The organism is Allobosea sp. 05T422_2 (genome assembly GCF_056396265.1).
The window spans coordinates 1-45641 of sequence record NZ_JBFTLD010000022.1 but is presented as its reverse complement, the minus strand read 5'-3'; the positions used below and the strand labels follow the sequence as shown (position 1 = coordinate 45641).

Here is a 45641-nt window from a genome sequence, read left to right as displayed (position 1 = left end):
GCCATGGAGGCCGCGAAATCCTACGCCAAGGAGCGGCAGCAATTCGGCCAGGCGCTCAGCGACTTCCAGGGCCTGCAATGGATGATCGCCGACCGCGAGCTCGACCTGCATGCTTCGCGGCTGCTGATCCTCGACGCCGCCGCCCGGAAGGATCGCGGCGAGCCTTTCGCCCGGGAAGCCTCGATGGCCAAGCTCTTCGCCTCGGAAGCGGCGCATCGCTGCACCGACACGGCAATCCAGATTCATGGCGGCGCCGGCTATTGCCGCGACTTCCCCGTCGAACGCTATGCCCGCGATGCCCGCATCACCCGCATCTATGAGGGCACCTCCGAGATCCAGCGCCTGATCATCGCCCGCGAGACCTTGCGCCAGACCGTCTGACCACCCCCAACCTGAAAGCCTGCCTCATGACCCTGACGATCTACGGGTGCTATCGTTCGCGCGCGACGCGCAATATCTGGCTCGCCAACGAGCTTGGCCTCTCCTTCAGGCACGTGCCTGTGATCCAGGCCGGCCGGGTGCCTGATCCCAAAGCGGCTGACGCACCGGTTCATACCCGCAGCGCCGAATTCCTGAAGGTGAACCCCAACGGGCATATTCCGTCGATCGACGATGACGGCTTCGTCCTGCACGAATCGCTCGCGATCAACCTCTATCTCGCCCGCAAGCATGGCGGGCCGCTGGCGCCGAAAGACGTCCAGGAAGAGGGACTTGCTGCGATGTGGACGCTCTGGGCCGCGACCGAATGCGAGATCAACGCGCTCAACACGCTCTATCACCGCATTGCCAAGCCGCCGGCGGAGCGCGACGCCAAACTGGCCGACGCCGCGGCAGAGGCCCTGCGCGCGCCTCTGGCGGTGCTCAACGATGCCCTCGCCAGGGACGGCTATCTCGTCGGCGGTCGCTTCACCGTCGTCGACATCAATGTCTCCGAAGTCATTCGCTATGCCCAGACCGGCGCGCCCGAGCTGTTTGCCGCCGTCCCGCATGTGAAGGCCTGGCTCGAAGTCTGCCAGGGCCGCCCTGCCTTCAAGGCGATGTGGGAGGCACGGGACGCCGAAGCCGCCTGATCAGAAAGCGGGTGGCGGCCCGCCTGACTTCACCCTAGCGATCCTGCAACTGCGTTTCAGGATCGCGTCAAGGACCGACCCCATGGGCTCCTCTCCCGCCTMCCCGCCTCCCGCGATGGGCACGCGCGAGTGGCTCCTGCTGCTCGTGCTTTCGCTGCTCTGGGGCGGCTCTTTCTTCTTCGCCAAGATCGCGGTGACGGAGTGGCCGCCGCTCGCCGTGGTGCTGGCGCGGGTCGCGCTTGCGGCAGCCGTGCTCCATGTCGCCGTGCGCGCGCTTGGCCTGACGATGGCAGTGGGCGGCCGGATGTGGCTCGCCTTCTTCGGCATGGGCCTGCTGAACAACCTCATCCCCTTCGGCCTGATCTTCTGGGGGCAGACGCAGATCGGCGCTGGCCTCGCCGCGATCCTGAATGCGACGACCCCGGTCTTCGGCGTGGTCGTCGCTCATCTTTTCGGAAGCAACGAGAAGGCCACACCACTGAAGATCACCGGCGTGCTGGCCGGTGTCGTCGGCGTCGCCATCCTGATGGGCCCGGATGTGATCAGTGGGCTCGGCAATGCACTGCTTCCGCAGCTCGCCTGCCTGGCGGCGGCTCTCTCTTATGGCTTTGCCGGTCTCTATGGCCGCCGGTTCCGCGAGCTCCCGCCATTGGTGACGGCAACGGGCCAGCTCAGCGCCACGACGGTCATGACCCTGCCACTGGTCCTGCTCCTCGCCCCGCCATGGCTCCTCCCGTTCCCATCCAAGGCCGCGATCGGTGCGTTGGTCGGACTCGCCCTGCTCTCGACCGCGCTCGCCTATGTCATCTTCTTCCAGATCATGCGGCGCGCCGGCGGCAGCAACGCCATGCTGGTGACCTTCCTCGTGCCGGTCAGCGCCATCCTGCTTGGCGTCGGGCTGCTCGGGGAAGCGCTGCTGCCACGGCATTTCCTCGGCATGGCAGCGATCTTCCTCGGCCTCGCCCTGATCGACGGACGGCTCTTCCGGCGCCGCAAGGGCCCTCATCCCAAGGAAAGCCTCGGCTAGGTCCACGGCTTTGTTGCCAAAAAATTATGAATTGCTCTACGGTCGCTTTCACGGCACCAGCCGCTAAAGGCCATAACCGCGAAGGCTGGAAGATATCGCAAAAAGCGATACGCCAGAGGGGAGCAGACGATCGTCATGGATGTTCGGCAACTGCGATGCTTCATCGCGGTGGCGGAGGAGTTGCATTTCGGCCGCGCGGCTGAAAGGCTTGGCCTCGCACCACCCGCACTTTCGCGCCAGATCAGCACGTTGGAAGACGAGCTGGGCGTCAGTCTGCTTACGCGCACGACACGTCAGGTCGCGCTGACCCGCGCCGGCCTGCTGATGCTCGAGGAAGCCAAGGGCATCCTCGTCAAGATGGAACATGCCTCGCGCGCCGTGCGCGAAGCCTCGCTCGCCTCGAGCAAGGTCTTGCGGGTCGGCGCAATCGACGCCGCCTCCTCCAGCTTCGTCCCGCAAGCTCTCGTCGCCTTCMGCGAACGCCATCCCGGTATCGAGATCAAATTTGTCGAAGCCATGACCGCGGCACTGATCCAGATGCTGGAAGCCGGCAAGCTCGACATCGCGCTCGTACGTCCGCCACGCAAGCCGACAGACTGCGCCTTCGAGATATTGCGTGTCGAACGGCCGATCGTGGTGCTCAACGAGAGCCACCCTCTCGCCGCCCGTGAGAGCCTGACGATGAACGACCTGATCGGCGAGCCGTTCGTCGTTCCGTCCAAGCGGATCCGGCCCTTCGCCTATGATCTCGTGATGGCCTATTTCGAAAGCGTCGGCTCGGTGCCGAACGTGACGATCGAGGCTACCGAAAAGCCTGCCATGATGTCTGCGGTCGCCGCGGGGCTCGGCATGGCGCTCGCCCCCGACTGGGTCTCGCGACTGACCTTTCCGGGCGTGACCATGCGCCGCCTGCGTGGCGCATTGCTCGATCCGCCGCCGCCCGGCGCCCTTGTCGGCGTCGCCTGGCGTCCGCACCAGAAGCTCGCGGCGCGCGACGACTTTCTGAACATCCTTCGCGAAAGCGTGACGTTGATCGACGAGAAAAACGTCCTGCCATTCACAATGCCTGTCAAAAAACTGAAGCGTGCGGCCCAGACCGCCAGACCGCAGACTGGAGGAGCCTGATGAGCTTGAACACTATTGAACGCGCGCAGGGGCTGCGTGTCCGTTCGCAACAGGATCTGGCCGCCGGGCTGTTCATGATCCTTCTCGCTGCCGTGGCGCTGTTCCTCGCCAGCGATCTGCCGATGGGGTCGCTGCGGCAGATCGGGCCGGGCATGCTGCCGAAGGCGTTTGCCGTGATATGCGCCGGGCTCGGAGTGCTGCTGGCCCTGAGTTCGCTGCGCTTTAACGGCGAGAAGCTCTCGGGCTGGTCCTGGCGCGGCGTCATCTTCGTGCTCGGCGGCGCGGTCGTCTTCGGCCTCACCATTCGTGGCTTCGATCTGGGGCCGATCAAGGTCCCGCAGCTCGGTCTCGTCGTTTCAGGCCCCCTCGTCGTGCTGATCTCCGGCCTGGCCGCGGATGATCGCAAGATCAAGGAGCTGGTGATCTTCGCGCTCGTCATGACGACCTTCTGCGCACTGCTGTTCAAATATGCATTGGGTCTGCCGATCCCCCTGGCACCCTGGCTGTTGGGGATCTGATTCAATGAGTGAAATGATTGCCCATCTGCAGCTCGGCTTCGGCGTCGCGCTCTCGCTGCAGAATATCGCACTCGCCTTCGCCGGCTGCCTCGTCGGCACGCTGATCGKTGTGCTGCCCGGCGTCGGGCCGATCGCCACCATCGCCATGCTGCTGCCGATCACCTTCGGCCTCGATCCTGTCGGCGCTCTGATCATGCTGGCCGGCATTTATTACGGCGCCCAGTATGGCGGCTCGACCACGGCGATCCTGGTCAATATCCCCGGCGAGGCGACCGCGGTMGTCACCACCCTCGACGGCCACCAGATGGCCAAGCAGGGCCGCGCCGGCGTTGCGCTCGGAACCGCAGCGCTCGGCTCCTTCTTCGCCGGCTGCGTCGCCACCCTGATCATCGCCGCGCTCGGCGCGCCCCTGACCAAGCTCGCACTGCTGTTTGGCCCGGCCGAGTATTTCTCGCTGATGGTCATGGGGCTTTGCTTCGCGGTCGTGCTTGCGCGCGGCTCGATCCTCAAGGCCTTCTGCATGATCATGCTCGGCCTTCTGCTCTCGACGATCGGCACCGATCTCGAGACCGGCCAGGAGCGCATGACCTTCGGCTTCCCACCTTTGTCCGATGGCATCGACTTCGCCGTGCTTGCAATGGGCGTGTTCGGTTTTGCCGAGGTGCTGAGGAACCTCGAGAATCCCGAGACGCGCGACGTCGTGCGCGCCAAGATCGGCCGCCTGCTGCCGGACTGGAACGACATCAAGCAGTCGTTCTTGCCCGTCGTACGCGGCACCGCCATCGGCGGCATTCTCGGCATCCTGCCGGGCAACGGCGCGGTACTGGGCCCGTTCGCCAGCTACACGATCGAGAAGAAGATCGCCAAGGACCCCTCGCGCTTCGGCCGCGGTGCCATCGAAGGCGTGGCAGGTCCGGAATCGGCCAATAATGCCGGCGCACAGACGGCCTTCATCCCGCTGCTCACGCTCGGCATCCCGCCGAATGCGGTGATGGCGCTGATGGTCGGCGCGATGACCATCCACGGCATCATCCCCGGCCCGCAGGTCATGACCAAGAACCCAGAACTGTTCTGGGGCATGATCGCGTCGATGTGGATCGGCAACCTGATGCTGCTGATCATCAACCTGCCGCTGGTCGGCGTCTGGGTGAAGCTGCTTCAGGTGCCCTACCGCCTGATGTTCCCGGCGATCCTGATCTTCTGCTGCATCGGCATCTACTCGGTGAACAACCAGCCGGTCGACGTCGCCTTCACCGCGCTGTTCGGCCTGTTCGGCTACATCCTGATCAAGCTCGGCTTCGAGCCAGCCCCGATGCTGCTCGGCTTCGTGCTCGGCAAGCTGATGGAAGAGAAGCTGCGGCAGGCGCTGATCATCTCGCGCGGCTCGTTCATGACCTTCATCGAACGGCCGATCTCCGGCGGCCTGCTGGCCGTCGCCGTGATCATTCTGGTCGTCGCTCTGCTGCCATCGATCTCCCAGAAGCGCGACGAGGTGTTCACCGAATGACGGGGTTGCCTCGCCATCCATTTCACCATCACGCTACGTCACCGATCTCTGGGAGGATCCACATGAAGAAACTCGTACTTGGTTTGGCTACGACAGTTGCGCTCGCCCTCACCGGCAGCGCGCAKGCACAGTCGAAATATCCGGAGAAGCCGATCACCATGATCGTGCCCTTCGCTGCCGGCGGCCCGACCGACATCATCGCCCGCATCGTCGGCGAGAACATGTCGAAGACACTCGGCCAGCAGGTCGTGATCGAGAACGTGGCGGGCGCCGGCGGCACGACCGGTATCACCCGCGCCCTGACCGCAACGCCCGACGGCTACACCATTGCGATGGGCCATCTCGGCACCTTCTCGGCTGCGCCTGCGACCTATCCCGGCCTGAAATACGACCCGATCAACGGCATGCAGCCGATCGGCCTCGCCGGCGGCACGCCGATCCTGATCGTCGCCCGCAAGAATTTCGAGCCGAAGGACCTGAAAGAGTTCGTCGCCTATGTGAAGACGAACACCGACAAGGTGAACGAGGCCCATGCCGGCGTCGGATCGGTCTCATGGACGACCTGCACGTTGCTGAAGGGTCAGCTTGGCGTGCCGAAGCTGAACGCCGTCGCCTATCGCGGCACGGGCCCAGCTCTCAACGATCTCGTCTCCGGCCAGATCGATTTCATGTGCGACCAGATCGTCAGCGTCGCCGAGCAGGTCAAGGCCGATACGATCAAGGCTTATGCGATTGCCTCGACCGAGCGCTCGCCCGCCCTGCCGAACGTGCCGACCACCAAGGAAGCCGGGCTGCCCGAGTATCAGATCGAGGCCTGGAACGGCATCGCCGCGCCGAAGGGCACGCCGAAGGAGGTCGTCGACCGGCTCGTCGATGCGCTCGACAAGGCCCTGAAGGACGAAGGCGTCAAGAAGCGCCTGCTCGATCTCGGCACCGTGATGCCGAGCGCCGAGGAGCGCACGCCCGCCGGCTTCGGCGCRTTGATCAAGCGTGACGCCGACAAGCTCAGCCCGACCCTGGCGGCGGCGCCGAAGTAAGCGCCCTCCCTATCGGCTTCCATGGCGGCGGGCCCAGCGGCCCGCCGTTTTCTTTTGGCCCCGAACCGATAGCATCGCGCCATGACCGAGACGATCAGCCTCACCATCGAGCCTCTCACCGCCGAGACCTTCGCGCCCTATGGCCGGCTGCTTGCGCCGGAAGGGCCCCGCGATGCCGGGCGCGAGGGCTATGACATCTGGATCAAGCCGTTCAGCGCCGAGAGCCAGGCCAGGCTCCAGATCGTGCGCTATCACGCCCGCCCCTTCGTCGTGCGGGTCATGGAACGGCATCTTCATGTCACAGAAACCCGGATGCCGCTGGGAGGACCATCCTCCGTCCTCGTGGTCGCACCGCGCGAGGCAGATTTCCCGACGGGTGCCAACCTGCGTGCCTTCCGCCTCGAGCGAACCGGCATCCTGCTGCATCGCAGCACCTGGCATTCGATCGACGCCTATCCCGAGTCAGGCACGCATGCCGATTTTCTCTTCCTCTCGGAAGAGGCGACCGTAAGCGAGCTCTTCGACACCCCGAACAGCCCCCCGCGAAGGACCGAAGTCGTCGACCTTCGCAAGCGAGAAATCCACGTCGTGATCGACGTTAGTCGTTGATATCGCGAACTGATCGCGAGTTCTTTCGCGGTCAGTCACATCTCGTTACCTCGAAATTCCGGAACCTAATCTGCAGTACATCGTTCTCCTCCCAGTTTCCCGAATTCGAAGGAGAATGAAAATGATCAAGAAGCTCCTTATTGCTGCTGCTATCGCTGCAACTCCTGCGATGGCCTTTGCCCAGACGGATACAGCGCCGAAGGGCGGCGCGGTCGGCGGTGCAACCAGCGGGGCCGTGAGCGGCGCCGTCGGTGGCGCGGTTGTCGGCGGTCCGGTCGGTGCCGTTGTCGGCGGCGTCGGCGGCGCGGTGGTCGGTGCGATCATCGGCGACGCGACGACACCGCGCTTCCGCCAGTATGTCGTCGAGCAGCAGGTCCCGTCCTACACCTATGCCGAACCCGTTGCCGTCGGYACGGTCCTGCCGGAGCGGGGCGTGGTCTACCGCCAGGTGCCGACGGAATACGGCGCTCAGAACTATCGCTATACGGTCATCAACAACCGTGCCGTCCTGGTCGAGCCGCAGACTCGCCGCATCGTCCAGGTGATCGAATAACCGGTGATCGAAACGATCCGAAGGGCGACCTTATATCGAGACCCGGCCGCTCTTCAGATCGGGCCCGCTCCAGCAATGGGGCGGGCCTCAATCCATGCGTCAGCGCGTGCCGAACATGCGGTCGCCGGCATCGCCGAGGCCCGGCACGATATAGCCGTGCTCGTTTAGGCGCTCGTCGATCGCAGCCGTCCAGATGCGCACATCCGGGTGAGCACCGCGCAGGCGTGCGACCCCTTCCGGCGATGCCAGCAGGCAAACGAAGCGAAGGTCCTTGGCACCGCGCTCCTTCAGCCGATCCATCGCCGCCACGGCCGAGTTTGCCGTGGCCAGCATCGGGTCCATGACCACGATCATGCGGTCGGCAATGTCGGACGGGGCCTTGAAATAATACTCGACCGCCTGGAGYGTATCAGGATCGCGATAGAGCCCGATATGAGCGACGCGGGCAGCCGGGACGAGTTCCAGCATGCCATCGAGGAAGCCGACGCCGGCGCGCAGGATCGGCGCGAAGACCAGCTTCTTGCCGGCGATGATCGGCTGCATGCTCTTGGTCAGCGGCGTCTCTATCTCGATCAACTCGGTCGGCAGGTCGCGCGTGACCTCGTAGCAGAGCAGCATGCCGATCTCGTTCAGGAGCTGCCGGAAGCTCTTGGTCGAGCGATCCTTCTCCCGCATCAGCGTCAGCTTGTGCTGGACCAGCGGATGGTCGACCACGGTGACGCCGTCGGAATGCCTGGTCATACGCTCTACCCCTCATCGTTCTCATGAGCCCTCGCCCCAGGCGAAGGCTGCTGCTCACGGCAGCACGGTCTCAGAATACCGTGCCATCGCTGACGATGGTCAAGGGCGGCCCGCCATCCCCGCGTTTTTCTCGTGCGATGCGCCGTCCGGCAGCCCAGGTCCCACCCTCGAGGATCTTGGCGAGCGGGAGTTCGTCCCGCGAGCGATCAAGCCGCTCCCGAATGAGCACACCCAACTCATCGAGAAGGGCCACCGTGAGCGCCCGCCATTCGACCACGAGCGGCGACGCGACGTCGTGACTGCGCGCCGCATCATCCGCATGCTTGAGCGTGATCACGCCCACGTCGAGGAACAGCCCGCCATTGCGATACTCGGGCAGGCCGGTGAGATCATCGATATCGACGACGGTGATGCCGGCCCATTGCAGCGGTTCGATCAGCGAATAGGAGAGCCATTGCGAGAGCTTGTGGAACGGCACGAGTCCGGCCGTGGAGAGATCCGGAGCGATCAGCGGATGACGCCAGGTATCGCCCAGGGCAATTCCTGCGATCGTCAGTCGTGACGGCCAGATGCCGCCGAAGGTGCCAAGAACCTCGGCCAGGATGTGGGCGGCGCGGATCGAGCCGCCCGACGCCGTCTCGATGAAGCGATCGAAGAGGTCGCCCGGCCGTGTCAGGCCCTGGCGTTCGAGTTCCTCGCCGAGTCGGTTCAGCAATGCGGCCCGCCCTTCGAGCGCAAGCAGGGGATTGGCCGGTCCGGCCTGGAAACCGGCGGCGAGTGCCTCGGTGTCGAGCCGCTTCAGGGCCTCGGAATCGGCCCGTAGCGAGTCCGCCGCGTCGCTCGAGAACAGCCCCGCAGCGAACATGTCGAGCGAGGCGAGCGCCAGCCCTTCCGATCGGCTGATCGGCTTGCCCGTCACCCTGTCGTGATAACTCCAGGTGGGCCCCGCACCGGCATCGAGCAGAACGCTGACGACCGCGAGATCGTAGGCCGCGCGGCCGCGCGCTCCGGCATCTGGGAAATGCGCCCCGCGCTCAAGCATGCTCCAGCGATCCATGCCTCCGACCACGAAATGGCGCCAGCGCGCGTGGAAGGGGATGTCCAGCGTCGGATAATTTGCCCGGATCGTCTCGAGGACATAGTCCGCGCAGGCCGCCAGCCGCTCGGGATGCACGGAGAAATGCAGCAGGCGGCCCTCAAGGCCGAGCTGGAGCATTTCCTGCGCCCGCTCACGGATTGCGGCGGGCTTCAGGAGCCGGCGGACGGCCTCGGGGTCACGGTCGGACATGGCTGGCTGGTGCTCTCAGAACTTGTCGAGGTCGCGACCGACGGTCGCCTTCAGCGTGTTGTCGCCAGGCGTGCCCTCCGGCGAGTAGTAGCCGGCTGCCTTCTTGGCCTCGATCTCGACCGAGGCATCGGGCGGGATCAGCTCCGGCGGAATGGCAACGCGCTCGCCGATCTCGATGCCCGACTGCACCATGGCGTCGTATTTCATGTTCGACATCGACATCAACCGGTCGATGCGCGTGACACCGAGCCAATGCAGCACATCCGGCATCAATTGCTGGAAGCGGGCATCCTGCACGCCGGCAACGCATTCGGTGCGCTCGAAATAGGTCGCAGCGGAATCGCCACCCTCCTGGCGCTTGCGGGCATTGTAGACGAGGAACTTGGTGACCTCGCCAAGCGCCCTGCCCTCCTTGCGGTTGTAGACGATGAGGCCGACGCCGCCGCCTTGCGCCTCCTTCACCGCCTCCTCGATGCCATGCACGAGATAGGGCCGGCAGGTGCAGATATCGGAGCCGAAGACATCCGAGCCGTTGCATTCGTCATGGACACGGCAGGCAACCCTGCGCTTCGGATCGATGATCGCTGAGATATCGCCGATGACATAGCAGGTGATCGAGCCGATCGGCGGCAGGAAGACGTGCAGATCGGGCCGGGTGACGAGTTCGGGGTACATGCCGCCGGTCTGCTCGAACAGCGTGCGGCGCAATTCCTGCTCCGACGTACCGAAGCGCTCGGCAATGCCCGGCAGGTGCCAGACCGGGTCGATGGCGATCTTGGTGACGCTGATATCGCCGGACTTGTGCAGGATACCCTCATCGGCGGCGAGCCTGTGGCCAGCCATCGCAGCGAGAATCTCCGGCAGGTTCAGCCGCGCCTTGGTGATGGCGATGGTGGGCCGGATATCGACGCCCTCGGCAATCAGTCGCCCGAAATCCTGTGCGACCCGATGGCCGTAAGGGTCCAGCGAGACGATCTTGCCGGGTTCAGCCCATTGCGGCCGCGGCAGAATGTCGGTGGTCGGCTGCGTGTTCGTCAGGTCCGGGCGCTGCGACGGATTCATGGCGCGCGCCGAGATCGCAAGCGCACGATAGACCGAGTAGGAGCCGCCATGGGCTCCTATGACGTTGCGGTCAGCCGGGTTGGTGGTCGAGGCAATGACCGGGCCGCGCTCGACGGCGGTTTCCGCACCCCATCGGATCGGGAAGCGCGTCGCCGCACTGCCAGGCTCGGGATGCGACGTCAGGCGGATATGGGTGGTCCGGTTCTGCGAATTCATCGCGACGCTCTCGAATCGGAAAAGGGCCCATGACGGAGTCGTCCGGGCCCTTTTGACCGATAGGAGAGTGGATCAGTGCTCAGCGCACGTCAATCGACCCGCGCTGGCGCTCAGAAAACCGCGAGATAGCGCAGCAGCGAGATGATGCCGATGATGATGACGATGATCTGGACGATGTTCTTGATCTGGGCATCGAGCGGCAGCATGCGCACGAGATAAAGCACCAGACCGATCACCAGAATCGTGATCAGAAGCGAAATCAGAATACTCAGACCCATAGCCCACATCCTTTATCGCGGCCGCTTGCCGGCCCCCCGGAGGCCGTGCGCGAGGCGTTCGCGGCACGGTTTCTCTGCAGGACAGAACGTCGCAGGATGGGAATTGGTTCCGTTTCAGGGGCCGAGCGCCMGCTTATCCCGAGCTTTCACCGCCATTTTCGGCATAATCGGGACTGACCCGACCATGCCTGTCGCGAGGCGCGGATGCTCGCCGGAATGGCGAGCCGTGGGGCGCGCTAGCCTGCGATCCGCGAGAAATCCGCCACGGCGCGCGTCGCCTCGCGCAGCTGGTTGAGCAGCTTGAGACGGTTGGCGCGCAGGGCCGGATCGGGATCGTTGACCGTGACCTTGTCGAAGAAGGCATCGACCGAGGGCCTGAGCTCGGYCAGCGCAGCCATCGCACCTTCGAAATCCTCCTTGGCGACGGCAGCCTCGGCCTTCGGCGTCGCCTGGGCCAGTGCAACGGCGAGCCCCTTCTCCTCGATCAGGCCGGCATCGGCGATGAGCTGGAGATCGGCGGCAGCGGCAAAAGCGCCCTCGCCGTCCTTCTTCTCCTCGGCCTTGAGGATATTCGCCGCACGGCGATAACCGCTGAGCAGGTTCACGCCGTCCTCGGTGTCGAGGAAGCGGCTGAGCGCGTCGACGCGGCGGGTGATGAGCAGGAGATCGTCGCTGTTCGATGCGCCTTCGCCCAGCACGGCATCGACCAGGTCATGCCGCGCCCCGGCATCGCGGAGCACGACCTTCAGGCGGTCGTGGAAGAACGAGACGAGGTCTGGATCTGGGGCGACACCGGCGAGCGAGAGCCGTACCCCATTCTCGACAACCAGCCTGATCACACCCAGCGCCGCACGGCGCAGCGCGTAGGGATCCTTGCTCCCGGTCGGCTTCTCGTCGATGGCCCAGAAGCCGACCAGCGTATCGAGCTTGTCGGCCAGGGCGACGGCAACGGAGACCGGGTCCGTCGGCACACGATCGGACGGGCCGAGGGGCTTGTAGTGCTCTTCGATCGCTGCCGCGACAGAAGCGTTCTCGCCCTGCAGCTCGGCATATTTCCGGCCCATCAGCCCCTGCAATTCCGGGAACTCGCCGACCATCTCGGTCGGCAGATCGGCCTTGGCGAGTTTCGCCGCGCGTTCGGCGAKAGCGGGATCGGCACCGACGAGCGGCGCCAGCTCGCGAGCCAGCGCCGCGATGCGCTGCACGCGCGCGCCCTGCGTCCCAAGCTTGGCGTGGAAGACGACGCCGAGCTTGTCGAGCTTGGCCATGCGCTGGTCGAGCGGCTTGGCGAGGTCGAGGCCAAGTGTCCCGGCACTCTCCCTGAACGTGTCKAGATCGGGCAGCGAGCCCTTGTCCGTCGCAAAGAAATAGGCCGCGTCCGAGAGGCGCGCACGCACGACGCGGCCGTTGCCGGCGACGATTGCGCTGCCGCCATCGCTGGCGTTCAGGTTCGAGACCAGGATGAACTTGTTGGCGAGCGCCCCCGTCACCGGGTCACGCAGCACGAAGCATTTCTGGTTGGCGCGGATCGTGGCGCGGATCGCCTCGCCCGGAATCTCGAGGAAGCGCTCCTCGAAGGCGCCCATCAGCACGACCGGCCATTCGACGAGGCCGGCGACCTCCTCGAGCAGGCCTTCATCCTCGACGAGGTCCAGCCCCTGCGCGAAGGCGAGGTTCCGKGCGTCGGTGAGGATGATTTCCTTGCGCCGGTCGGCATCGAGCACGACCTTCGCCTTCTCCAGATGCGCGACATAATCGTCGAAACGCCTGACCGTTATGGCCTGGGGCGCATGGAAGCGGTGGCCATAGGTCGTGTTGCCAGAGGCAATGCCGTCGACCTCGAACCGGACCACCTCGGGCTCCTCGGTCTCCGGCCCGAAGGTGCAGAGGATCGAGTGGAGCGGGCGCACCCAGCGCAGGCTGGCGCCAGCGGCGGAGGCTTTGCCCCAGCGCATCGATTTCGGCCAAGGGAAGTTGCGAATCACGTGCGGGACGATCTCGGCGATGGCCGCGACCGTCTCCTGCCCCGGCTTCTCGATGATGGCGACGTAGGAATCGCCCTTCTTGGGGTCGCTGACGATGGTCGCCTGGTCGAGCGAGGCAAGCCCTGCCGCCTTCAGGAACCCTTGGACGGCGGCGTCGGGCGCGCCCACGCGCGGCCCCTTGCGCTCCTCGCGGATATCGCGGCCGCGCACCGGTAGTTCAGCGATGTGCAAGGCGAGGCGGCGCGGCGTCGCAAAGGCCCTGGCGCCCTCATAGACGAGGCCGCGTTCGACCAACGCATCGGTGACGAGTTTCTTGAGGTCTTCCGCCGCCTTGCGCTGCATGCGGGCGGGAATCTCTTCCGAGAAGAGTTCGAGCAGGAGATCGGGCATCAGTTCGCTCCCCCGCCGGCGGTCTTCAGCCAGGCCGCACCGCAGGCCTTGGACAGTTCACGCACGCGCAGGATGTAGCTCTGGCGCTCGGTGACCGAGATCACCCCGCGCGCATCGAGCAGGTTGAACATGTGGCTGGCCTTGATGCACTGGTCATAGGCCGGCAGCGCCAGCGAGTGGCGCGGATCATTGGCTCCCTCCCCGGCTTCGCCCGCGGCGAGCAGCGCCCGGCACTCGGCCTCGGCATCGTTGAAGTGGCGGAACAGCATCGCCGTGTCGGCATGTTCGAAATTATAGCGCGAGAATTCCTGCTCGGCCTGGAGGAAGACATCGCCGTAGCTGACGCGATCCTCACCCTCGAGCCCGTTGAAATTCAGATCCATGATGCGGTCGACGCCCTGCAGATAGCAGGCGAGACGTTCGAGCCCATAGGTCAGCTCTCCCGCGACAGGCGCGCATTCGACGCCGGCGACCTGCTGGAAATAGGTGAACTGACTCACCTCCATGCCGTCGCACCAGCACTCCCAGCCGAGCCCCMAGGCGCCCAGTGTCGGGCTCTCCCAATCGTCCTCGACGAAGCGGATATCGTGGAGCCCCATGTCGACGCCAATGGCCTGGAGCGAGTCGAGATAGAGCTGCTGCAGATCCGGCGGCGATGGCTTCAGAATGACCTGGAACTGGTAATAATGCTGCAGGCGGTTGGGGTTCTCGCCATAGCGGCCGTCCTTCGGCCGACGCGAAGGCTGGACATAGGCAGCCTTCCAGGGCTTGGGACCGAGCGCGCGCAGCGTCGTCGCCGGGTGGAACGTACCGGCGCCGACTTCCATGTCGTAGGGCTGCAGGACGACGCAACCGCGCTCCGCCCAGAAGCGCTGCAAGGTCAGCAGCAGGCCCTGGAACGAGCGGGTCGGGTTCATCGGATCGGAGACGGGAGCACCGGCCAAGAGCTTGAGCCTTCCAGACAATCTAAGAATAGCGGCGTGCTTAGGGGCAGCCACGGCGCGCGGTCAAGCATTCCGCGCATGACCATGGAACCGACGCGGACAGCATTCGTTCATGATCGGCGGGATAATCTCCGCAGCAACCGTACAGTCCGCGGCGTTCGGGGCGAGCGCTCGAGACGGGCCGGCGGCGTCAGCCAGCAGGAGTAGCTTAATGCTGTCATCACGTTTCATTGCCGCTCTCTTCGGAGCGCTCACCCTCATGTTCGCGGCCTTCACCGTCGCCCCCGCAACGGCCGCACCGGTCAGCACCGGCACGATGCAGACGACGCAGGCTCCGACTGATCTGGTCCAGCAGGCGCAGTACTATGGCCCGCGTCCCTATTATGGCCCGCGCCGCCCGTATTACGGCCGCSCGGTCTATCGTCCGCGCTGCTTCTACAGTAACCGCCGCGTCTGGAACGGCTATCGCTGGGTGATGCGTTCGGTGCGCGTCTGCCGCTGATCGCGGCGTGAATTGTGGCTGCCATGTGGCGGTCCGATGAAGGATAGCTGAACGGCGCGGTGTCGCGCCGTTCAGTTTTTGAGCGTTAGCATCTTCACCGAATTGGTGTTCGACCGCGCGGCAAGGGCCGCGGGCGCCAGGCAGGGGAGAGAATCCACGCCATGCTTCGCAAAGCTTTTCTCGGTGTCGCGGCAGCGGTCAGCCTCGGCGGCGGCGTCATCGCCAGCGCCCCGGCCTCGGCCTAGGTCGTCACCCTCGGCTTGAGYGCAGCCGCGCAGGCGGATCATGGCTACGAGCAGGTCCAGTACGGCTATGGCCCGGGTTGGGGCCCGCGCCCCTATTACGGTCGGCCCTATTATGGCGGTCCGCAGCCCTATTACGGCTATGGCGGTCCGTATTACCGCCCGCGCTGCTTTTTCCGCCCGTTCCGTTATTGGGATGGCTCGCGCTGGGTCGTGCAGCAGCAGCGGATCTGCCGCTGATCTCACCGTCCGTGATTGCATCGGCTTTCCCGAGAGCGGTGATCCACTTTTCGGGCCGGTGATCTAACCTTCTGTGTTCGCATCGGCTTTCCCGAAAACCGCAATCCACTTTTCGGGCCGATGCTTTAGCCGAGCAGTGCCCGGCCACGGTGAACCGCTTCGCTGAGTTCGGTGAAGCGGCCATCAGGCCCGTTCAAGACAAAGGCCGGCAGCAGCGCTGCCGGCTTTCTGCTGTTCAGCGTCGCCGTGACGATGATGCGAATCGCCGGCCGGTCGGCCGAGGCGTGCACGGGGCGGATGGCCACGCCACCAAAGCCGGTTTCCAGCCCATTCAGAATAGCCCCCAGCGCCTCGGCCCGATGAATGATCGCGACGCGTCCGCGCGGCTTGAGCAGCCGGCGCGCTGCCTTCAACCAGATTTCGAACGGCTGATCGGCGACATGCGCCGTTCGCCGGTTGCTCACTGGCGACGCCTTCACCGTATCGTCTACAAAGAAGGGCGGGTTCATTGCCACGCAGGCGAAACCTGCTGGCACAAGGCTGGCTTCGGCACCGGCCCCGACATCGGCCGCAACGAGCCTGACCCGATCGCCGAAGCCGTTCAGGACGATGTTCTGCTCGGCCAGCGCCGCAAGGCGGGGATGCCGCTCGATCAACGTGACCGTCAGCTCCGGCCGAAGCATCGCCGCGGCCAGACCGACCGTCCCGACGCCAGCGCCGAAATCGGCCAGCGGGCCTGTCTCGTCTTCCGACAACGCCGCAGCGAGCAGAATCGCGTCCGTGCCGGCACGATGCCCCTTCTTCGGCTGACGAAGAATCAGACGGCCATCGAGCAATCGATCCTCGACGATCTCGCCGAGATCCGTCTCCGAATCACTCATCGCGCAGCTCGGCGCCGAACCCCGCCTCGATCAAAAGCGCGCGGGCCCTTCGGCGATCCACCTCGCGCACGAGCAGGCGCCTCTGGAAGGCTCCGGTCATGCCCTCAAGCGCGCTCATGTGCTGGTCGGCGATCAGACAATCGAGATTGGCGGATGCGAGCAGCGCCTCGATGGCGCCAAGCAGGACAAGGTCATTGGTACGGACGAGTTCGTGCATTGTGTCATGGAGACGAAGGCAGGGTCTGCGCGCAAGCCATTTTCGGCCCTGGACTCGCGGGTGCGGCGTCAAAGTGCGATTGCGGGGGCTGGCCACCCATGCAACGGTTGTGGCAATGCAACAAAGCTGAAATCGGCCGGAGTGAGCAGCGTGGGCGTCGTCGTACCCTTCGAGGACAAGKAACAGGGACAGGCCAGCATCGAGGGTCTCGTGGGCCTGACACGCACCGACATGGAGCGCGTCAATGCGATGATCCTGTCGCGCACCGGCTCGGACGTCACCATGATCCCCGAGGTCGCCAACCACCTGATCTCGTCGGGCGGCAAGCGCCTGCGGCCGATGCTGACGCTCGCCACGGCCGCGCTCTGCGGCTATCGGGGCGAGGGTCATGTCAAGCTCGCGGCCAGCGTCGAGTTCATGCACACCGCCACGCTGCTTCATGACGACGTCGTCGACGAGAGCGACATGCGCCGTGGCAAGCTCGCGGCCCGGATGGTCTGGGGCAATGAAGCGAGCGTGCTCGTCGGTGACTTCCTGCTCGGACAGGCTTTCAAGATGATGGTCGAGGTCGGCTCGCTCCGCGCGCTCGATATTCTCTCCACCGCAGCCGCCGTCATCGCCGAAGGTGAGGTGATGCAACTCGCCGCGGCCAAGAACACAGCCACGACCGAGGACGAGTACCTCGCCGTCATCCGCGGCAAGACCGCGGAGCTGTTCGCGGCGGCCTGCGAAGTCGGGCCGGTGATCGCCGAATCACCCAAGGCCGATGCTGCCGCCTGCCGCAGCTATGGGCTCAATCTCGGCATCGCCTTCCAGCTCATCGACGACGCGCTTGATTATGGCGGCGTCGCGAACAAGCTCGGCAAGAACACCGGCGACGATTTCCGCGAGGGCAAGATCACCCTGCCGGTCGTGCTCTCCTTCCGGCGCGGCGACGAGACCGAACGCGCCTTCTGGCGCCGCACGCTGCAGGATGGCGAGATCAAGGACGGYGATCTCGAGGAGGCGCAGGCGATCATGCGCCGTCACCGTTCCCTCGACGATACGATCGAGCGGGCCCAGCACTACGCCAAGATGGCGAAGGATGCGCTCGGCCTCTTCCCCTCATCGCCGATGAAGCAGGCGCTGAACGAGACGGTCGATTTCTGCGTGGCGCGGGCGTACTGAGCGTGGCGCGGGCGCACTGAGCAGCCCGCGGACCTCATCTCAGCAGGGTCGGCTTGATCCACCAATCCGGCCGCTCATCCGCCAGCAGCTTCGCAGCGGCAGCGCTCTGCCGGCAATCGTCGAACAGGGCAAAGCAGGTCGCGCCCGAGCCTGACATTCTGCCGAGCCGGTAACCCGGCAGCCGGGACAGCCGCTGCAGGACGTCGGTGATGATCGGCGCGACCTGAGCCGCCGGGGCTTCGAGATCGTTGCCGGTCCGATGCAGCGCCGCAAGCAGGTCCGGGGCAGCAGCGAAGCGCTCCGCCGCACCGATGCCCGATTCCACTGCGGCCGGGCAAGATTGCCCCTGCGCAAGTCCGAGCGTACGGAAAACGTCTGCGGTGCCGACGGCGACATTCGGGTTGACCAGAATGGCGAAGAGCGGCGGCAGGCACAGTGCGGGGCCGAGGCGCTCGCCAATCCCGGCCATGATGCGAGCGCGCGACTCGAGGCAGACCAGGACATCGGCGCCAACCCTGATGGCAGCGCGCTGCAGCTGAGGCGAGGCAGGCGAGAGCCCGTTCAGCCTTGCCAGCAGACGCAAGGTTGCTGCCGCGTCAGCCGAGCCTCCGCCAATGCCGGAGGCGACCGGCAGACGCTTGACGAGGTGGAAATGTCCGGTTCGCAGTCCGGGGAGCTCGTCTGCCAGCGCCTGCACGGCACGGAGAACCAGATTCCCATCATCCGCGACAAGACTGGTGCCTTGCGGACCACCGATCGTCAGGCCGAGGCCTGAAGCCGGTTCCAGCGCCAGCGAATCACCGACACTGGCGAAGGCGACGAGGCTCTTCAGCTCGTGATAGCCATCGGCGCGACGGCCGAGGATTTTCAGATCGAGATTGACCTTGGCGCGAGCGCGGGTCGTCAGCGCAACAGGCACGCGAGGTCCGTCACCGCATCACAATGCATCGGTCAGCCGCCATCCGCCTTCGGCTCGGCGGCATTGGCCGACGGGGCCTCCTCCAGCCCCTTCTCGATCTTGTGCTTGATCTTGACCAGATCCTCGGGCTCCGGGCTGAGATCGCGGGCGGCGTTCCACTGAAAGACCGCCTCCAGCTTGCGGTCGACGCGCCAATAGACATCGCCGAGATGATCGTTGATCACCGGATCGGAGGGCCGCAGCTCCATCGCGCGCTCGAGTTCGCGGGTCGCCTCGGTATAGCGGCCGAGCCGGTAGTAAGCCCAGCCGAGCGAATCGGTGATGTAGCCGTCACGCGGGCGCAGTTCGACGGCCCGGCGCAGCATGCCCAGCGCTTCATCGAGCTTGAGATGCTGATCGACCAGGGAATAGCCGAGATAGTTGAGCACCAGCGCCCGCTCGCGCCCCAGCGCCTCCGGCATCAGTTCGAGGGCCTTGCGCAGATCCTCCTCGGCCTCCGCCCAGCGCTTGATGCGCTCGCGGGCAATGCCACGGAAGTAATAAAGGTCCCAGTTCGAGCGGCCCGGCGAAGCGAGCTTCGCGATCGCCTTGTCATAGGTGTCGGCAGCCTCGGCGAAGCGCTTGCGTGAGCGGTAGACATTGCCGAGCGCCGAGAGCGCGTCGACATCGTCAGGACGCGCTGCGATCAGCGCTTCGAGATGCTTCACCGCCTCGTCCGACTTGCCAAGCGCTTCCAGCGCCAGACCGGACTGGATCTCGGCATTGGAGGCCAGCGGCGAACCCGGCGGCATGCGGTTGTAGACCGTCACCGCATCATCGAGCTGCTTGGCCCGCTCCAGGATGTCGCCGAGCGTCAGGACGGCGAGATCGTGATTGGGGTCGAGATAGAGGGCGAGCCTGAGATAGAGCAGTGCAGCGGCCTCGTCTCCCTGGCGGTTCCCCGCGCTGGCGAGGCCGTAGAGCACTTCGGCTGCACCCTGCTGCGCCGTAGCGACCGAGCGGGCAAGCGGCTCCTTGGCGGCGACCCGGGTCAATCCGTCACGCACGATGGGGTGATTCGGCAGGAGCCTGTCGAAGGCGCCATAGGTTGCCGCAGCTCCTTCGAAATCGCCGGAGCGGGTCTGGAAGCGAGCCCAGAGATCGACGAGACGCAGCGTCGTCTTCTCGGCCTCATAGGCCGCCTTGAGCCTGCGCTCGGAATCCGCCTTGCGGCCGGCGATATCGAGGATCAGGCCGGCATGATAGTCGCGGAAGAGATTGTAGGAAGGCTCGCCCTTGAGCCGCTCGAGCGTCTCGAGCGCGCGGTTGGTCTGGCCGGAGCCGGCATAGGACCATGCGGACAGCAAGGTCGCCGTGATGTCGGCGGAACGCCCGCGCCCGCCGCGCTGCAGGTGATTGCGCGCCGTCTGATACTGTTTCTGCTTGATGGCGCGAATGCCGATCGCGAGCTGCGCCAGCCCGTTGCTCGGGTCGCGCTGCACCAGCTTCTCGGCGGCGCGGAACGCGTCATCCATGGAGCCATCGGCCAGGAAGGCGACGAAACCACGCTCCAGCAGATCGTTGTTCTTCGGATCGCCCTTGATCGCCTCCCGCAGGAAGACCGAGGCCGCGCCAAGGTCTCGGCCGGCACYGGCCACGATCGCGGCCAGATAGTTGCCTTCAAGGCTTTCGGCAGGCTCAAGCGGCTCGGTGGTGCGGGTCGGCGTATTGGTTTGCGTGGTGGCCTGCGCAGCGGCCCCGGCATGAAGCGCGACAAACAAGGCCAAGGCCAATGTCGCGCCGGCCCCTCGGCCGTTCATTCGAAACGTCACGACTGCTATTCTCCCTCGGTCCGCTGCCTCGTGTGGCACAGGGGCTGGGTCCATTCAGCGCGACCGTGACCGCTTCGCATAGGCGCGCAAGATGGCCGTTTCCGGGCGCCCCGGCAAGCCGCAAAGCCGGCGCAGATCGCCTCCGTAGCAAGGATGCAACAACCACTGCAATCACGTCGTGCAGCGCACAAATTCAATCACGTCACGCTGCAGTTCGGCACGCCATCACCATTGCAGCTGCATCTCTCGGCTCTGTGGCGACGATTCGCCCAGGATCATCCCAGGGAGACGATCGTTCGCTCGGTCGCCGCGATCATCGACCGCACCTCGCCGGGGCCAAGTGACCATTTCGGCAGGACAAGCCGCCGCCCTGGCAGGGCGCGGCCTCCTTATCGCACCGGTCACCGTCGCCGACTCATCACATGTTCGAGTAACCCGGGCCACCGCCGCCCTCAGGCACCACCCAGGTGATGTTCTGGGCGGGATCCTTGATGTCGCATGTCTTGCAGTGCACGCAGTTCTGCGCGTTGATGACGAAGCGCGGATCGCTCTTCGTCTCGTTGTCCTTGTAGACGATCTCGTAGACGCCGGCCGGGCAATAGAGCCGGGCGGGCTCGCCATACAGCGGCAGATTCTTCGCCACAGGAATGGCGGGGTCGGTCAGCTTCAGATGGGCGGGCTGGTCTTCCTCGTGATTGGTCGAGGACAGGAACACCGACGACAGCTTGTCGAAGGAGAGCTTGCCGTCCGGCTTGGGATAGGTGATCGGCGTCACCTCGCTCAGTGGCTTCAGCGTCGCGTAATCCGGCTTGCCATGCTTGAGCGTGCCGAAAGGCGACCAGCCGAAGAGCTGGTTCAGCCACATGTCGATGCCGCCGAGCACAACACCGCCGATCGTCCCGAATTTCGACCAGAGCGGCTTGACGTTGCGGACCGGCTTGAGGTCGCGGCCGATCGGAGACGCGCGCCAGCTGGTTTCGATCTCGCTGACTTCGTCATGCGCGCGTCCCGCCGCCAGCGCCGGCACGAGATGCTCGGCCGCCAGCATTCCGGACAGGATCGCGTTGTGGCTGCCCTTGATGCGCGGCACGTTGACGAAGCCGGCCGCGCAGCCGACCAATGCCCCGCCCGGGAAGCTGAGTTTCGGCACGGATTGCCAGCCACCTTCGGTGATGGCGCGCGCGCCGTAGGACAGGCGCTTGCCGCCCTCGAAGACGTCCCGGATCATCGGGTGCGTCTTGAAGCGCTGGAACTCGTCGAAGGGCGAGAGTGTCGGGTTCTCGTAGTTGAGATGCACGACGAAGCCGACGGTGACGAGATTGTCGTCGAAATGATAGAGGAACGAGCCGCCACCGGTCTTGCCGTCGAGCGGCCAGCCGAAGGAGTGCTGCACCCGGCCCTTGTGGAACTTCTCCGGCTTGACCTGCCAGATCTCCTTGAGGCCGATGCCGTATTTCTGGGGCTCACGATCMTTGTCGAGACCAAAGCGCTGGATCGCGATCTTGGACAGCGAGCCGCGCGCTCCTTCGCCGAGCAGCGTATAGCGCCCGCGCAGCTCCATGCCGCGGGTGAAGCGTTCGGAGACCGTGCCGTCCTTGGCGATCCCCATGTCGCCCGTGGCGACACCAGTGACGGCGCCCTTCTCATCGAAGAGAAGCTCAGCGGCCGCGAAGCCCGGATAGATCTCGACACCCAGCGCCTCGGCGCGGGTCGCCAGATAGCGCGTCACCAGCCCGAGCGAGCCGACGAAATTGCCGTGATTGTTCATCAGCTTCGGCATGCCGAAATTCGGCAGCCGGATTCCGTTCGGCTCGGTCAAGAAATAGAAGATGTCCTCGCTGACTTCCGTGGTCAGCGGGCGTGCCTCGTCCTGCCGCCAGTCAGGCAACAGCGCGTCGAGACCAATCGGATCGATAACCGCGCCCGAGAGGATATGGGCGCCGACCTCCGCCCCCTTCTCGACCACGACCACCGAGATGGCCTCGTCGAGCTGCTTCAGGCGAATGGCGGCTGCGAGACCAGCGGGACCTGCGCCGACGRTGACGACGTCATAGTCCATGCTCTCGCGCGGGGTGCTTTGCGCTTCCTCGAGTTCCATCCTGCCCTCCGCCAACAACTTTCGCCTCGACAGCGATAGTTTATATATGAACGATCACACTCTCTGGCTCAAGCCAAACCGAAACCAGATTGGAACCCCTCTATCCGAGCCCACGTTCCAATTTGCAACCGCGTTTGACCGCTCTGGCGAGCACGCGGAGCCGGGACAGCCGCCCGACAGGTGTCGCGAAGCCGCGCCGGACCGTGCTAAGACGCCGGGATGATCCCTGCTGGCCACGATCCCGTCGAACTCATTGCCTGGTACGCCGAGATGGGCGTCACCGAGATGCTCGACGAGACGCCGCATGACCATTTCGCCGAATCCGCACAGGCCGCCGAAGCTGCCGCCACGCAGCCTGCAGCACGCCGCAATCCTCTGCGTGCCGTTCCTGCCGCGCGCGTCATCGCGGCCGACGCAACGGCGCCCGACGAGGCCATGCAGAGCGCGCGCCTGCTGGCCGGGCAGGCCAAGACGCTCGACGAATTGAAGGAGGCACTGGCCAGCTTCGAGGGCTGCGCGCTCAAGGCGACCGCGAAGAATCTCGTCTTCGCCGACGGCAATCCGGAGGGGCGCGTGATGTTCGTCGGCGAGGCCCCCGGCGCCGATGAAGACAGGCTCGGCCTGCCCTTCGTCGGGCGCTCCGGCCAGTTGCTCGACCGGATGCTGGCGGCTATCGGCCTCAACCGGCAGGAACATGTCTACATCGCCAATCTTCTGCCCTGGCGTCCGCCCGGCAACCGCACGCCGACGCCGCAGGAGGTCGCGATCTGCCTGCCGTTCATTCAGCGGCAGATCGAACTCGCCAATCCCGATATCCTCGTCTGCATCGGCGGCCCCTCTGCCCAGGGCCTGCTCGGCTTCACCGGCATCCTCGCCTCGCGCGGCAAGTGGACCGAGTACGATATGGGCACAAGGCGCATCCGCGCCCTCGCCACGCTTCACCCCGCCTATCTGTTGCGCCAGCCCCTGCAGAAACGCCTCGCCTGGCGCGACATGCGGGCGCTCAGGACAGCGCTCGACGCAGCCAGCTAAAGTATTCGCCTGCGACAACGCAGCCCTGCCTCTGCGACATTCCGGCCCCTCGCGCAGTTTCGGATTTGACTAAATTGCCGCGCAGCGACGATGCTGTGCGGGCAGAGTCGTTTCAAGCCGCTCGTGCGGCGTGCCGGCCGGAGCCTTGCGATGGAAATCGACGCTTTTCTGCTTTCGCGTATTCAATTTGCTTTCACGGTTTCCTTCCACATCGTCTTCCCCGCCTTCACCATCGGGCTTTCCGCCTATATCGCGACATTGCTCGGCCTCTGGCTGAAGACCGGCGACGACAAGTTTCACCTGCTCGCCCGGTTCTGGACCAAGATCTTTGCGGTCTCCTTCGCGATGGGCGTCGTTTCGGGCATCGTGCTGTCCTACCAGTTCGGCACGAACTGGAGCCGGTTCTCGACGGTGGTCGGCAACGTCATCGGTCCACTGATCGGCTACGAGGTTCTGAGCGCCTTCTTCCTCGAGGCCTCCTTCCTCGGCGTCATGCTGTTCGGCTGGAAGCGCGTTCCGCCCTGGCTGCATTTCCTGTCCGCGGTGATCGTCGCCGCCGGAACGGCCTTGTCGGGGTTCTGGATTCTCTCGGCCAATAGCTGGATGCAGTATCCGACCGGCCACGAGATGCGCGACGGCATCGCCTATCCGGTCGACTGGCTGCAGATCATCTTCAATCCGACCTTCCCCTTGCGCTTCATGCACATGATGACGGCGGCCTATCTGACCACCGCCTTCGTGGTGCTGGCGACGGGAGCGCGCCATCTCCTGGCCGGGACGAGCATCGAGCCTGCCAGGACGATGGTGCGAATGGCGATCCTGATGATCGCCCTGACGGCTCCGATCCAGGCCATCATCGGCCACCAGCACGGCGAGGACACGGCGAAATACCAGCCGGCGAAGCTCGCAGCGATCGAAGCGCATTGGGATTCGTCGAAGCCCGGCGCTCTGGTTCTCTTCGCCTGGCCCGACGAGAAGGCCGGCATCAACCGCTACGAAATCGCGATTCCCGGGCTCGCCAGCCTCGTGACCCATGGCAGCATGAGCGCTCTCTTTCCCGGCCTGAATGATTTCGCGCCGCAGGACCGGCCGCCCGTCAAGATTCCCTTCTTCGCCTTCCGGCTGATGGTCGGCATCGGCTTCCTGATGATCGGCTTCGGCTGGCTCGGTGCCTATCTCTGGTCACGTGGCAAGGTGTTCGAAGCACGACGTTGGCTCTGGCTGGCGCAATACACCTGGCCACTCGGTTTCGTCGCCATCCTCGCCGGCTGGTTCGTGACCGAGGTCGGGCGCCAGCCCTGGCTCGCAACGGGTGTGCTGCGTTCGGTCGACTCCGTCTCGCCGGTGACGGCGATGCAGGTCGCAATCTCGCTCGCGCTCTTCGTCTGCGTCTATTCCGTGGTCTTTGCGGCCGGGATCCTGCTGATGAACCGGTTGATCGACAAGGGCCCCGACGCTCTCCTCGCCACGGACCCACCGGAGCAGCCTTCGCAGCGKACGCTCAAGGCGACGCAGGATGACGCCTCTGTGCTGTTCGGCGACGGGCATCCCGGCGACGACAAGATCCAGCCGGCGAATTGAGGGGAGAGCTGAGATGGAATGGTATCTCCCCGTCATCTGGGCCGTCCTGATCGGTACTGCCGTGATGCTCTATGTCGTGCTCGACGGTTTCGACCTCGGCATCGCGATCCTCTTCCCGACGACCAGGGACGAGGGCGAACGCGACCAGATGATGAACTCGGTCGCGCCCTTCTGGGACGGTAACGAAACCTGGCTCGTGCTCGGCGGCGGCGGCCTCTGGGTCGCCTTTCCGACCGCCTACGCCATCATCATGCCGGCCTTCTACACACCGATCATCCTGATGCTGCTGGCGCTGATCTTCCGCGGGGTCGCCTTCGAATTCCGCTGGGTCGCCAAGCCGCATCACAGGAAATGGGACATTGCCTTCTGGCTCGGCTCGACCCTTGCGGCCTTCGCTCAGGGCCTCGTGCTCGGTGGCTTGATCCAGGGCATCACCGTGAGCAACCGCGAGTTTGCCGGCGGCCCCTTCGACTGGCTGACGCCGTTCTCGGTGATGTGCGGGGTCGGCGTCGTCGTCGGCTACGCGCTGCTCGGCGCGACCTGGCTCGTCTTCAAGACGGAAGGTGCCGTCGCGGACAGGGCACGGCGCCAGGCGAAATGGCTCCTGCTCGGTCTGATGGCTTTCGCTGTGATCGTCTCGCTGTGGACGCCCTACGCACATCCGCGCATCGCCGAACGCTGGTTCACGCMGTCCAACCTGCTGCTGCTCTGGCCATTCCCGGTCCTGACGGCGTTCTGCGGCTATATGGTCTGGAAGCGGCTGCACGGGCAGCACGAATTCACACCCTTTGCCTTCACCATCGCGATCTTCCTGCTCTGCTTCCTGGGACTCGCGATCTCGAACTATCCCTATCTGGTGCCCCCGAGCCTGACGATCTGGGATGTGGCCGCAGCGCCGTCCTCCCATATCTTCGTCCTGATCGGCGTCTGCTTCCTGCTGCCGATGATCCTGTTCTACACGGCCTTCGTCTACTGGACCTTCCGCGGCAAGGTGAGGGCCGACAGCGGCTATCACTGAGGTAACAGGAAGAACCTGGGGAACCACCCGCGCGCGAGCCGGTTGACGAATAGCTTGAGTTCCGGGCCTCTCTCCACGAGATTGCTCGGGACTAGACGGGGACTCCGCCATGCGTTGGGAAGATTATCGCCAGTCCGAGAATCTCGAGGACAGGCGCAATGGCGGCGGCGGCTTCGCGGGGCTTCCCGGCGGGCGCGGCGGTGTCGGCATCGGAACTATGGTCGTGCTTGGCCTTGTCGGCTGGGCTCTCGGGATCGATCCGCGCATCCTGATCGGTGGCGCCGAAATGCTCGGGGTCGGGCGCAGTGCTCCGACCCAGGAGAGCCGCCCGGCCTCAGGCCCGCCGCAGGATGAAATGGGTCGCTTCGTTTCGGCGGTGCTGGCGCAGAACGAGGATATCTGGACCAAGATCCTGCCGCAGCAGGCGAACCGCCGCTACGAACCGCCGAAGCTCGTGCTGTTCTCGCGCATCGATCGCTCGGGGTGCGGCACGGCACAGGCAGCGATGGGGCCGTTCTATTGCCCCGAAGACAAGAAGGTCTATCTCGACCTCTCCTTCTTCCAGGAGATGCAGCGCAAGCTCGGCGGTGGTGGTGACTTCGCCTATGCCTATGTGATCGGCCACGAGGTCGGCCATCACATCCAGAACCTGCTCGGTATCCTGCCCAAGGTGAACCAGCTGCGACAGCGCATCTCGGAGCGCGAATCGAATGCGCTGTCAGTGCGGGTCGAGCTGCAGGCGGACTGCTTCGCCGGCGTCTGGGCGCATAATGTCCAGGCGATGGGCCGAATCGACCAGGGCGATGTCGACGAGGCGATGCGGACGGCGGCGGCGATCGGCGATGACCGGCTGCAGCAAGCCTCGCAAGGCGTGGCCGTGCCCGATTCCTTCACCCACGGCTCGTCGGCGCAGCGCACACGCTGGTTCACGACCGGCTTCAAGTCCGGCTCGCTGCAAAGCTGCGATACCTTCCGGACGAACCAGCTTTAGATCATCGGACCCGATCTCGTATCCGATCCGATCTCACCTTCTGGGGTTGCGTCGGCTTTCCCCGAATACCGCGATCCACCTTTCGGGCCGATGCCTTGCGTCTCAGGATACGGCACGCTCCCGGCGCACCGAGAGACGCCGCGGCGCGGCATTCAGCCGCCCGGCCAGAACCAGCCCCTTCGGCACCACAAGGCCGGCCCGCAGCCGACGCGGGCCGAATGACAGCGCGGCGCGCTCCTTGAGCGCCGCAGCAACCCCGCTCAGCGGCAACAGGGCCGGCCTGTCGGGCGCCAGCAGCAGATGGCGCTCGGTCGCCTGAATCCAGTTTGGCTGCAGGATGTCCCCGGCGCTCAACAGAAGCAGCCAATCGCCGCGCGCCTGCGCGGCACCGGCATGCCAGCTTTCAGGCACGGCCGCCCTGACATAGGTCGCACCCGTCGCATCGGCGAGGCGTTCCACCTCCCCCTCACCATCCGCATCGACGACCACGGCATGGCCGAGGAAACCTTCGGCAACGGCCGGGATCAGCGCGGAAAAAGTCGCAGCGAGTGCTCTGGCCGGTCCGTCGGCCCTGATGACGGCTGTAAGCATGGCCCATTGATTATGACGCAGCGCAACATGCCGCAATCCCGCCACTTGCATTTTGTTCCCTATATGTTCACATTGATGGTCACGGAAACGCCGATTCTTACGGCCCTCTCAGGAACGGCTCAGCGCCATGCAGCAAGCCAGACCCAGTTCGCGACCGATCGCAGCCCAGCCGCTCAGGCGGCATGACGGCGAAACCCTGTCGGCATCCGCGCGTGTCGCTCCGGCTGACCCCCTCGCCTATGCCGGCCACCGCATCGATCCGGAACGACGGCGCGGGCGCGGGGCAACGATCAATCCAGGCGGACGCTTCGAGACCGAGCAGCGCGTCGCCGAAGATGATGGCTGGGGCTCTCTCGGCGAATTACCAGCCTTCAAGACCGAAGTCGCGATCGAGAAAGCGCGCACGATCATCACGCGGAATGATTCGCCGGATATTTCGTTTGACCGCTCGATCAACCCCTATCGCGGCTGCGAACATGGCTGCGTCTACTGTTTCGCGCGGCCGAGCCATGCCTATCTCGGGCTTTCGCCTGGGCTCGATTTCGAGAGCAAGTTGACAGCCAAGCCCGACGCCGCGCTGCTGCTCGAGAAGGAATTGTCTGCACCGTCCTACCAGCCGCGCACCATTGCGATCGGCACCAATACCGACGCCTATCAGCCGATCGAGAAGAAGCTGCGGATCATGCGCTCGATCCTGGAGGTGCTGGCGCGCTTCCGCCACCCGGTCGGCATCGTCACGAAATCGGCACTGGTACAGCGCGACATCGACATCCTGGCGCCGATGGCAGCGCAGGGCCTCGCCAAGGTCGCGATCTCGGTGACGACGCTCGATCCCAAGATCGCGCGCGGCATGGAGCCGCGCGCCGCCGCGCCGGCGAAGCGGCTGGAGACGATCAAGCGGTTGTCGGATGCCGGCATTCCGGTGACCGTGCTGGTCGCGCCGATCATCCCCGCGATCAACGAGCAGGAAATCGAGCGCATCCTCGACGCCGCCAAGGCCGCCGGGGCGCGCGAGGCCGGTTACGTGCTGCTGCGGCTGCCGCTGGAGGTGAAGGATCTCGTCCAGGACTGGCTCCTGACCCACCATCCAGACAAGCTGCGCCATGTCGTTTCGCTGATCCGCTCGACACGCGGCGGCAAGGATTACGACTCGGCCTGGGGCCAGCGTCAGGTCGGTTCCGGTCCCTATGCCTGGATGATCGGGCGGCGCTTCGAAATGGCAGCCGAACGCCTCGGCTTCAACGCGACGCGGTTGCGGTTGCGCAGCGACCTCTTCCTGAAGCCGGAGAAGGAAAAGGCACAGCTCAGCCTGTTCTAKACGACGGCCTTCCGGCATAAGCCCGGCAACGATTTCTTTCCTGGACCGGGCATGGCCGCCGATTTCAGCCGCGAGGCGCACGCAATTGAGCAAGGATTCTGGCCATTGGCCGGCGTCGACGAGGTCGGACGCGGGCCGCTGGCCGGGCCAGTGGTGGCGGCTGCCGTCATTCTCGACCCCGGCCTGATTCCGGCTGGCCTCGCCGATTCGAAGGAACTCAGCGCCGCAAGGCGCGAAGCGCTGTTCGGGGAGATCGCCAAAGCCGCGCTCGGTATCGGGATCGGCAGCGTCACAGCGCAGGAGATCGACGCGCTCAACATCAGGCAGGCGACGCTGCTCGCCATGAAGCGCGCGGTTGCCGGTCTGCCTGTCCAGCCGCGGCATGTGCTGGTCGATGGCAACGACCCTCCCACTCTGCCCTGCCCCTGCGATGCGATCATCAAGGGCGACGGCAGCGTGGCCTCGATTGCGGCCGCATCGATCATCGCAAAGGTGACCCGCGACCGGATGATGGCGCGCCTGGCGACGCATTATCCGGCCTATGGTTTTGCCGGGCATGCCGGATATGGCACGGCCGCGCATCGCGCCGCGATACAGACCCACGGCCCGTGCCCGGAGCACCGTTTTTCCTTCGCGCCGATCAAGGGCGTCTGGCGGCGCTGAGCGGTTGTGCGATGCCCGCGACACGTTAGCCGTTTCTTAACACCCGATCCGGATTCAGCTGGTTTGCCAATGCACTAGGCAAAAACTGCAGCCCCAAAACGAGACGCATTTTTTTCAACCCGGAAACCCGGCTTTTACCCTGACTCCCCCAAGATCGCGACTGTTGAAGTTGCGTAAATGGTTCGGCGTCATGGGTACCTCGCGTACCKGGACTGCCAGCGCCGCCGTCCGGATTCAGGTTTCGCGTACCGGACGGCCTGCGCTGCAGTCTCGGATGAAGGCTTCGAGCCTTTCATTTGATCTTCCGCTCGATCAGGTCGTCGTCGGCGACTGCATCGCCGCGCTCGACCGCCTGCCTCCGGCAAGCGTCGACCTCGTCTTCGCGGATCCACCCTACAATCTTCAGCTTGGCGGCGATCTCCGCAGGCMTGACGACAGCCTCGTCGATGCCGTCGACGACGACTGGGACAAGTTCGCCTCCTTCGCCGAGTATGACGCCTTCACGCGAGCCTGGCTGACCGCCTGCCGGCGGGTGCTGAAGCCGGACGGCGCAATGTGGGTGATCGGCTCCTATCACAACATCTTCCGCGTCGGCGCGATCCTGCAGGATCTCGGCTTCTGGATGCTGAACGACATCGTCTGGCGCAAGGCCAACCCGATGCCGAACTTCCGCGGCCGGCGCTTCACCAACGCGCATGAAACACTGATCTGGGCGGCGCGCGGCGAAAGCTCGAAATACACCTTCCATTACGAGGCGTTGAAGGGCGGCAATGACGACCTGCAGATGCGCTCGGACTGGTATCTGCCGCTCTGCACCGGCGAGGAACGTCTGAAGGACGCGTCCGGCGCCAAGGTGCATCCGACTCAAAAGCCGGAGGCCCTGCTGGCCCGCGTCATGCTTTCGGCTAGCAACCCCGGCGACGTGATCCTCGATCCGTTCTTCGGCACCGGCACCACGGGTGCCGTCGCGAAGGCTCTCGGTCGGCGGTTCATCGGCCTTGAACGCGACCCGGTCTATGCCGAGGCGGCGCGCAAGCGCATCGCCGCTGTCCAGCCATTGCCGCCCGAATCGTTCTCCACCGCGCCTTCGAAGCGCAGCGAACCGCGCGTGCCCTTCCTCAGCCTGGTCGAGGCCGGGCTGGTCAAGGCCGGTGAGAGTGTCGTCGACGAGAAACGCCGCCACAAGGCGACGATCCGGGCCGATGGCACGCTGTTGCTTGGCCCGGCTGTCGGCTCGATCCACAAGGTCGGAGCGCTGGCCCAGGGGTTACCCGCCTGCAATGGCTGGACCTTCTGGCATGTCGAGCGCCCGGAAGGGCTGACGCTGCTCGATTCACTGCGCGGCGAGATCAGGGCGCAGATGGCAGCGGCCTGAGCGCCTCGAGCCCTGCCTCGAGCGCTTTCAGGAAGACCGCCGGGAACGGCTCGTCACGGAGCCGCGCCAGCGGGGTGAAGCGGGAGCCTTGCGGCGCCGGCGTCGCCCGCGGGGCACGCGCGACAAGGACCGTGAGCTCCAGCGGAAAATGGGTGAAGACATGGCGAACGGGCGTTGCCAGCCTGCGCCACTGCGCCGGAAGCGGAGCATCCTGCAAGGCGTCAGCGAGGCGGTAATCCGCGCTCCATTGACCGGTCGGCACCTCCGCCATGCCTCCAAGCAGCCCCTTGGCCGGCCGCGTCCGCAGCAGAACCGCGCCATCCTCGCGCAGCAGCACGAAGGCAGCCCCGTAGCGGGTTGCCCCAGTCTTCTTCGCCGCCTTCCGCGGAAAGGTCTCCTGTGTCCCCGCCGCCCGTGAGACGCACGGCGCCTGCCACGGACAAATGCCGCAGGCTGGCGAGCGCGGCGTGCAGATCGTGGCGCCGAGATCCATCAGTGCCTGCGCGTAATCGCCCGGTCGTTCCGACGGCAACAGGGCCAGGGTGCGCTCCCTGATCAAGGGCTTGGCCCCCGGCAAAGCATCCTCGATTGCAAAGAGACGGGTCATGACGCGCTCGACATTGCCGTCAACCGCAACCGCCGGCCGGTTGAAGGCAATGGCTGCGACAGCGCCTGCCGTATAAGTTCCGATGCCCGGCAGTTCGCGCAGGCCTTCCTCGGTATCGGGAAAGCGACCCGCGTGCAGCGCCGAGACCGCTTTGGCGCAAGCATGCAGATTGCGAGCCCGCGAGTAGTAGCCGAGGCCGGCCCAGGCCTGCATGACCTCCTCGCTCGGCGCGTCGGCAAGAGCCCCAACCGTCGGGAACCGTGCCATGAACCGTTMGAAATAGGGCTTCACCGCCGCGATCGTGGTCTGCTGCAGCATGATCTCTGAGACCCAGACGCGATAGGGTTCGGCCCTCTCGCCGGGCAAGGCACGCCAAGGCAGGACACGGCGGTGGCGATCGTACCAGTCCAGGAGATCGGCGGCAGTCGCAGCAGGGGCGCGCATTGCGAGGGTCATGTCCCCGGTTTAGCGTGCCGTCCCCCAGCCGCAAGATGCTAACGTCCAAGATGCTAACGTCATTGAGCTCCCGCGATCACATGACCATATCGCCGGAGAGCCCTTCACCCCGCGACGCCCTCACGATCAAGCGGATCGTGCGCGTGAACCATGCCGGGGAATACGGCGCGATCCGCATCTACTCCGCGCAGATCGCAGTGGCGAAGCGGCTCACGCCCGACATCGTCCCGGCTTTGCAGCAGATGCTCACCGACGAAATCGAYCATTGCGTCAGGTTCTATGCGGCCATGCCGGCACGCGGTTMACGTCCMTGCCGGATCATGAAGCTGTGGAGTCTCGGTGGCTCGCTGCTCGGCTTGATGACGGCATTGATGGGGCGACGCGCGATTTGGGTTTGCACCGCAGCGGTGGAAGAGACCGTACACCGTCATCTCGATGAACAAATGCATTTCCTACAGGGCCGAGACGCCGATCTCCACGCCGTCATCAACAGCATCCGCGAGGAAGAGCTGGCGCATCTTCATCATGCCGAAATGCAGCTCGGCAGCGAAGCAAGACACTCGCTGCAGACGATGCTGCAATCCGCCATTGCGATGGTGACCGAAATTCTGATCTGGCTATCGACTTGGGGGGATTCCACCCGCATGACACGCGCGCTGCGGCAAGCGCGCTCGTAACGGCGAACGACCATGTCGACAGCAACGCAAGCCATCCCCGCCCTCGAAACGCGCCGCCTGATCCTCAAGCCGCTGACGCTCGATGACGCACCAGCGATCCAGGCGCTGTTTCCGMACTGGGAGATCGTGCGCTATCTCACCAGGCGGGTGCCTTGGCCCTACCCGCCCGACGGCGCGCTCGCCTATCTGCATGAGGTCGCCGTGCCAGGAATGGCGCAAGGTACGGAATGGCACTGGAGCCTGCGGCTGAAGAGCGAGCCCGGCCAACTCGTCGGCCTGATCTCGCTCAGGGAGGGCGAGGACGAGAACCGCGGCTTCTGGCTCGGTCTGCCCTGGCAGCGACAAGGGCTGATGAGCGAAGCGGCCGCCGCCGTCACCGATTTCTGGTTCGATGTCCTCGGGCGTTCGGTGCTGCGCGTGCCGAAGGCCGCCGACAACACCGCGTCCCGCCGCATCTCCGAGAGTGGCGGCATGCGCGTCATCCGGGCCGAGATGCGCGATTATGTCGGCGGCCGGCATCTTTCGGAAATCTGGGAGATCAGCGCCGAGGAGTGGCGACGTCACCGGAACAGCTGATACAGCTTCTGCCCTTGTCGCGCCGATGCGCCGGTCCCAGAATAGAGCATGGCTGCCAAACCCCTCGCCGACCTGATCGATGACTGCCTTGCGCCGGCGCTCGCCGCCCAGGGTTTTGCCGGGCGCGCCATCGTCTCGCACTGGCCGGAGATTGTCGGCGAGCGGCTGGCAGCACGATCGCGGCCGCTCAAGATTGACTGGCCGCGCCGACGCCCGGCGCCCGGCGAGACATCGGAACCGGCAACGCTCGTGGTGCGCGTCGAGGGCGCCTTCGCGCTCGACATGCAACAACTCGGGCCCGTGGTCCTCGAGCGGGTCAACACCCATCTCGGCTGGCGTGCCGTCGGCAAGCTCGTGCTGAAACAGGGACCGGTCGAGGCCCCGCAGCAGAAGCCGGCGCCTCCGCCGCCCGACCCGGCCCTCGTTGGGCGGATCGCGCAGCAGGTCGCCCATATCGAAGACCCGGGACTGCGGGCCGCGCTGGAACGGCTCGGCCTGGGCGTCGCTCAGAAATCCGCCACCACGAGATGACACGGCTTCGTGAGGAAGCCGTCATTCCCCGTGAACCGATCTTGCCACATTCGTGTTGGCCACTATGGTCCCGACACCGATTTGGCCCCTTAGGATATTGCACGATGACGAACAGGCGACAGCTTCTGACCGGCGCGGCCGGGATCGCAGCCGCCGCGATGCTGGGTTCCGCTCCGGCCCGGGCGCAATCCGCGACTGCCGACCTCGCTGTCGCCGGCCCTCTGGGCGATGTCTGGCTCGGCAAGCCCGACGCCAAGGTCACCATCATCGAATACGCCTCGCTGACCTGCAGCCATTGCGCGAGCTTCCACCGCGATACCTGGCCGGCGCTGAAGGCGAAATATATCGACACCGGCAAGGCGCGCTTCACGCTGCGCGAATTCCCGCTCGATCCGCTGGCGACGGCGGGCTTCATGCTGGCGCGCTGCAACGGCAACGACAAATACTACCCGATGTCGGATCTGCTGTTCGATCAGCAGCGCAACTGGGCTTTCACCGAGAAGCCGGTCGATGCGCTGGCCGCGATGGTGAAGCAGGCCGGTTTCACACAGGAATCTTTTGAAGCCTGCTTGAAACGGCAGGATATCTATGACGCCGTCACACAAGTGAAGGATCGCGGGGCCAAGGCTGGCGTCGACTCGACGCCGACCTTCTTCATCAACGGGCAAAAGCGTGCAGGTGCGCTTTCGATCGCGGAATTCGACAAGATCCTCGAGCCGCTGCTGGCCGGCTAAGCCCACGCGCCATCCTGCCACCCTGGACGATGAGGCGCGTCGATGCATCTGACGCGCCTCAAGCTGACCGGCTTCAAGACCTTCGTCGAGCCGTCCGAGTTCCTGATCGAGCCAGGCCTGACGGGAATCGTCGGCCCCAATGGCTGCGGCAAGTCCAATCTCGTCGAAGCCCTGCGCTGGGTGATGGGCGAGAGTTCGTTCAAGAACATGCGCGCGTCCGGCATGGACGACGTCATCTTCGCCGGATCCTCCGAACGTCCCGGCCGCAACATGGCCGAAGTCGCGCTCACCCTCGACAATAGCGACCGCAAGGCTCCCGCGGCCTTCAACGATACCGATGTCCTCGAAGTGACCCGCCGGATCGAGCGCGAGGAAGGCTCGACCTATCGCGTCAATGGCAAAGAGGTGCGCGCCCGCGACGTGCAACTGCTCTTTGCCGATGCGGCGACCGGAGCCCGCTCGCCGGCCCTGGTGCGGCAGGGGCAGATCAGCGAACTGATCGCCGCCAAGCCGCAATCGCGTCGCCGCATCCTTGAAGACGCCGCCGGCATCGCGGGCCTGTACAGCCGCCGACACGAGGCCGAACTCCGACTCAGGGGGGCGGAAGAAAATCTGACGCGGCTGGAGGACGTGCTTGGCGAGATCGGCACGCAGGTCGACGCCTTGCAGCGGCAGGCGCGGCAGGCCGGGCGCTATCGCAGCCTTGCCGCCGACATCCGCCGTGCCGAGGCGACGCTCGCCCTGATCGCCCATCGCGACGCGCGCGAACATGCGGCCGCTGCCGATCGGGCCCTGGAAGCGGCGGTCCGCGGCGTTGCCGAACAGACAGGCATCCAGGCCGAAGCGGCACGCCATCAGGCCGTCGCGGCGCATGCGCTGCCGGCGCTACGCGAGGCCGAGGCCGCCGCAGCCGCCGCCCTGGTCAGGCTGAAGCGCGGCCTTGATGAGCTCGAGGCGGCAAACAGACGCGCCAAGCTACGCGCAGACGAGCTTGGCAAGCGCCTGACCGAGTTGCAGAGCGATCTGACGCGCCAGGACAGGCTCGCCGACGATGCCGCCGAAAGTCTCGCGCGGCTGACCGGAGAGGATGAGACGCTTGCCGGCGAAGCCAGCGCGGCCACGACCGTGGGAGAGGCTGCAGGAGCCTCGCTGGCCGAGGCCGAAGCGATCCTGCTTCAGGCAGAGGGTGAGCATTCCACGGCACAGGCCAGATTGTCGGAATTCGCGGCCCGCCGCGACGCCATGGAGCGGACGCTCCGTGACGCCCGGAACCGCGAGGCCAGGAATGTCGCGGAGCAGGACAGGTTGCGTCGCGACCTTGCCGCGCTCGACGCAGATGATGCCGCGGCTCAACTCGACAGGCTGACGGGCGCGCGTGCTCAGGCCGAGGAGACCATGCTGGAGATGGATTCGGCGGCAGCCAGCGCAAGAGCTGTTCTGGGTGCAGCCCGAGAAGAAGAGACCCGGCTGCGCGCGCCGCTGGCCGAGGCAGATCGCGCAGCCCAGCGCCTCGACACGGAAATCCGCACGCTGCAGAAACTTCTGGCACCGGCGGCCGGCGATCGCTGGCCGGCGATCCTCGAAGCGATCAGCGTCACGAAAGGGTTCGAGACCGCACTTGGTGCGGCCCTTGGCGACGATCTCGACGCCGCCTCCGACACTGCTGCCCCGGCTCATTGGCGCGACATGGGCAATGCTGCGGGGGACCCTGCCCTTCCCGATGGCGCCGAGGCGCTGGCCCGGCATGTGCGCGGTCCGCAAGCCCTGGCGCGGCGCCTGGCCCAGGTCGGCATCGTGCCGCGCGAAGAGGGCGCGAGGCTTCGCGCCTCGTTGCAGCCCGGCCAGCGCCTGGTCTCACGCGAAGGCGACATCTGGCGCTGGGACGGCTTCACCAGCGCGGCGGAGGCCCCATCCCCAGCGGCCCGCCGCCTCGCCGAAAAGAATCGCCTTGGCGACCTCGAACGCKAGGCGGAGGCCGCGCGCAAAGCTGCAGAGATTGCGCGGCAGGGCCTCGATACCGCCAGCAAGACGGTTCGCGCCTCCGCGCAGGCTGAAACGGCCGCCGTCGAAGCCGTGCGGCTCGCCCGCCGCGATCTGGATCAGGCCCGAGAGCGGCTCGCAAGCGCCGAGCGCAAGGCCGGCGAGACAGCCGCGCGCCGCTCGGCTCTCGATGAGGCCGTCGCCCGCCTGGGCCAGGCGATCGCGGAAGCGACGACCCAGGCTTCTGCAGCCGAAGAGGCGCTCGCCGCCCTGGCGCCGGCGACCGAGCTCGAAAGCGTCCTCCTGAAGGCGCGCGCCGTCCTCAGTGAACAGCGCGCAGCCGCTTCGGATGCGCGTGCCCGCGTCCAGACCCTGGCGCGAGAGGCGGAGCTTCGCGAGCGACGCCGCGCCACGATCTTCGTCGATATCCGGGCCTGGCAGGAACGAGCCAGGGCGAGCGCCCAGACCGCTGACGAGACGAAGCGGCGCATCGCGACTGCGGAGATCGAGCGCAAGGCGCTGCTCGACGCACCGGACACCTTCCTGGTCGAGCGCAGGCGCCTGGTCGGCGAGATCGAGGCGGCCGAGACGGCACGCCGCGAGGCGGCTGACCGCCTGGCCACGGCGGAGACCGCCCAGGCTGAGGCCGATCGGCTGGCCAGAGCGGCCCTGGAAACCCTCTCTGGTGCACGCGAGGTCCGCGCCTCCGCCGAGGCGCGCCTGGAGGCAGCCCGACAGCGCCTGGTCGATGTGGAGCGGCAGATCGAGGACGGGCTCGAGACAGGGCTCGCCGGGCTCCAGGAACTGACTCTGATCAAGCCGGGCGAAGCGCTGCCGAATCCCGCCGAAATCGAAGGTCGCCTCGCAGGCCTGAGGACCGAACGCGAACGTCTGGGCGCTGTGAACCTGCGTGCCGAGGACGAGCTCGTCGAAATCCAGACCAAGCGCGCGGGCCTGACAGGGGAGCGCGACGACCTGAGCGAGGCGATCCGGCGCCTGCGCCAGGCCATCGGCGCGCTGAACCGCGAAGGCCGCGAGCGGCTGCTGGCCGCGTTCGAGGTGGTGCACGAACACTTCCAGCGTCTGTTCGGCATCCTGTTCGGCGGTGGCACGGCCGAGCTCCGGCTGGTCGACTCGGAGGATCCTCTCGAGGCGGGGCTGGAAATCTTCGCGCGCCCCCCGGGCAAAAAGCCGCAGGTGATGACGCTGCTCTCCGGCGGCGAGCAGGCCCTGACCGCGACCGCCCTGATCTTCGCCGTGTTCCTGACCAACCCCTCGCCGATCTGCGTGCTCGACGAGGTCGACGCGCCGCTCGATGACGCCAATGTCGAGCGCTACTGCGATCTGCTCGACGATATGGCCCGAAATACCGAGACGCGCTTCATTTTGATCACCCACAACCCCATTACCATGGCGCGCATGGAACGGTTGTTCGGCGTGACCATGGCCGAGYGAGGGGTCAGCCAACTGGTCTCGGTCGACCTCGCAACAGCGGAACAAATCCGCGAAGCCGTCTGAAAAAAAGCCACATTCGGGTTCGCAATGCGGCAAGAATGCCGCACAAAGCACTAATATCAAATAATTTCAACAACTTAACACCAATCCCCATGCCTTGACAGTCGCCGGAGCGGACAATAAAGGAAACGCGCTGACAACGGCTCGGCCTGCGGGTCCGGACAGGTTCGTGGCAATTTCGGACGCGGTCGTGGCCATGACACGGTCGGAAGGGAGTTGCTGATGTCTGAATCCGACCCGAACGGCTCCGATCCGAAGTTGCGGGAAAGACTGGACTCGCTGAAGGCCGCCCTCGGGCGTGCTGAAGCCGCCGAAAAGGCGGATTCAGAGAAGGCGGGTCCCGACAAAGCGCTTGCTGGCGCGATGTCATCAGGTTTTCGCGCGGCCACGGATATGGCTGGCGGCGTTATCGCTGGTGCCCTGATCGGGTATTTCGGCGACCGGTGGTTGGGAACGTCGCCGTTCCTGCTGATCGCCTTCCTGGTGATCGGAACCATCGCCGGCCTGCGCTCCGCCTATCGGCTCGGAACGCGCCCTTCCTCACCGAAGGGCGGCGAACCGGAACGTTGAATGTGTTTGCAGTGCCCCGAACCGGGGCAATTTAGGGGTGACTTATGGCGGCTGGCGGCGGAATCGATCCGATCCACCAATTCGAGATCAAGCCGATCCTGGGCCTGCGGCCGTTCGGCCTCGATCTGTCCTTCACCAATGCTTCGCTGTTCATGGTGGTGGCCGTCGCGGTGATCTCCGCCATCATGATCTATGGCTCCAGCCAGCGGGCGACGGTTCCAGGCCGCCTGCAGTCGCTCGCCGAGATGCTCTACGAGTTCGTCGCGTCCACCATCACAGGCGTGATGGGTCGGGACGGGATGCGCTTCTTCCCCTTCGTGTTCTCGCTCTTCATGTTCGTGCTGACCGCGAACATGCTCGGCATGGTCCCGGGTTCGTTCACCGTCACAAGCCAGATCATCGTGACGGCGGCCTTCGCCTTCCTCGTGATCACCGTCGTGCTGGTCTACGGAATCACGAAGCATGGCAGCCATTTCTTCGGCCTGTTCGTGCCGTCAGGCGTGCCGGGCTGGCTGCTGCCCTTCATGGTCCTGATCGAAGCCGTCTCCTTCATGTCCCGGCCGATCTCGCTCAGCCTGCGCCTGTTCGGCAACATGCTGGCCGGCCACATCGCGCTCAAGGTCTTCGGCGGCTTCGTCGTCGCCCTGACCGGCGCCGGCATCTACGCCACACTGGCGCCGCTGCCGCTGTTCCTGGCCGTCGCGCTGACCGCGCTTGAGTTCCTCGTCGCTTTTCTGCAGGCCTATGTCTTCACGATATTGACCTGCGTCTATCTCAACGACGCTCTCCATCCGGGACACTGACCGGGCGAGCTCGCGAGACTTCACCCTTCCACCACTCTCAACTGTTTTACATCGGAGAAAGACTATGGATCCCGTCGCAGCTAAGTATATCGGCGCTGGTCTCGCCAGCCTCGGCATGGGCCTCGCCGCTATCGGCGTCGGCACCATCTTCGGCAACTTCCTGTCCGGCGCCCTGCGCAACCCGTCGGCTGCCGACGGTCAGTTCCCGCGCGCCTTCATCGGCGCGGCGCTCGCGGAAGGTCTCGGCATCTTCGCGTTCGTCGTCGCGCTCGTTCTGCTCTTCGTCGTCTGACGAGCATTCACTGCGGCTCCGCAGGCGTTATCATGCGCCGCGGAGCCGTCATTCGTTGACGCAACCTTCAGAGGCGTTCCATGCAGGTTCGCGCTTCCCGCGCACAGCGCATCGGGGTCGTATCAGCCGCCGCCAGCGTTATGGCGGTTTCGGCCGACACGGCGTTCGCGAAGGGCGCTTTCCCCCCCTTCGACCCGACCTTCTTCGCCAGTCAGATCTTCTGGCTCGCGATCAGCTTCGGTGCGCTCTATTGGCTCATGTCGCGGATCGCCCTGCCGCGTGTCGGCGAGGTTCTGGCCGAACGCAGCACGACGATCGCTCGCGATCTCGACCAGGCCACCGAGATCCACGCCAAGGTCGAGGCCGTCGCCAAGGACCATGAGCACGCGCTCGCCGAAAGCCGCCGCAACGCCCAGGCCATCGCTCAGGAGGCTCGCACCGCCAGCGCTCGCGAGACCGATGCCAAGCGTCACGCAACCGAAGCGGAGCTCGGCGCCAAGCTCGCAGCCGCCGAGAAGACAATCGCGGATCGCAAGACCGCCGCGATGAAGCATGTCGAGACGATCGCTGCCGGCGCTGCCGCCGAGATCGTCGGCAAGCTGACGGGTCAGAGCCCCACCGACGCCGAGACCGCTGCCGCGGTCAAGTCCGTCCTGAGCGCCTGAGGAGACCGAACCATGGATACCGTCTGGGTTGCGGTTGCCCTCGTCATCTTCCTCGGCATTCTGGGGTATTTTGGCGTCCACAAGTCGCTTCTGAGCGCACTCGATTCGCGCGGCGAGAAGATTGCCCGCGAGCTTTCCGAAGCCCGCCGGCTGCGTCAGGAGGCTGCCAAGCTGCTCGCCGAGTACGAGGCGAAGCGCAAGGCTGCCGAAGGTGAAGCCGAGGCGATCGTCGCCGCAGCCAAGGACGAGGCGATCCGCCTTGCCACCGAGGCTGAGGAGAAGCTCGCCGATTTCGTCACCCGCCGGACCAAGTCCGCCGAGGACAAGATCGCGCAGGCCGAGATGGAGGCTGCCGCGGAAGTCCGCGCTGCCGCCGCCGAGGCCGCTACGCTGGCCGCCGAAGGCATCCTGCGCAGCCAGATGGGCGGCAAGGCTGCCGAAAGCCTGTTCGCGACCGGTCTGAAGGAAATCAAATCCAAGCTGAACTGAGCGATCAGTTCAGCCAGGGAATGCGACGCCGCGAACCTCCGGGTTTGCGGCGTTGTCGTTTTCACATCCTGCGCGCGCCGGATTCGGCCGAGCACATAGAACCTCGCCGAGATGGAGGCCCCATCCTGATCGCTCGCCTGGCACTGGCCACGATTGTTGTGCTCGCCTGCGCCATGCCGGCCCGCGCAATGGAGGAGGTCTCGTTCTCGTCACGCGACGGCACCGTCCTGACCGGCTGGATCGCCAAGCCCGCTGGAAGAGGCCCCTTCCCCGCCGTGGTTGCCCTGCACGGCTGCAGCGGCCTCTGGCGAGCCTCTGGAGGGCTTAGCGCACGCGAGAGCGACTGGAGTGCCAGGCTGGTCGCTGCTGGCTTCCTCGTGCTCCTGCCCGACAGTTTTCGCCCGCGCGGGATCGTAGCGCTTTGCAATGACCGCGAACGTGCGCTGCGGCCGGCGGATCGCGCCAGCGATGCCCTCGGCGCCGCCGACTGGCTCGCCCGTCAGCCCTTCGCCAAACCCGCCGGGATACATCTGATCGGCTGGTCGAATGGCGGCTCGACAGCGCTCCATGTCGCCGCCGATCGCGCGGCCGCGGGCCCCGGAGGGTTTCGGGCGATCATCGCCTTCTATCCTGGCTGCAGGGTCCTGCTGAAACGCGGCTGGCGCGCTCGGGTGCCGACGACGATCCTTCAGGGACTGGCAGATGACTGGACACCAGCGGCGCCCTGCCAGGCGCTGGCACGGCAAGGCGGAGCGCGCTTCGTGGGCTTCGCCGGCGCCTATCACGATTTCGACCATCCGGACCTGCCGCTCCGGGAGCGCCGCGCGGCCTATTCGCAGCGCCCGGACGGCAAGGTGACGATCGGGACGGATGTCGCGGCGCGCGCCCAGGCCATCAGCGACGTGATGGCGATCCTCCGGGCGCCCTGACGCCTCAGTTGACGGCGGTGACCGCCTTCACAGTCGCGGCCCTGGCAGGGGCTGCAACCGGGCTCGGAGCAGCCGGTGCCGGACGCGCCTCGAGCTTGGCGGGCTGTACTTTCGGCTTGGGTTTGCGCGCCTGGATCGTCGATGTGACGATGCCCTGCGGCGTGTCCAGCCCATAGATGTCCTCGCGGAACTGGACCAGCCCATCGGCGCCCTGCCAGCCGGTCAGATAGACCCAGGCCACGGGCACCGCCTTCTTCAGCCGGATGTCCTTGCGCTCGCCCTTGGCGATCTCGGCCACGATCACCGGCTCGGTCCACTCGGTGCCTTCGAGCAGCCAGGCGGCGAGGTCGCGCACCCCTTCGATGCGCGCACAGCCGGAAGAGTTGAAGCGAACATCCGAACGGAACAGCGTCTTCTTCGGCGTGTCGTGCATGTAGACCGCCTCGGTATTCGGCATGTCGATCTTGAGCTGGCCAAGCGCGTTGAGCGGTCCAAAATCCTGCCGAACGGTGAAATACGGCGAGGTCAGGCCTGCCCAGTTCACGGTCGCCGGATCGATCTCCCGATTTTCTGCTCCGAGAAGGCGCATGTTCGACTTCACGATGAAGTCGGGCTCCTTGCGCATCTTGGGGATGATGTCGGCCTTCACGATCGAGGTCGGCACGGTCCAGTAGGGGTTGAGGTTCACCKAGGTGATATTGGCCTGGAGCACCGGCGAGGGTCGATCGGGGCGACCGACAACCGCGAGATGCTTGCGCTGGACCACGCCGTTCTCGACCGCCTCGACGCTGGCGCCGGGGATGTTCACGACGACATAGCGCTCGGCAAAGACGAAGCCGTTGCTCTTCAGCCGCTCCAGGGTCGCGGTCAGCTGGTTCAGCCGGACTTCAACGGGAACGTTCAGCGCCTTGAGCGTCAGGCGGCCGACCGTTCCGAGATCGGACAGGCCGTGACGAACCTGGAAGCGCTTCACGGCTGCGATCGTCGCAGCGTCATAGATGTCGCCGGGCAAGGCCGTCGGCGGCAGATCTCCGCTCAACATCAGGCGCTGCTTCAGTGCGACGACATCCGGCCCCTGCGAATCCGGCTTCAGGGCGGAGACACTGCCGGCGAGCCTGGGCCAGCCACCACGCGACGCGATCTCCTCATGGGAGATCAGCGCCTCAAGCGTGCGGTCATAGGTGTTGGGGCCGTAGCTCGGCTCCTGTGCACGAGCGATGCCGACCGTCAGAACGAGCGCGGCAACGGCAACTGCGGAGCTCCGGACAAAAGAGCGATACATCGACTGTTCCCAAGGTGCGAAAACACGCACCGAGGAAATCATCCTCGCACATGGTCAAGGAATGCTTAAGACCGCGAGGGGATATGACGATAGGGCAGCGTCCGATCGCTGCCCTATCGATTAAGCATCCTTACTCAGCCGCAGCTGCTATCGGCTCCGGCTTCACCCATTTCAGGATCGGCTGCCGGGCAGCGCGCGTCTCGTCGAGACGGCGGATCGGGGCATGGTGCGGCGCCGCGGTGAAGCGGGCCTTGTCATTGCCCTTCGCGGCCATGGCCAGATCGCGCAGCGTCGCAATGAAGAGGTCGAGCGAGGCCTTCGATTCCGACTCGGTCGGCTCGATCAGCATCGCGCCATGGACGACCAGCGGGAAATACACGGTCATCGGGTGATACCCCTCGTCGATCATCGCCTTGGCAAAGTCGAGCGTGGTGACGCCGGTGCCCTTCAGCCACTCATCGTCGAACAGCGCCTCGTGCATCGAGGGGTGGTCGGGAAACGGCAGCGACATCAGGTCGGACAGGCCGGCGCGGATGTAGTTGGCGCTCAGCACCGCATCCTCGGAGGCCTGCTTCATGCCGTCGGCGCCATGGCTCAGCATATAGGCGAGCGCACGCACATACATGCCCATCTGGCCGTGGAAGGCGGTCATGCGGCCGAAGGGATCATTGCCCGCCGGCGCGTCGCCGGCGTGCTCCACGAGCCGCGCCGCACCACCCTCGACATGGATGAAAGGCACCGGCGCATAGGGAGCCAGCCTGCTCGACAGCACGACCGGACCGGCGCCTGGGCCGCCGCCGCCATGCGGCGTCGAGAAGGTCTTGTGCAGGTTGATATGCATGGCGTCGACGCCGAGGTCACCCGGCTTCGCCTTGCCGACGATGGCGTTGAAGTTCGCGCCATCACAATAGAAATACGCGCCGGCCGCATGCAGGGCAGCCGCGATTTCGACGATCTGCGGCTCGAAGATGCCGCAGGTATTGGGGTTGGTCAGCATGATCGCGGCAATGTCCGGCCCGAGCAGGGCCTTGACGTCCTCGACCGCCACCGTGCCGTCCGGGCGCGCCGGGACGGACCGGACCTCGAAGCCGATCAGCGCCGCGGTCGCCGGGTTGGTGCCGTGCGCCGATTCCGGCACAAGCACGACCTTGCGGGTCTCGCCCTCGCCCTTGGCGGCAATGGCGGCCTTGATCGCCATCATCCCGCAGGCCTCGCCATGGGCACCGGCCTTGGGCGACAGCGCCACGGCCGGCATGCCGGTCAACGTCATCAGGTACCGCGCGAGCTCCAGCATCAGCTCGAGCGCGCCCGGCACGGTCGAAACCGGCTGGAGCGGATGGACGTCCGAGAAGCCCGGCAGCCGCGCCATCTTCTCGTTGAGGCGGGCATTGTGCTTCATCGTGCAGKAACCGAGCGGGAAGAGCCCGGTGTCGATGCCGTAGTTCTTCTGGCTCAGGCGGACGTAGTGACGCATCGTCTCCGGCTCGGAAAGACCGGGCAGGCCGATGCCGTCCTTGCGCGCATGCTTGCCGAGGCGGCTCTTGAACGGCGCCGGCTTCTCGATATCGACGCCGGTCGTCTCATGATGGCCGATCTCGAAGATCAGCGGTTCGATCTGCTGCAGCGCGCGATTGCCGGTGAAGGTCTCGCGGCCATGATCCACGGAGGAAGCAGCCTGGGTGGGACGTCCCTGACGGTTCAGCATCACAGCACCTCCACGAGCGCCGCCACGAAGGCCGCCCGATCCTCATCCGTGTTGATCTCGGTATTGGCGACGATCAGCAGATCGTCGAGCCCGGCTCCCGGCAGCAGGCGCGAGGCCGGCACCCCACCAAGCACGCCCCTCTCGACCAACGCCTCGACGACCTCGGCCGCCGGCTTCGACAGCTTCAGCGTGAACTCGTTGAAGAAGCTGTCGTTGAGCAGCTTCACCCCCTTCACGCCGGCCAGCATGTCGGCCAGCTTCACGGCATTGGCGTGATTGAGCTCGGCCAGACGCGCGAGCCCGGCCTCGCCGAGCAGGGTCATGTGAATGGTGAAGGCCAGCACGCAGAGGCCGGAATTGGTGCAGATGTTCGACGTCGCCTTGTCGCGCCGGATGTGCTGCTCGCGGGTCGAGAGCGTCAGCACGAAGCCGCGATGTCCGTCGGCATCGACGGTCTCGCCGCAGAGCCTGCCCGGCATCTGGCGCAGATATTTCGTCTTGGCGGCGAAGAGGCCGACATAGGGACCACCGAAGTTCAGCGCATTGCCGATCGACTGGCCTTCCCCGACGACGATATCGGCGTCCATCGCGCCTGGAGGCGTGACCGCGCCGAGCGACACGACCTCGGTGAAGACGGCGATCAGAAGCGCACCATGGGCATGGGCCTTGTCGGCGATCGGCTTCAGGTCGCGGAGATTGCCGAAGACGTCCGGAGACTGGACGACGACGCAGGATGTTTGATCGTCGATCTGCGCGAGGATGTCCTCGTTAGCGGCGACATCGGGCGCCAGCGCCACGACCTCGTCGCTCGCCATGCCGGACAGGGTCTTCACC

General features: G+C 65.6%; 44 protein-coding genes and 2 pseudogenes. 30 read left to right on the top strand and 16 right to left on the bottom strand.

Annotated elements, in window-relative coordinates:
* From AC1DJT_RS06780 to AC1DJT_RS06740, 9 genes are all read left to right on the top strand, one after another.
* The coding region (locus AC1DJT_RS06780; RefSeq protein WP_476833770.1) for an acyl-CoA dehydrogenase family protein at nt 1–381 on the top strand (381 nt) is incomplete at its 5' end.
* A gap of 26 nt (nt 382–407) precedes the next feature.
* A complete protein-coding gene (locus AC1DJT_RS06775; RefSeq protein WP_476768159.1) occupies nt 408–1070 on the top strand; it encodes a glutathione S-transferase family protein in 663 nt (220 codons plus the stop codon).
* An 82-nt stretch (nt 1071–1152) separates the two neighbouring features.
* Nucleotides 1153–2097, top strand: a complete 945-nt coding sequence (locus tag AC1DJT_RS06770) for a DMT family transporter (RefSeq protein ID WP_476833769.1) — start codon at nt 1153–1155, stop codon at nt 2095–2097.
* A 135-nt stretch (nt 2098–2232) separates the two neighbouring features.
* A complete protein-coding gene (locus AC1DJT_RS06765) occupies nt 2233–3222 on the top strand; it encodes a LysR family transcriptional regulator (protein ID WP_476833768.1) in 990 nt (329 codons plus the stop codon).
* On the top strand, nt 3222–3740 hold the full coding sequence (locus AC1DJT_RS06760) for a tripartite tricarboxylate transporter TctB family protein (RefSeq protein WP_441506472.1): 519 nt from the start codon (nt 3222–3224) through the stop codon (nt 3738–3740). The genes AC1DJT_RS06765 and AC1DJT_RS06760 overlap by 1 nt, the downstream gene beginning before the upstream one ends.
* 4 nt (nt 3741–3744) lie before the next feature.
* Entirely contained in the window at nt 3745–5247 is a 1503-nt protein-coding gene (locus tag AC1DJT_RS06755) for a tripartite tricarboxylate transporter permease (RefSeq protein ID WP_476833767.1), read from the top strand.
* 62 nt (nt 5248–5309) lie between these two features.
* Entirely contained in the window at nt 5310–6284 is a 975-nt protein-coding gene (locus tag AC1DJT_RS06750) for a tripartite tricarboxylate transporter substrate-binding protein (protein ID WP_476833766.1), read from the top strand.
* An 81-nt stretch (nt 6285–6365) separates the two neighbouring features.
* Entirely contained in the window at nt 6366–6893 is a 528-nt protein-coding gene (locus AC1DJT_RS06745) for an ureidoglycolate lyase (RefSeq protein WP_476768155.1), read from the top strand.
* A gap of 121 nt (nt 6894–7014) precedes the next feature.
* Nucleotides 7015–7446, top strand: coding sequence for a DUF1236 domain-containing protein (locus AC1DJT_RS06740; protein ID WP_441506469.1), 432 nt, complete (start codon nt 7015–7017; stop codon nt 7444–7446).
* Nucleotides 7447–7545: 99 nt separating this feature from the next.
* Here AC1DJT_RS06740 and upp read toward each other — a convergent pair whose 3' ends face one another.
* The 6 genes from upp to AC1DJT_RS06710 all read right to left on the bottom strand — a co-directional run bounded on the left by upp (nt 7546) and on the right by AC1DJT_RS06710 (nt 14323).
* A complete protein-coding gene (gene upp / locus AC1DJT_RS06735) occupies nt 7546–8187 on the bottom strand; it encodes a uracil phosphoribosyltransferase (protein ID WP_441506468.1) in 642 nt (213 codons plus the stop codon).
* A gap of 70 nt (nt 8188–8257) precedes the next feature.
* Entirely contained in the window at nt 8258–9475 is a 1218-nt protein-coding gene (locus AC1DJT_RS06730; RefSeq protein ID WP_476776303.1) for a URC4/urg3 family protein, read from the bottom strand.
* Between the two features lie 15 nt (nt 9476–9490).
* A complete protein-coding gene (locus tag AC1DJT_RS06725) occupies nt 9491–10753 on the bottom strand; it encodes a GTP cyclohydrolase II (protein WP_441506466.1) in 1263 nt (420 codons plus the stop codon).
* A 110-nt stretch (nt 10754–10863) separates the two neighbouring features.
* Nucleotides 10864–11031: a Thivi_2564 family membrane protein gene (locus AC1DJT_RS06720; RefSeq protein ID WP_441488940.1), complete on the bottom strand. Its 168-nt coding sequence runs from the start codon at nt 11029–11031 to the stop codon at nt 10864–10866.
* A 236-nt stretch (nt 11032–11267) separates the two neighbouring features.
* A complete protein-coding gene (gene glyS / locus AC1DJT_RS06715; protein ID WP_476833765.1) occupies nt 11268–13406 on the bottom strand; it encodes a glycine--tRNA ligase subunit beta in 2139 nt (712 codons plus the stop codon).
* Nucleotides 13406–14323, bottom strand: coding sequence for a glycine--tRNA ligase subunit alpha (locus AC1DJT_RS06710; protein ID WP_476833772.1), 918 nt, complete (start codon nt 14321–14323; stop codon nt 13406–13408). The genes glyS and AC1DJT_RS06710 overlap by 1 nt, the downstream gene beginning before the upstream one ends.
* A 238-nt stretch (nt 14324–14561) precedes the next feature.
* Between AC1DJT_RS06710 and AC1DJT_RS06705 the strand changes: the two genes are divergently transcribed.
* Both AC1DJT_RS06705 and AC1DJT_RS06700 read left to right on the top strand, forming a co-directional pair.
* Entirely contained in the window at nt 14562–14852 is a 291-nt protein-coding gene (locus AC1DJT_RS06705) for a hypothetical protein (protein WP_476833764.1), read from the top strand.
* 260 nt (nt 14853–15112) lie between these two features.
* Entirely contained in the window at nt 15113–15334 is a 222-nt protein-coding gene (locus AC1DJT_RS06700; RefSeq protein WP_476768153.1) for a hypothetical protein, read from the top strand.
* 125 nt (nt 15335–15459) lie between these two features.
* Here AC1DJT_RS06700 and AC1DJT_RS06695 read toward each other — a convergent pair whose 3' ends face one another.
* Nucleotides 15460–16215, bottom strand: coding sequence for a tRNA1(Val) (adenine(37)-N6)-methyltransferase (locus tag AC1DJT_RS06695; RefSeq protein WP_441506463.1), 756 nt, complete (start codon nt 16213–16215; stop codon nt 15460–15462).
* Complete coding sequence (locus AC1DJT_RS06690) at nt 16208–16432, bottom strand: putative signal transducing protein (protein WP_069877466.1); 225 nt, start codon at nt 16430–16432, stop codon at nt 16208–16210. Before AC1DJT_RS06690 ends, AC1DJT_RS06695 begins: the two co-directional genes overlap by 8 nt.
* Nucleotides 16433–16582: 150 nt before the next feature.
* Here AC1DJT_RS06690 and AC1DJT_RS06685 point away from each other — a divergent pair, with 150 nt between their 5' ends.
* On the top strand, nt 16583–17599 hold the full coding sequence (locus AC1DJT_RS06685; protein ID WP_476833763.1) for a polyprenyl synthetase family protein: 1017 nt from the start codon (nt 16583–16585) through the stop codon (nt 17597–17599).
* Between the two features lie 34 nt (nt 17600–17633).
* Here the strand turns inward: AC1DJT_RS06685 and AC1DJT_RS06680 are convergent, their stop codons facing one another.
* The 3 genes from AC1DJT_RS06680 to AC1DJT_RS06670 form a co-directional block, all read right to left on the bottom strand.
* On the bottom strand, nt 17634–18518 hold the full coding sequence (locus AC1DJT_RS06680) for a 4-(cytidine 5'-diphospho)-2-C-methyl-D-erythritol kinase (protein WP_441488935.1): 885 nt from the start codon (nt 18516–18518) through the stop codon (nt 17634–17636).
* A gap of 32 nt (nt 18519–18550) precedes the next feature.
* Nucleotides 18551–20329 (bottom strand): tetratricopeptide repeat protein, encoded by a 1779-nt coding sequence (locus AC1DJT_RS06675; RefSeq protein WP_476833762.1) that lies wholly within the window; start codon nt 20327–20329, stop codon nt 18551–18553.
* A gap of 418 nt (nt 20330–20747) precedes the next feature.
* Nucleotides 20748–22427, bottom strand: a complete 1680-nt coding sequence (locus AC1DJT_RS06670; RefSeq protein WP_476833761.1) for an electron transfer flavoprotein-ubiquinone oxidoreductase — start codon at nt 22425–22427, stop codon at nt 20748–20750.
* Between the two features lie 219 nt (nt 22428–22646).
* Here AC1DJT_RS06670 and AC1DJT_RS06665 point away from each other — a divergent pair, with 219 nt between their 5' ends.
* The 4 genes from AC1DJT_RS06665 to ypfJ all read left to right on the top strand — a co-directional run bounded on the left by AC1DJT_RS06665 (nt 22647) and on the right by ypfJ (nt 27049).
* Nucleotides 22647–23459, top strand: a complete 813-nt coding sequence (locus tag AC1DJT_RS06665; protein WP_441506459.1) for a uracil-DNA glycosylase — start codon at nt 22647–22649, stop codon at nt 23457–23459.
* A gap of 150 nt (nt 23460–23609) precedes the next feature.
* Nucleotides 23610–25040: a cytochrome ubiquinol oxidase subunit I gene (locus AC1DJT_RS06660; protein WP_476768150.1), complete on the top strand. Its 1431-nt coding sequence runs from the start codon at nt 23610–23612 to the stop codon at nt 25038–25040.
* A 13-nt stretch (nt 25041–25053) separates the two neighbouring features.
* Nucleotides 25054–26058: a cytochrome d ubiquinol oxidase subunit II gene (gene cydB, locus AC1DJT_RS06655; RefSeq protein WP_476833760.1), complete on the top strand. Its 1005-nt coding sequence runs from the start codon at nt 25054–25056 to the stop codon at nt 26056–26058.
* Nucleotides 26059–26167: 109 nt separating this feature from the next.
* Nucleotides 26168–27049, top strand: coding sequence for a KPN_02809 family neutral zinc metallopeptidase (gene ypfJ, locus AC1DJT_RS06650; protein WP_069877471.1), 882 nt, complete (start codon nt 26168–26170; stop codon nt 27047–27049).
* 102 nt (nt 27050–27151) lie between these two features.
* Here the strand turns inward: ypfJ and AC1DJT_RS06645 are convergent, their stop codons facing one another.
* Entirely contained in the window at nt 27152–27640 is a 489-nt protein-coding gene (locus AC1DJT_RS06645; RefSeq protein ID WP_441506456.1) for a glycosyltransferase family A protein, read from the bottom strand.
* A 127-nt stretch (nt 27641–27767) separates the two neighbouring features.
* Here AC1DJT_RS06645 and AC1DJT_RS06640 point away from each other — a divergent pair.
* From AC1DJT_RS06640 to AC1DJT_RS06630, 3 genes and pseudogenes are all read left to right on the top strand, one after another.
* Nucleotides 27768–28955, top strand: a pseudogene (locus AC1DJT_RS06640) (PA0069 family radical SAM protein); the annotation flags it as partial.
* Nucleotides 28956–29009: 54 nt separating this feature from the next.
* The gene (rnhB, locus tag AC1DJT_RS06635; protein WP_441506454.1) at nt 29010–29621 is read left to right on the top strand and encodes a ribonuclease HII; all 612 of its coding nucleotides are present in this window, start codon (nt 29010–29012) and stop codon (nt 29619–29621) included.
* A gap of 190 nt (nt 29622–29811) precedes the next feature.
* Nucleotides 29812–30996 carry a DNA methyltransferase gene (locus tag AC1DJT_RS06630; protein ID WP_476833771.1) on the top strand — a complete coding sequence of 395 codons (1185 nt, stop codon included), beginning with the start codon at nt 29812–29814 and terminating at the stop codon, nt 30994–30996.
* Here AC1DJT_RS06630 and mutY read toward each other — a convergent pair.
* Nucleotides 30977–32047 (bottom strand): annotated as a pseudogene (mutY, locus tag AC1DJT_RS06625) (A/G-specific adenine glycosylase); the annotation flags it as partial. The gene AC1DJT_RS06630 and the pseudogene mutY overlap by 20 nt on opposite strands.
* Nucleotides 32048–32139: 92 nt before the next feature.
* On the opposite strand from mutY, the gene AC1DJT_RS06620 reads away from it, so the two are divergent.
* The 11 genes from AC1DJT_RS06620 to AC1DJT_RS06570 all read left to right on the top strand — a co-directional run bounded on the left by AC1DJT_RS06620 (nt 32140) and on the right by AC1DJT_RS06570 (nt 41820).
* Nucleotides 32140–32736 carry a demethoxyubiquinone hydroxylase family protein gene (locus AC1DJT_RS06620; RefSeq protein WP_476833759.1) on the top strand — a complete coding sequence of 199 codons (597 nt, stop codon included), beginning with the start codon at nt 32140–32142 and terminating at the stop codon, nt 32734–32736.
* A 12-nt stretch (nt 32737–32748) separates the two neighbouring features.
* Nucleotides 32749–33312: a GNAT family N-acetyltransferase gene (locus AC1DJT_RS06615; protein ID WP_476833758.1), complete on the top strand. Its 564-nt coding sequence runs from the start codon at nt 32749–32751 to the stop codon at nt 33310–33312.
* A gap of 48 nt (nt 33313–33360) precedes the next feature.
* Nucleotides 33361–33843, top strand: a complete 483-nt coding sequence (locus tag AC1DJT_RS06610; protein WP_441506452.1) for a DUF721 domain-containing protein — start codon at nt 33361–33363, stop codon at nt 33841–33843.
* Between the two features lie 104 nt (nt 33844–33947).
* On the top strand, nt 33948–34577 hold the full coding sequence (locus AC1DJT_RS06605; RefSeq protein ID WP_441488923.1) for a DsbA family protein: 630 nt from the start codon (nt 33948–33950) through the stop codon (nt 34575–34577).
* A gap of 42 nt (nt 34578–34619) precedes the next feature.
* Nucleotides 34620–38075: a chromosome segregation protein SMC gene (gene smc, locus AC1DJT_RS06600; protein ID WP_476833757.1), complete on the top strand. Its 3456-nt coding sequence runs from the start codon at nt 34620–34622 to the stop codon at nt 38073–38075.
* 219 nt (nt 38076–38294) lie between these two features.
* Nucleotides 38295–38642 carry an AtpZ/AtpI family protein gene (locus tag AC1DJT_RS06595; RefSeq protein ID WP_113512844.1) on the top strand — a complete coding sequence of 116 codons (348 nt, stop codon included), beginning with the start codon at nt 38295–38297 and terminating at the stop codon, nt 38640–38642.
* A gap of 44 nt (nt 38643–38686) precedes the next feature.
* Nucleotides 38687–39445, top strand: a complete 759-nt coding sequence (locus tag AC1DJT_RS06590) for a F0F1 ATP synthase subunit A (protein ID WP_441506449.1) — start codon at nt 38687–38689, stop codon at nt 39443–39445.
* Between the two features lie 64 nt (nt 39446–39509).
* Complete coding sequence (locus tag AC1DJT_RS06585) at nt 39510–39737, top strand: F0F1 ATP synthase subunit C (RefSeq protein ID WP_043231023.1); 228 nt, start codon at nt 39510–39512, stop codon at nt 39735–39737.
* An 80-nt stretch (nt 39738–39817) separates the two neighbouring features.
* Nucleotides 39818–40402, top strand: coding sequence for a F0F1 ATP synthase subunit B family protein (locus tag AC1DJT_RS06580; protein WP_441506448.1), 585 nt, complete (start codon nt 39818–39820; stop codon nt 40400–40402).
* A gap of 12 nt (nt 40403–40414) precedes the next feature.
* Nucleotides 40415–40891: a F0F1 ATP synthase subunit B family protein gene (locus tag AC1DJT_RS06575; protein WP_441488920.1), complete on the top strand. Its 477-nt coding sequence runs from the start codon at nt 40415–40417 to the stop codon at nt 40889–40891.
* A gap of 173 nt (nt 40892–41064) precedes the next feature.
* A complete protein-coding gene (locus AC1DJT_RS06570; protein ID WP_476768148.1) occupies nt 41065–41820 on the top strand; it encodes a dienelactone hydrolase family protein in 756 nt (251 codons plus the stop codon).
* A gap of 4 nt (nt 41821–41824) precedes the next feature.
* Here the strand turns inward: AC1DJT_RS06570 and AC1DJT_RS06565 are convergent, their stop codons facing one another.
* From AC1DJT_RS06565 to AC1DJT_RS06555, 3 genes are all read right to left on the bottom strand, one after another.
* On the bottom strand, nt 41825–43102 hold the full coding sequence (locus tag AC1DJT_RS06565) for a L,D-transpeptidase family protein (RefSeq protein WP_476833756.1): 1278 nt from the start codon (nt 43100–43102) through the stop codon (nt 41825–41827).
* A gap of 130 nt (nt 43103–43232) precedes the next feature.
* Nucleotides 43233–44807 carry an aminomethyl-transferring glycine dehydrogenase subunit GcvPB gene (gene gcvPB / locus AC1DJT_RS06560; protein ID WP_476833755.1) on the bottom strand — a complete coding sequence of 525 codons (1575 nt, stop codon included), beginning with the start codon at nt 44805–44807 and terminating at the stop codon, nt 43233–43235.
* The coding region (locus AC1DJT_RS06555; RefSeq protein WP_476833754.1) for a PLP-dependent aminotransferase family protein at nt 44807–45641 on the bottom strand (835 nt) is incomplete at its 5' end. The genes gcvPB and AC1DJT_RS06555, both read right to left, overlap by 1 nt.

What these genes read in the sequence shown, in the direction of transcription:
- AC1DJT_RS06775 (WP_476768159.1), top strand. Translation starts at nt 408, where the DNA reads ATGACCCTGACGATCTACGGGTGCTATCGTTCGCGCGCGACGCGCAAT.
- AC1DJT_RS06760 (WP_441506472.1), top strand. Translation starts at nt 3,222, where the DNA reads ATGAGCTTGAACACTATTGAACGCGCGCAGGGGCTGCGTGTCCGTTCG.
- AC1DJT_RS06745 (WP_476768155.1), top strand. Translation starts at nt 6,366, where the DNA reads ATGACCGAGACGATCAGCCTCACCATCGAGCCTCTCACCGCCGAGACC.
- AC1DJT_RS06730 (WP_476776303.1), bottom strand. Translation starts at nt 9,475, where the DNA reads ATGTCCGACCGTGACCCCGAGGCCGTCCGCCGGCTCCTGAAGCCCGCC.
- AC1DJT_RS06725 (WP_441506466.1), bottom strand. Translation starts at nt 10,753, where the DNA reads ATGAATTCGCAGAACCGGACCACCCATATCCGCCTGACGTCGCATCCC.
- AC1DJT_RS06720 (WP_441488940.1), bottom strand. Translation starts at nt 11,031, where the DNA reads ATGGGTCTGAGTATTCTGATTTCGCTTCTGATCACGATTCTGGTGATC.
- AC1DJT_RS06695 (WP_441506463.1), bottom strand. Translation starts at nt 16,215, where the DNA reads ATGAGTGATTCGGAGACGGATCTCGGCGAGATCGTCGAGGATCGATTG.
- AC1DJT_RS06690 (WP_069877466.1), bottom strand. Translation starts at nt 16,432, where the DNA reads ATGCACGAACTCGTCCGTACCAATGACCTTGTCCTGCTTGGCGCCATC.
- AC1DJT_RS06665 (WP_441506459.1), top strand. Translation starts at nt 22,647, where the DNA reads ATGATCCCTGCTGGCCACGATCCCGTCGAACTCATTGCCTGGTACGCC.
- ypfJ (WP_069877471.1), top strand. Translation starts at nt 26,168, where the DNA reads ATGCGTTGGGAAGATTATCGCCAGTCCGAGAATCTCGAGGACAGGCGC.
- AC1DJT_RS06645 (WP_441506456.1), bottom strand. Translation starts at nt 27,640, where the DNA reads ATGCTTACAGCCGTCATCAGGGCCGACGGACCGGCCAGAGCACTCGCT.
- rnhB (WP_441506454.1), top strand. Translation starts at nt 29,010, where the DNA reads ATGGCCGCCGATTTCAGCCGCGAGGCGCACGCAATTGAGCAAGGATTC.
- AC1DJT_RS06610 (WP_441506452.1), top strand. Translation starts at nt 33,361, where the DNA reads ATGGCTGCCAAACCCCTCGCCGACCTGATCGATGACTGCCTTGCGCCG.
- AC1DJT_RS06605 (WP_441488923.1), top strand. Translation starts at nt 33,948, where the DNA reads ATGACGAACAGGCGACAGCTTCTGACCGGCGCGGCCGGGATCGCAGCC.
- AC1DJT_RS06595 (WP_113512844.1), top strand. Translation starts at nt 38,295, where the DNA reads ATGTCTGAATCCGACCCGAACGGCTCCGATCCGAAGTTGCGGGAAAGA.
- AC1DJT_RS06590 (WP_441506449.1), top strand. Translation starts at nt 38,687, where the DNA reads ATGGCGGCTGGCGGCGGAATCGATCCGATCCACCAATTCGAGATCAAG.
- AC1DJT_RS06585 (WP_043231023.1), top strand. Translation starts at nt 39,510, where the DNA reads ATGGATCCCGTCGCAGCTAAGTATATCGGCGCTGGTCTCGCCAGCCTC.
- AC1DJT_RS06580 (WP_441506448.1), top strand. Translation starts at nt 39,818, where the DNA reads ATGCAGGTTCGCGCTTCCCGCGCACAGCGCATCGGGGTCGTATCAGCC.
- AC1DJT_RS06575 (WP_441488920.1), top strand. Translation starts at nt 40,415, where the DNA reads ATGGATACCGTCTGGGTTGCGGTTGCCCTCGTCATCTTCCTCGGCATT.
- AC1DJT_RS06570 (WP_476768148.1), top strand. Translation starts at nt 41,065, where the DNA reads ATGCCGGCCCGCGCAATGGAGGAGGTCTCGTTCTCGTCACGCGACGGC.